Origin of the sequence: Pseudomonas sp. ACN8 (assembly GCF_002303925.1) — a bacterium.
GTDB lineage: Bacteria > Pseudomonadota > Gammaproteobacteria > Pseudomonadales > Pseudomonadaceae > Aquipseudomonas.
Genome location: NZ_MRCS01000017.1, coordinates 54,887 through 111,491 on the forward strand (window position 1 = coordinate 54,887; position 56,605 = coordinate 111,491).

Below are 56,605 nucleotides of genomic sequence, written 5' to 3' on the forward strand. Positions count from 1 at the left end.
CCCGCCAGTGCCAATATCGCGATGACCAAAACCATTTTGCGCACGACGCTTCCCTCCAAATGCATAAAGCGGCGATTTTAACACCCATGAATACTTCACGAGTGCCGTAAAATGGGCTTAAAACAACGAGAATGATGGTTGCGGCCTCTGTATAGTTACGCCTTGGGAATTAATGCCGCATCTGCGCGTCAGAATGAGGCACCCAAACCGCGAGACTTCGCACTAATCTATACATAACACCGACCTCTGCACTGTCCGAATCAGGTGCCCCACAAAGCAATCAAGGAGAAGACCATGCTGATACTCACCCGCAAAGTCGGTGAAAGCATAAACATAGGTGATGACATTACGATCACCATCCTCGGCGTAAGCGGCCAGCAAGTCAGGATCGGCATCAACGCTCCGAAGGACGTTGCAGTGCATCGTGAAGAGATTTACCAGCGCATTCAGGCCGGCCTGACCGCCCCGGAAAAGCCGCAATCCTGAATCCTGTTGCAGTCAGTAGCCAGCCCGTTCAGTCCGGAATCACGGCTGGCTAAAGATTCAGTACCCCATCGCTTTGCACTTTCGCCCCCACCCAAACCCCAGGGGCTGATACTAGCGGCAAGCCTCACTCCATTGCTGTCAGACTTTTCTGGTTTACCCCAGGGAAGGATGCGTTCACTGCGCGATCAACCCAGCATCACGCCTCGCGCCATGCCCGTCGCCGCCACCACCATCAGCAGCACCAGCAGCGCCTCGATATGACTGATCCGTGCAAACAGCTTCGCACGGCCGGTATCGATCGCCATTTTACGGGCAAGCGCTATTCGCCACTTGATCAGCGTCACCATGGGTGCGATTTCCAGCAGCAAGATCAGGACGAACAGCGTCATCTTCAGATGAAACAGCGGCTGATGCAGGTAATAGTCCGTGCCTTTCTCGTACCCGCCAAACGCTCGCACCCCCCCACTGATCAATAAAACGACAGCTGAGATACCCCATATATTGTCCGCCATCAGAACACCGCGCACCTCTGCGGCTCCATCGGCCAAACGCCGAAAAGCCGTGCCTCGAACCAACACGGCCCAAAACCCCAGGGCAAATGCCAGAAGATGAACCGCCGCCAGAAACCAGTGAGTCAGCATCGAGAAACTCCTGCCAGGTCGAAGTTGTTTGAGCCTGTCAGTAGTAGCCCATGAAATGACTGCGTGCACGGCATCCGCGGACAATGCCCGAAACAGAATATGACAGACCAACTAGACTCCACTGCGCTGGTACTGAGCGTCCGCGGCAATACCCGCCCCAACAGCAACTCACTCCCACCGCATTGAACTGAGTAAACAAAATCATGTGTGAATCATGTGATTCAAGCTCTGCTTCAAACACAACAGGCCGTCGTCGTTTTCTTCAATTTGCCGGATTGAGCGCAGGCGCCCTGCTGCTGACCGGCACACTGCCCGGCAAGATCATCCAGGCAGCCGAAAAAGCGTCAGCCCCACCCAAACCTCAAAACGTAATCAATCCCGACATGGCGTTGCAAAGACTGATGGAGGGCAATGCACGATATGTAGGCGGTACTTCCACAACGCACGATTTCAAGGCAGAGCGAGAGGCCCTGGTGTCCGGCCAAAATCCGTTCGTGGCCGTGCTGAGTTGCTCTGACTCGAGGATCGCCCCGGAATATGCGTTCGACACCGCGCGCGGCGATCTTTTCTCCATTCGCGTCGCGGGCAACTTCGTTACCCCGGAAGGCTTGGCCAGTCTTGAATACGGAGTTGCCGTATTGGGCGCCCCGCTGATTCTCGTACTCGGGCATGAGAGCTGCGGCGCCATCGAGGCCGGTATCAAGGCCGTCAAGGATCAGACGATTTTCCCCGGGCATATCCCGAAACTGACTGAGGCACTCAAGTCGGCAGTCGAGGCAGTACTCAAGCAGCCCGGGAACCTGATGGAAAACGCCACCGCGCAAAACGTCAAGAATTCGGTCAACAGCCTGAAGCAGGCCTCACCATTGCTGACCGATGCGCAGAGCAAAGGCGTGCTGAAGATCGTGGGCGGTATCTATCGCCTGGCGAGCGGCAAGGTAGAGCTGATCGCTTGATCCACGAAGCGCACCTCGCCGGCATCGGTGCATGACCCCGCATCGGCAAAGAGCCCAGCGCGACGGCTGGGCTCTGGTTATCTTCGGTTTTGCATCATTTTATCCGCGAGGGTTCTGGCCCTCTCGATCAACAGGTTCTGCCTGTCCTCGTGGGTAGCCCCACCCACAATCGGAGCAGTCAGATTGCTTTCGGCAATCAATGCAGCGCAGAAATATCGATCCCAGACAGCCGTGTCCACAGGTGCCTGCTTGCTCATTTGATCGGCGTTCATAGACGGCTCCTTTTGATGAGGTCGCATCGCTAGTTTACGCCTGAATAACAAAAAATCCGGGCCATCATTCACAGTGGCTCGCCATTCGTCGCCTGCCAGAACACCACGAGGAATTCGCCCCTATCTGTGGCTTGAGGCTTGCTAAGATCGCCCGTAGCAGCGCCGTAACGACAGGATTCTGACGCCGCAGCCCTTCAATCAATGCTTAAGGACGCCAGCGATACGCTTGGTCAGTCACCGGGAGATGTAACGTGTCAACGCTCAACGAAATCGCAATGAACCACGCGAGAATGGCCAGGGAAAAAGCAGAAAAGTCGATCGAACTGAGCGAGCAACACTTCCAGATCGTAGCAAGCTTCGAAGTACCGTCCATTGAAGTACAGCAGAACATCCCAATGCACCTGATCGCGGGAGTACAGGAAGGCCACCACAACTCCCGCCAGTCAACGCCTTCTGGTCGGTGACGATTTACGACGGGTCAACGACAGGATCATCGACGCGGCCGCTTTTTCCAGCTTCCGGATACTCACTCGTCACCGAGTTAGCGGCATCTACATCTACCATTTCTTCATCGACAGGTGCTTCGTCGTCCGCGGGCAGCGGAACTTCAGATTCTTCACGCCCGGAATCATCGCTCTGCCGGGAAGTGTTTATAGGAGCGCTCTCATCAATGTGCATGCTGACTCTCCATACTGATTCGCGGATGTTTAGCCCGAACTAACCGCCCTGGGTATCTATATCAGCATCTTGAACCGGTTTATGTTCAGGCTCGGATTTGAAATCGGGGCTGTAAGAGTTTCCTTTAGCTACGGGATCGTGCTTTGGATTATTAGGCGCAGTGGCTGAACCAAACGGATCAGACACGTATGTCGAATCCTGATCATTCCCCAGCTCATTTTTCCCACTGCCGGGGTTGATCCGGGATTTCTTCAGCGGCACATCAGGCCGCCTTGGATCATGGCCTGTTTCGTTATCCGCACTGCTGCCCGCGCCACCCTGTTGCGATATGTTTCCTGGAGCATTCTCATCAATATCCATGCTGGCTCTCCGTATGGTTACGTGAAATGTCCGTGCTTGAACATGAGAGACGCTGAAGCGCTGGTAAGTGCAAAGCAGTGGACGAATGGCGAGAACGAAAAACCCGGCTCACTGGCCATATTGCTGTTCAGTTGAGGAAATTGTAGGAGCGAGCTTGCTCGCGATGGACCTGAGAACACCGCGGGGTATCAGGTTTGCAGCGTCATCGTTAACGACCATCGCGAGCAGGCTCGCGCCTACAGGGGACCACATTCGCTTAAGTGAACAGCAGAAATTCCCGCAGGAGTACATTCAGGCGCTGATGAGGCATGCAGACGAGAGGCCAGGTTGGCGTTTTGAGTGAGGACTTTGAAAATCTCAGCCAACAAAAAAGGGCCCACCTTTCGGTGAGCCCTTCCAGACCGCCCAGCAGAGCGGATTTTGTTTGGTAGGCGCGATTGGACTCGAACCAACGACCCCCACCATGTCAAGGTGGTGCTCTAACCAACTGAGCTACGTGCCTGCTGTGAGGCGGCATTCTACGGAATTCCCGAGGGGTGTCAACACCTTTTTTCGAGCTAACCCTATGAATATGCAAAATATTTAATTTTGCCGGTTCAAAGAAGATTTTCCGGGTGGCTGGCGGGCGATTTTCAACTCGGGTAGGATCAATGCACTCGTAAAATATATTAAACAGAGGCTGCCGGATGGCTAACACTCCCTACCCCGAGTCCTATTACGCCGCATCGGCCAATGCGGTTCCGCCGCGACCGGCGTTGCAGGATGACGTCGAGACCGATGTCTGTGTGATTGGCGCCGGTTATACGGGGCTGTCCTCTGCCCTGTTTCTGCTGGAGAACGGCTTCAAGGTCACGGTGCTCGAAGCCGCCAGGGTGGGTTTCGGGGCGTCCGGGCGTAATGGCGGCCAGATCGTTAACAGCTATAGCCGCGATATCGATGTCATCGAGCGCACGGTCGGTCCCAAGCAGGCTCAATTGCTGGGGCAGATGGCGTTCGAGGGTGGGCGAATCATTCGTGAGCGGGTCGCCAGGTACAACATTCAGTGCGACTTGAAGGACGGCGGTGTGTTCGCCGCGATGACCGCCAAGCAGATGGGTCATCTCGAATCCCAGAAGCGCCTGTGGGAGCGTTTCGGCCATACCCAACTTGAGTTGATGGATCAACGTCGCATCCGCGAAGTAGTGGCCTGCGATCAGTACGTCGGCGGGATGCTCGACATGAGTGGCGGCCACATCCATCCGCTTAACCTGGCGCTGGGTGAAGCGGCGGCGGTCGAGTCCCTGGGGGGGACGATTTATGAGCAGTCGCCGGCGATGCGCATTGTGCGTGGCGCGAATCCGGTGGTGCACACGCCGCAGGGTAAGGTCCGGGCCAAATTCATCATCGTCGCCGGCAACGCTTATCTGGGCAACCTGGTGCCGGAACTGGCCGCCAAGTCGATGCCTTGCGGCACACAGGTAATTACCACCGAGCCATTGGGCGAAGAACTGGCCAAGACCCTGTTGCCTCAGGATTACTGTGTCGAAGACTGCAATTACTTGCTCGACTACTACCGCCTCAGCGGCGACAAGCGTCTGATTTTCGGCGGTGGCGTGGTGTATGGCGCGCGGGATCCGGCGAACATCGAAGCGATCATCCGGCCGAAGATGCTCAAGGCATTCCCGCAGCTCAAGGACGTGAAGATCGACTACGCGTGGACAGGCAATTTCCTGCTGACCCTGTCGCGCCTGCCCCAGGTCGGACGGCTGGGCGACAACATCTACTATTCCCAGGGCTGCAGCGGCCATGGCGTGACTTACACACATCTGGCGGGCAAGGTGCTGGCCGAGGCATTACGCGGTCAGGCAGAGCGTTTTGATGCGTTTGCCGACCTGCCCCACTACCCGTTCCCCGGCGGGCAAATGCTGCGCACACCGTTTGCGGCATTGGGTGCGTGGTATTACGGATTGCGGGATAAGTTCGGGTACTAAGCGGCACGCAATACATTGTAGGAGCGAGCCTGCTCGCGATATCGGTCTAGCAGCCAACGAATATGTTGGATGCTACGACCTCATCGCGAGCAGGCTCGCTCCCACAGGGGTTTTGGGTTAGAGACGTTCCCGTGGGATACCGCTGCGAATCCGCAGGATGTCCGCCAACACCGCCAAGGCAATCTCTGCAGGCGTCTTGCTGCCCAGGTTCAAACCGATCGGCGCATGAATCCGCCCCAACTCGACATCTCCCAGGCCACCAATGCGTCGCAAGCGCTCGAAGCGCTTTTGCGAAGTTTGCATGGAGCCCATCACACCGATGTAGAACGCCTCGGTGCGAACAGCCTCCATCATCGCCAGGTCATCGATACGTGGATCGTGGGTCAACGCCACCACCGCCGTGTCGCTGTGGCAACCGCCGTCGGCGATGAACACCGACGGCAGTTGGCGACGAATCTCCACATTTTCCAGCACGACGCCTTCCAGCACTTCGTCCCGCGGGTCACACAGAATCACCTCGAACCCCAGGCCCACGGCAAACTCCGCACAGGCCTGGGCGACACTGGAATACCCCGCCAGCAGCAAGCGCTGGGCCGCGCCGACGCGCACGCGCACCCGGTCGATTTCACGCTCGATACGCACACCCCGCTCACGATCATCGAACAGACTGCGCGCACCGCTGAGCAAATCAACCTCGCGGATCAACCGACGTCGGCCCAACAGCGCCGCCTCCAGTTCCCGCAGATGCGCCTGCACCTCGCAATCGGCCTCAAGCTTCTCGACCAGCACATCCAGCACCCCGCCACAGGGCAGGCTGACGCGTGAGCGGGGGTCGTCGCCTTCGCCGTAACGAACAACGCTGACCGGCTCCAGAAACGCGCCCTCGGCGACTCGCTCGAGAAAGTCTTCCTCGACACAGCCACCGGACAGCGAGCCAATCCAGTGCCCCTGCGTGTTCACCGCCAACAGCGAACCCGGTGCCCGCGGTGCCGAGCCGTAAGTGGCCAGCACCGTACACAGCCAGATGCGCTGTCCGGCCGCCGACCACTCCAGCGCCCGGCGTATCACTTGCAGATCCAGATGCTGCATGTCAGTGGGCCTTGTGCTCGAGCGGCGGCGCATCGGCACGCAACTTCTGCACGTCATTCACAGCCAGATCATTCGGCTGACCGCCCCAACCCTGACGCAGGTAGTTCAGTAGATCCGTGAGTTGCGCGTCGCTCAACTTGTCGACAAATCCCGGCATCGGTTGCATGTGTTCGAACCCGGAGAACTTCTGCTCACCGATACCGTCGTCGATCACCCGTACCAGGTTGCGCGGATCTTCCAGGCGCAGCGTGGTGTTGCCGCGCATGGCCACCGCGATGTGCGGCTTGCCCTCGCCGCCAGGTGCATGGCAACCGGCGCAGACATTCAAATATTCCTGACGGCCGCGCTGGGCACTTGGGCTCAGCTTGTCCAACGGCACTTCGGTGAGCACTTTCGCCGCAGGTGGCTGATCGCCGAGCAGGAAAGTCGCCATCGCCGCCAGGTCCGGATCACTCAGGCCCTGGGTGCTGTTGTGGAACACCGGGAACATCTCGTTGAACATCGTGCCCTGGGCGCTCATGCCGTGCTTGAGGAACGAGCTCAGGTCCTGATGATTCCAGCCACGGGCCGCCAGGTCAGTGGCCAGCAGGCTTGGCGCCAGATAACCATTGAGAATGCCGCCGGTCATGCGTTTGTCCTGCTGCATCGCGCCAGGCAAGCCGCGTGGGGTGTGGCACTCGCCACAGTGACCCAACACGTCGACCATGTACTGGCCGCGCTTCCAGGCTTCGCTTTTGCCTTCGGCAGGCTCCAGCTTCACATCCTTGCCGTACACCATGTTCCAGCCCATCAGGCCCAGGCGCACGTTGAACGGGAAGCTCAGGCTGGTAACCGGTGCTGCACGCTCGATCGGCTCGACGGTTTTCAGGTAGGCATGAATCGCGTCGGAATCTACACGCGGGATCAAGTGATACGAGGTGTAGGGCATTGCCGGATACAGGTTCGCGCCGTCGCGGCGCTTGCCTTCGGTCAGCGCGGCGAAGAACTCGTCATCGTTGTACTGGCCGATGCCGTGCTCTTTACTCGGGGTGATGTTGGTGCCGTAGATCGTGCCGAACGGCGACACGATCGGCAGGCCGCCCGCGTATGGGGCGCCACCCGGTGCGGTGTGGCACGCCATGCAGTCGGCGGCGCGGGCGAGGTACTCGCCTTGCTTGACCTGCGCATCATCCGCGTGAGCCGCCACCACAGGCGCAGCCAGACCAACCGCCAACGCCAGGCGGCTAAGTAGAAGTTTCATGCTTAACCCTCCTTGACCAGGCCGAGATCGGTCAGCACGTTGCGGGTGGCGCTGTAGTAGCGCACGTACCCGGTGCAACGGCAGATGTGATGACCGAGGCTGTCCTCGATGACTTTTTCCAGCTGGCTTTTGACGATCGGCTGACGCTGCAGCTTTTCCACCAGCACGGTCGCGGCATTGACGAAGCCTGGCGCGCAATAGCTGCACTGGAAGGCGAACTCGTCGACGAAGCGCTGCTGGATCGGGTTCAGTTCGGTGACCTTGCCCTGCTCGTCGCGGGTCGCATGGCCTTCGATGGTCCGAACCTTCTTGCCTTCGAAATAGTGTGCGCCGGTGATGCAGGTGCGCACTTCTTCGCTGGTGCCGTCCGGGTTGTCGACGATCACCACGCAAGCGTGGCAGATACCCTGGCCGCAACCCAGGCGCGAACCGGTGAGGTTCTTGTACTCGTGCAGGTAGTCGATCATCGGCAGGTCATCAGGGATGTCCACCGGGCCGACGGATTGACCGTTGAGGGTCAGTTGAAGCGGACGGTTAGCCATTGAGGGCCTCCTTGATGCGTGCAGAAGTGATAGGCAGGTCGCGGACACGTTTACCGATGGCATGAGCCACGGCGTTGCCGATGGCACCGACGACCGGGATCATCACCACCTCGGCGATGCCCTTGGACGGGTCGCTCGGCGACAATGGCGGCAGGATGTCCGCCGTCTGTTTCCACACCGCGACGTGACGCGCCATCGGCAAACGGTAACGGTTGAAGTTCCAGTCACCCTCCCCCGGCCCGCCTTCGTACAGCGGCATCTCTTCCATCAGCGCGTGGCCGATGCCCATGGCGATACCGCCTTCGAGCTGGCCCCTGACCAGTTCTTCCACCAGCACCCGACCGCACTCGACCCACGAGTGATGGTTGAGTACCGACACTTCGTTCGAACCCTTGTTGACCTTCACTTCCACCAGCGTCGCAACCGGGCTGTAATAAGTCACCGCCGCGTTGTTCAACTGGGTCGCCGGGTAGGCGATGCCCTGCCGATCCAGCAGATGGAAACCGGCGCTGTTCATCTGCGCCTTCTTCGCCTTCGGTGCGCCGTCGCCGTACTTCACGGCCAGGCCGTCGAGCGGCAAGCGCTCACGCACGCCGTCGATGCTGAACTCGGCCTCGGCCCAGCTCCAGCGGTTGAAACCGTGCACGGTGGCACCGCTCACCAGGCCGCGCTCGTGAACGCGCTTGGCCAGCATGGCGAATGGCAGTGGCTCCATGCCGTTGGCCGTGAGTTTGCCGTCGACCCAGTGGGCGTCTTCGCGGCGCACCACGTAAGGGTTGGCCTGGCCGCCGTAAGGGCCCTGGCGCCAGATCTCCAGCGCCGCCGGCCACAGGCCGTGGTTGAACAACACGCGCGCCGCTTCACGGGTGGCGTGGCTGAAGTAGTACGCCGAGTTGGTGGCCGACGAAGCCGAAGCCACCTTGCCGACCCAGCGTGGATTGCGCAGGAAATTGTCCTGCTCCGCCTGGCTCATGATGTACGGGTTGCCGCCACTGATCAGCTGCAACTCTTTCCATTCGGTTTCGCCGGTCTTCACTTCGTGCGCCGGGATACCGAGGAAATCGGCCACGACCATGGCCTGGGAGGTGGACATGCCGGTGCCGATTTCGATACCGATGTGGCGCAGGCTGATGCGACCTTCGGCAGTGAATTCAATGCTGGCCATCGGCGCTTCGGAACCGGTGCCGAAGTCTTTCTGGCAGATGGCGAAACCCACCCCGTACCAGTTGTCCGGATCGGCTGCTTCGCGTTGTTTCTTGATCGCGTCGCGGTTTTTCCAGGTGTCGTGGGCCGCCGCCTTGTCGAGAATCTCGTGCAGACGCAAGGCACCGGCCGGGATCGCGCCCTGGGTGTTTTTCATGCCCGAGCGCAGTGCGTTCTTGCGGCGCAGTTCGATGGCATCGACACCGAGGCGACCGGCGATTTCGTCAACCATCATCTCGGTCGCCGCCATGCTCTGCAGGGTGCCGTAGCCACGCATCGACCCGGCTTCAACGGCGCGGGAGTGATAGGCCGTGACCTGCAGATCGTTCTGCGGCATGTAGTAGATCGACTGTGCCGCCGTGGCGCCCACCGCCGCCACCGAAGGGCTGTAGTTGATTCGCCCGCCACCGTCGACGCTCATCTCGCAGCGGAAAATCTTGAAGCTGTGGTCGGTCTTGTCCACCGCCAATTGGTAGCGGATGTCGAACGGGTGACGCTTGATCCCGCTCTGGAACTGCTCGTAACGGTCGTTGGCCAGGCGAACCGGCACACCGGCGCCGTACAACGCCGCCAGCGCTGCGTAGTAGACGAAAATGTTGTGGTCTTTCGAGCCATAACCGACGGTGTAACCCGGGTGCATGTTCAGGTTGGCCAGGCCGAAACGCGACGGCGCGATCATCTTCGCGGTTTCGGTCGCCGCTTCCAGCGGACACTGGGTGGCGACGACGAAATGCAGGGTCTTGGTCGCCGGGTCATACCAGCCGTTGCCGTTGTCCGGCTCCAGGGCAGCCGGTTCGATCGACGGGGTCTTGTAGCGCTCGTCGAAAACCAGCCAGTTGTCCGGTGGCGTATCGATCTGCTGCTTCATGCGCTCGGCGTAGAATAACCCGCGCTCGGTCAGGTTGCCGTGCAGGTTCGGCTGGGCGTTCCACACCGGACGACGGTTTTTCAGCATCGGGAACAGGATCGAATCCTTGAGGCTGGCGAACTCGTCTTCGTCGGCCGAGGTCGCACCGCCGACGCGCACGTAGCGGAAGCTGCCGTAGGGATCGCCTTCGTAGAACGGCGCTTTCTCGCCGTAGCGGATTGCCTTGTCATTGAACTTGAGTTGGTTCTTGGCCTGACGGAAGCGCTCGAAATCGTTCCAGATCAGGATCGCCACCGGGTGCCCGATGAACATCGGCACCTTGCCGGCCGGCAGCAACGGATCCGGGGCGTGCTCCTCAGGGAACACGATGCCGTCCTTGACCAGGTCTTCGGCAGTAACGATGCGGTCCGGCTGCAACCCGGCATCGAGCCACGACAGGTCGATGCCTGCAAAGATGTGGTCGGCCTTGATGGTTTTGAGCAGCATGGCGTGGCCTTGCTGCTGCGGCCAGCCCGGCATGTCCTTGGCGCGGATGTCGCGGGCAAAGACCTTGCTGCCGCAGACCTTGGACAAGGCATCGTTACGGGCCCGCGCCTTGCCATTGTTGCCGAGCCACTGCTCGGACGGCACGGTCACGCTGTTTTCCATCAAGGCGGCCAGCGCCTGGCTGCTCAACGGCGTGAGCGTCACGCTCACGCCCGCTACCAGCCCGCCCTGAAGGAACGAGCGCCGGGATATATCACGGTTGGACATGGATCATCCTCTGGGCGGTTATGGGGTCCGCCCTTCTGGTTATGTTCTGGAAAATCTCGAGTCTTGCAGAAGCCCTTTTCGACGATGCAAAGGGCTGTTGTTGACAGTGCAAAGCTGACCGAAAGGTTAAGTTTATAGGCTTATGGCCTTACGGAAAACCAAAAACTGACCAGAAAATCAAAAAAACGCGACTATTCGACGCAGCACAGTAATAGTAGACGTGAATCTCGGTAGCGCGAGGTCAGGGGGGGCGCTGAACGACGGCGTCGTCAGCTCCAATCGGCCATTCATGCAAAGGGGCATGCAGAAAGGTCCGCCTGGAAAAAGGCGAGAGGAGAAAAACCTGAATTTCAGACACAAAAAACCCCGGCCTTTCGACCAGGGTCTTTGCTATCGACTCGAAGTAAACCTGCGGTTTTCTTCGTAGCTCCAAGGCGTTCAGTGGGCCTCGGGGCAGATATGGCGCAGCGGACGGGACTCGAACCCGCGACCCCCGGCGTGACAGGCCGGTATTCTAACCGACTGAACTACCGCTGCGTATCGCTTTGGACTTTCGTCCAAGTAACTCGTCTGATTGAAAACTCAGTAGCTTTTCAATCTCGAGCCAGGCATGCCTAACTCGGAAAATATGGCGCAGCGGACGGGACTCGAACCCGCGACCCCCGGCGTGACAGGCCGGTATTCTAACCGACTGAACTACCGCTGCGCGTCGGTGGAGGCATTTCAGCCTACCTCTTGCTTTCGCAAGTATCTCGGAAGTGGTGGGTGATGACGGGATCGAACCGCCGACATTCTGCTTGTAAGGCAGACGCTCTCCCAGCTGAGCTAATCACCCGTTTGCATCTCCGAGGCCGCGAAATTTACGCAGGTAGCGAACCTAAGTCAATAGCAGGATTGAAGTTTTTCTGAAAAAGACAAAATCATTTCATTCCGGCCAGTGTCGGCAACCATCAGTCCGCCTTCGCGGGCAAGCTCGCTCCCACAGTTAAAAGCATGCTCTCTCCCTCTGTGGAGCTTGCTCGCGATGAGGGCAGCACATTCAACATCAAATGCTGAAGACCGCACCCTGCCCCCATCACTCGCTGTAAATCATCTTTTTGGTCATGCCGCCATCGACCACGAATTCCTGGCCGGTGACAAACCCGGCATTCCTCGACAGCAGCCAGGCTACCATCGCCGCTACGTCCTCGACCGTCCCTACCCTGCCCGCCGGATGCTGGGCATGATCGGCTTCGGTCAAGGGCTCGGCACGCCGCACCGAGGGGTCGCGTGCATCGATCCAGCCCGGGCTGACGGCATTGACCCGGATCTCCGGACCCAGGCTGATGGCCAACGCATGGGTCAGGGCCAACAAACCGCCCTTGCTCGCCGCATAGGCCTCCGTGTCGGGTTCCGACTGCCCGGCGCGGGTCGAGGCCAAATTGACGATGGCACCGCTGTGAGCGCGCAGGTACGGCGCACAGTGTTTGGCCAGCAACATCGGCCCGCTGAGGTTCACCGCCAACACCCGATTCCAGTGGGCCAGATCAAGGCTTTCCAGGGTGATATTGTGCGGATCGGCAACCGCTGCGTTGCATACCAGCGCATCCAGTCGCCCGAACTGGCCGAGCACCTCGGCCACGCCAAGTGCGACTTGCCCTTCATTCGAGACATCCATGGCGATGAACCAGGCGTTGTCGCCCAGCACTTTCGCCACCTTCGAACCGCGCTCCCGGTCCAGGTCCGTCAGCACGACTTGCCAGCCTTCGCTGATCAGCCAGGCCGAGATCCCCAGGCCAATGCCCCGCGCAGCACCGGTCACCAGCGCTACGCGACCATTCGAGCCGGTGGTCGGCGCAGACAACTCGATCACAACGCAGCCAGACCGCGCGCCAGATCGGCTTGCAGGTCCGCCACGTCTTCCAGACCGACCGCAACGCGGATCAGGCTGTCACGAATGCCCGCCGCTTCACGCTCCTGAGGCGCCAGACGACCATGGGAGGTGGTGCTCGGGTGGGTAATGGTGGTCTTGCTGTCGCCCAGGTTGGCAGTGATCGAAATCAGACGCGTGGCATCGATAAAGCGCCAGGCGCCCTCTTTGCCGCCCTTGACCTCAAAACTGACGACCGCACCGAAGCCCTTCTGCTGGCGCAGCGCCAGTTCGTGCTGCGGATGGCTCTTGAGGCCGGCGTAATGGACTTTCTCGATGCCGTCCTGCTGCTCCAGCCACTCGGCCAGTTGCTGGGCGTTGGCGCAATGGGCCTTCATCCGCAGGTTGAGGGTTTCCAGGCCCTTGAGGAAGATCCAGGCGTTGAACGGGCTCAGGGTCGGCCCGGCGGTACGCAGGAAGCCGACCACCTCTTTCATCTGCTCGCTACGACCGGCGACCACGCCACCCATGCAACGGCCCTGGCCGTCGATGAACTTGGTGGCCGAGTGCACGACGATGTCCGCGCCCATTTTCAGCGGCTGCTGCAACGCCGGGGTGCAGAAGCAGTTGTCGACCACCAGCATCGCGCCTTTGGCGTGAGCGATTTTCGACAGCTCAGCGATGTCGACCAACTCGGCCAGCGGGTTGGACGGCGACTCGACAAACAGCAATTTGGTGTTGGCCTTGATTGCCGCATCCCAGCCGGACAAGTCCGCCAGGGCCACGTAATCGACTTCGATGCCGAAACGCTTGAAGTACTTTTCGAACAGGCTGATGGTCGAGCCGAATACGCTGCGCGACACCAGCACATGATCACCGGCGCTGCACAGGCTCATCACCACGGCCATGATCGCGGCCATGCCAGTGGCGGTGGCCACGGCCTGCTCGGCGCTTTCCAGCGCGGCGATGCGTTCTTCGAACGCGCGTACGGTCGGGTTGGTGTAGCGCGAATAAACGTTGCCCGGCACTTCGCCAGCGAAGCGCGCAGCGGCGTCGGCGGCGGTACGGAACACGTAGCTGGAGGTGAAGAACATCGGATCACCATGTTCGCCTTCCGGCGTACGGTGCTGACCGGCGCGTACGGCCAGGGTATCGAACGCTACACCTTCGAGGTCGCTGTCCAGCCGACCGGCATCCCATTCCTGACTCATGCTGTCACTCCTTGCCCTGCTCTTGATAGATGAAGTTCTTTTTGCCAGATACAAAACCGGCCCCTCAGGGCCGGTAGAAACTCAGTTGTTGTACAGATCGATGATCGCACTGACTGCCTGCGTCTTGACCTTGGAGGCATCGTTGCGTGCCTGCTCGATCTTGTTCAGGTAAGCCTCGTCGACGTCGCCGGTGACGTACTGGCCGTCGAACACCGCGCAATCGAACTTGTCGATCTTGATCTTGCCGCCACCGACCGCTTCGATCAAGTCAGGCAGGTCCTGATAGATCAGCCAGTCGGCGCCGATCAGGTCAGCCACGTCCTGGGTCGAACGGTTGTGGGCGATCAGCTCGTGAGCGCTCGGCATGTCGATGCCGTAGACGTTCGGGTAGCGAACCGCTGGCGCCGCGGAGCAGAAGTAGACGTTCTTGGCGCCGGCTTCGCGGGCCATCTGGATGATCTGCTTGCAAGTAGTGCCACGAACGATGGAGTCGTCCACCAGCATCACGTTCTTGCCACGGAATTCCAGTTCGATGGCGTTGAGCTTCTGGCGTACGGATTTTTTCCGCGCGGCCTGGCCTGGCATGATGAAAGTCCGGCCGATGTAGCGGTTCTTCACGAAGCCTTCGCGGAACTTCACGCCCAGATGGTTCGCCAGCTCCAGCGCCGCGGTGCGACTGGTATCCGGAATCGGGATGACCACGTCGATGTCGTGATCCGGACGCTCGCGCTGGATCTTCTCGGCCAGCTTCTCACCCATGCGCAGGCGGGCCTTGTAGACCGATACGCCGTCGATGATCGAGTCCGGACGCGCCAGGTAGACGTGCTCGAAGATGCACGGCGTCAGGGACGGGTTGGTCGCGCACTGACGGGTGTACAGCTTGCCCTCTTCAGTGATGTAGACCGCTTCGCCCGGTGCCAGGTCGCGAATCAGGGTGAAGCCCAGTACGTCCAGGGAAACGCTTTCCGAGGCAATCATGTACTCGACGCCTTCATCGGTGTGACGCTGGCCGAACACGATCGGGCGGATGCCGTGCGGGTCGCGGAAGCCGACGATGCCGTAGCCGGTGATCATCGCCACGACGGCGTAACCACCGACGCAACGGTTGTGCACGTCGGTGACCGCGGCGAAAACGTCTTCTTCGGTCGGCTGCAACTTGCCGCGCTGGGCCAGTTCGTGCGCGAACACGTTGAGCAGCACTTCCGAATCGGAACTGGTGTTGACGTGGCGCAGGTCAGATTCGTAAATCTCCTTGGCCAGTTGTTCAACGTTGGTCAGGTTACCGTTGTGCGCCAGGGTGATGCCGTAAGGCGAGTTGACGTAAAACGGTTGAGCTTCAGCCGACGTCGAGCTGCCCGCGGTTGGATAACGCACATGGCCAATGCCCATGTGACCGACCAGGCGCTGCATGTGACGCTGCTGGAACACGTCACGCACCAGGCCGTTGTCCTTGCGCAGGAATAACCGGCCATCATGGCTGGTCACGATACCGGCAGCGTCCTGGCCGCGGTGCTGGAGGACGGTTAGCGCGTCATACAGCGCCTGATTGACGTTCGACTTACCGACGATACCGACGATGCCACACATGCGACGCAACCCCTACTTAATGGATCTGAACTGAGCACTACTCACTGAGGCGTTTTGGCCGTCGGCAAGAGTTGCTCCTTGAACGGAATATCAGCGGGTACGCTGATTCCGCTGGCAAGCCACTGACTGCTCCACCCGAGGATCAGGTTTTTGGACCAGTCTGCGACCAATAGAAATTTTGGCACGAGCTGTGACTCTTTCCACCACCCGTCCTGCTGTACCGGCCCCAGGCTCAACAGCCCGACGGCGATAACGACCAGCAACCCGCCACGCGCGGCGCCGAAGGCCATGCCGAGGAATCGGTCGGTCCCGGAGAGCCCGGTGACGCGAACCAGTTCGCCGATAAGATAATTGATCATTGCGCCTACGATTAAAGTGGCGACAAACATGATGGCACAGCCCGTGATTATACGTGCCGATGGCGTTTGAATGTACCCGCCGAGGTACTCGGACAGTGAGCCACCGAACATCCAGGCTACGACTCCTGCGATGATCCAGGTCAACAGCGACAGAGCTTCTTTGACGAAGCCGCGGCTCAGACTGATCAATGCGGAGATGGCGACGATTGCTACGATCGCCCAGTCAACCCAGGTAAATGGCACAGTGCAGCCTACAGACGGATAAGGCGGCGCATTTTAGCAGAGCCCATGCTTATCGGTAAGCTGCGATTGTCAGTGCATTTCATATCGGGGCGATAGTTTTAGCCACGTTCCGGCTGAAAGCGCACCACAAACCCCTTGAGGTTCTGCTGGCGGTTCAGCAAGTCACGCAGCCGGTCGGCTTCAGCGCGTTCGATCAGCGGCCCGACAAACACCCGGTTTTTGCCGTCGGCGGTGCGGATGTAGGCGTTGTAGCCCTGGCTGCGCAGGGTTTTCTGAAGCTTTTCCGCGCTTTCACGGCTAGACAGGCTGGCCAGTTGCACCGACCAGCTGACAGACAAGCCATTGGCATCGACACGGCTTGGCGTGGTGTCCGGCTTGCCCGGTGCCGCAGTGATGGGCTGGGCAGGCGCTGTCGCAGGTTTGGCCGCCAAAGCCGGGACCGGCGCAGGTGCAGCCGGCTTGGCTGCCGGCGCTGGAGCCACCGGCGCAGTTGGCACCGCCGATTCCTGCTGGGCGATTTCGTCATCGCTCGGCACGGGTTCCTGAGGCAAGGCTTGCGGCTCAGGCACCACCACGGGCTCGACCTGCACCTGGGGCAACGCCGGCGCCTGTGGAGCCGCAGGCGCTTCGACCGTCACCTGGCGCTGTTCGTCCTGGCGGGAAAACAGCATCGGCAGAAAAATCACCGCCAGCGCGACCAACACCAGGGCGCCAACCATGCGCTGTTTGTATGCCTTATCCAGCAATGCCATTTGCCGCTTCCTCCGTGGAGCGCCGGGCCAGCCACTCAAGGGCCTCGGCGACACAATAAAATGATCCGAACAACAGGATTTCGTCGTCGTTCGTGGCCTGCGCGCACTGCCCTTCCAGGGCGGCCGCTACGCTGCCGTATGACGTGACCGACGCACCAAGACCTTGCAACGCATCGTGCAAATCCGCAACCGGACGCGCCCGAGGCGAGTCCAGCGGTGCGACAGCCCAGTGCTGGACACTAGCATTCAATTCGCCGACAACACCACCCAGGTCTTTGTCCGCCAGCAGCCCGAACACCGCCAGGCGCCTGCCGACCGGCGGGCGACTGGCCAGGCGACGAGCCAGATACTCCGCCGCATGGGGGTTGTGTCCCACATCCAGCAATAGATTCAAGCGCTTGCCTTGCCACTCGATCTCACGGCGATCCAGACGACCGACCACCTTCGTTGCCTGCAGCGCCTCGACAATCTGCGCATCCACCCAAGGCAAACCGAGCAGCTGGTACGCCTGCAACGCCAGCGCAGCGTTTTCCATCGGCAGATCGAGCAGCGGCAAGTCGCGCAGTTCAACCGCGCGCCCTTGCCCATCGACACCGCACCATTGCCAGTTGTGATCGGTCACACCGAGGTCGAAATCGCGTCCACGCAGGAAAAACGGGCAATTGAGCTCGCGCGCCTTATCCAGCAGAGGTTGTGGAGGATTCAGGTCGCCGCAGAGCGCAGGCGCGCCCTGACGGAAAATACCGGCCTTCTCGAAGGCCACGGACTCTCGGGTATCACCCAGGTAATCCGCATGATCGACACCAATACTGGTGACCAGCGCCATGTCGGCGTCCACCACGTTGACCGTGTCCAGCCGACCGCCCAGACCGACTTCCAGCACCACCGCATCGAGCCCGGAGCGCTGGAACAGCCAGAATGCCGCCAGGGTGCCCATTTCGAAGTAAGTCAGGGAAGTGTCGCCGCGCCCGGCCTCTACCGCGGCAAAGGCCTCGCACAACTCGGCATCCGTGGCTTCGACGCCATTGACCGTTACCCGCTCGTTGTAACGCAGCAGGTGCGGGGAGTTGTAGACCCCCACTTTCAAGCCCTGTGCCCGCAGCAGGGACGCCACGAACGCACAGGTGGAACCCTTGCCGTTGGTCCCGGTGACCGTGATCACCCGAGGCGCCGGCTTGCCCAGTCCCATGCGGGACGCTACCTGTTGCGACCGCTCCAGGCCCATGTCGATGACCGAAGGGTGCAACTGCTCAAGGTAGGCGAGCCATTCGCCAAGGGTTCGTTGGGTCATAGGTTGGCAGGTACCGGTGGAACCACGATCGGCTCGATGGGTGCAGCCACGAACTTCGGCGTCGGCAGGCCCATCATTTGCGCCAGCAGGTTGCCCAGGCGCGGACGCAGTTCCTGACGGTCGATGATCATGTCGATGGCACCGTGCTCCAGCAGGAACTCGCTGCGCTGGAAGCCTTCCGGCAGTTTTTCACGCACGGTCTGCTCGATCACACGTGGACCGGCAAAACCGATCAACGCCTTCGGCTCGCCGACAATCACATCGCCCAGCATCGCCAGACTGGCGGAAACGCCGCCGTAGACCGGATCGGTCAACACGGAAATGAACGGGATGCCTTCTTCACGCAGACGAGCCAGCACCGCGGAGGTCTTGGCCATTTGCATCAGGGAAATCAGCGCTTCCTGCATCCGCGCACCACCGGAAGCGGAGAAGCAGATCATCGGGCAACGTTTTTCCAGGGCGTAGTTGGCGGCGCGCACGAAACGCTCACCGACGATGGCGCCCATCGAACCACCCATGAAGGAAAACTCGAACGCCGAAACCACCACCGGCATCCCCAGCAAAGTACCGCTCATGGAAACCAGCGCGTCTTTTTCGCCGGTCTGCTTTTGGGCAGCGGTCAGGCGATCCTTGTACTTCTTGCCGTCGCGAAACTTCAGACGGTCGACCGGCTCCAGGTCCGCACCCAGTTCGGCACGGCCTTCAACATCGAGGAAGATGTCGATACGGGCGCGGGCGCCGATACGCATGTGATGGTTGCACTTGGGGCAAACGTCCAGGGTCTTTTCCAGCTCCGGACGATACAGCACAGCCTCGCAAGACGGGCATTTGTGCCAAAGACCTTCAGGCACCGAGCTCTTCTTGACCTCGGAACGCATGATCGAAGGGATCAGTTTGTCTACTAACCAGTTGCTCATGCTTTCTTTCTCCAGTACCGGCGGCCCGAACGCTCTGGTTCGCGGCCCCGTGTATGCCCTAGCGCTAAATTCATGTGTGCGAAGAGGGTCGAGGACTGCCACGGTCAGCGCGAAACATGACCTGCGTGCAACCAAAAACCCTCGGATCTGCCTGCTGTGTGCAGTGCATCCGCTTTGTACAGTGCAGTGGACGGCGGCAGTCTGCCAGCCGTCACATCAACAGGTGCTACCGCGTACCGCTTTGATAAATGCCCGGATCCTTGCGTGATCCTTGATGCCCTTGCTCGCCTCTACCCCACCGCTGACATCCACGGCATAAGGCCGGACGCGGGCAATCGCTTCGGCGACGTTATCCGGCGTCAGACCACCCGCCAGAATGATCGGCTTGCTCAAGCCTTGCGGTATCAGTGACCAGTCAAATGCCTCGCCGGTTCCTCCGGGAACGCCTTCGACATAGGTATCGAGCAAGATGCCGCTGGCACTGGCATAGGCATCACAGGCCGCGGCGATATCATCCCCCGCCTTGACCCGCAGCGCCTTGATGTACGGGCGGTGCCAACCCTCACAATCTTCTGCGCTTTCATCGCCGTGAAATTGCAGCAGGTCCAGGGGCACAGCGTCGAGGAGCTCACCCAACTCGCAACGGCTCGCATTGACGAACAGGCCCACGGTGGTCACGAACGGCGGCAGCGCCTTGATGATCGAGCGCGCCTGCTGGAACGTCACCGCACGGGGGCTTTTGGCGTAGAACACGAATCCGATGGCATCCGCCCCGGCCTCGACGGCCGCCAACGCATCCTCTATGCGGGTAATCCCACAGATCTTGCTGCGAACGGCTGACATGTCGACACAACTCCAAGACAAATCCGGGAAAGTCCCGGATGGTAACAAAAGCATTCGAGGGCGTCAGCCGCCAAGTTCCGAGAACCCGGTCAGGAAGTGTGGACCGATGTAACGCTCGGGCAATTGGAACTCGTCACGGTACTCGACCTGAACCAGATACAAACCGAATGGATGCGCGGTCACGCCACCGGTCCGTCGAATCCGACTCTCCAGCACCTCTTTCATCCACTCCACCGGACGCTCTCCGGCGCCAATGGTCATCAGCACGCCGGCAATATTGCGCACCATGTGATGCAGGAAGGCGCTGGCGCGGATATCCAGTACGATCATCTTGCCGTGACGGGTGACGCGCAGGTGATGCAGTTCCTTGATCGGCGACTTGGCCTGGCACTGGCCGGCACGAAAAGCGCTGAAATCATGGGTGCCGAGCAGGTATTGAGCGGCCTCGGCCATGCGCTCGACGTCCAGCGGACGGTGGTTCCAGGTCACTTCTTCGTTCAGGTGCGCCGGGCGGATCTGATCGTTGTAGATCACATAGCGATAACGCCGGGCAATGGCCTTGAAGCGCGCATGGAAGTGCGCCGGCATGACCTTGGCCCAACTGACACTGACGTCGTGGGGCAAATTGATGTTGGCACCCATGGTCCAGGCCTTCATCGAACGCTCGACCTGAGTGTCGAAATGCACCACCTGTCCGCAGGCATGCACCCCGGCGTCGGTACGCCCGGCGCACATCAGCGAAACGGGTGAGTCGGCGACTTTGGACAAGGCGTTTTCGAGGGTTTCCTGCACGGTGAGGACGCCGGAGGCCTGGCGCTGCCAGCCGCGGTAGCGCGAGCCTTTGTATTCGACGCCCAGCGCGATCCGGAAAAAGCCGTCGGCAGCCATTTCGGCGGCCGGGTTATCTATATTTGCCAAGGAGGGACAGCCTGATGATGTACCAAAGGCGGGCATTATAAGGCCGACTGGAGGGGATGCCAGTACAACTGAGGGCCTGGAGTGAATGTCAGGGCCTCTTCGCGAGCAGGCTCGCTCCCACAGGGGATGGGTGCAGAGCCCAATAATGCGGAAGACATTGATCCAATGTGGGAGCGAGCCTGCTCGCGAAAATCCCAGGGAACACGGGGACTCACTGCAAAAACGGCAGCCTCTATGGGCTGCCGCTTTTCTTACAACCTACCGATCACTCAAGCCAGGCGCGACAGCATTTCCTCGGCTTCACCCTTCTGCTCGGCATTGCCTTCGCTTACGACCTCTTTGAGGATGTCACGAGCACCGTCGCTGTCGCCCATGTCGATATAGGCCTGAGCCAGATCGAGCTTGGTAGCGGCCTCGTCAGTGCCCGAAAGGAAGTCGAAGTCATCATCGTCGCCCAGTGCGGCATCTGCTTCGGTGAAGGTCGGTTCGCCAATGCTGCTGGACAGGCTCTCCAGTTCAGCATTGACATCATCCAGCTCTGCCGCGAACGCATCCGGTGCGTCCAGCTCATCGGCCAGCGACAGATCGAAATCGGCCGGCAATTCCAGGTCATCCAGCGCGACCTCAGGAACAGACGGTGTTTCGGCAACCGGAAAATCCTTCACGCCCTCATCCAGGTCCAGCAGGAAGTCGTCTTCAGCCAGCATCGCCGGCGACGGTTGCGCACCGAGATCCAGGTCAAGGTCAAGGTCGAAGTCCGACAGATCGTCGAGGTTTTCCTTGATGTCAGTCTGCTGCTGCAACACCGACTCAAAACTCAGGTCGTCGTCCAGCGGGAACTCTTCCAGGTCTGCCAGCCCCGCTACTTCGGGCTCCGGTGCAGGTGCAGGTGCAGGCGCCACAGGTGTAATCGAGTCCAGATCATCCAGGCTCAGGTCGAAGGCGCTGTCGAGGTCATCCTCGAACGGCGCAGGCGCAAGCTCTGGTTCTGGCGCTGGTGCTTGCGGCTCATCGAGCAACAGGTCCTTGACGTATTGCGCGTCCAGCTCGGCGGCAACGGCGGCTGCGGCGATACCACCGGCAGCGACCAGCGCCATGGCCGGGAAGCGGCTTTTGAGCTTTTCAACCTGGGCGAAGTTGTCGCCATTGGCCACCAACTGACGCTCCTGGCCGACGAATGCATCGCGGTCGCCTTGCTGGCCGTAGACTTCCATCAGTTTCAAGCGCAAGTCGCTGCGCTTGGGCTCTTGCTTGACGCCGTCCTCCAGCAATGCGGCAGCCTGGTTCAGGCGACCGGCATCGATGTGCGACTGAGCCTGGCCCAGCACGTCGTCGGAACGCTCGGCAGCGGGTGCCACCAATGGCGCGGCGATCGGCGTGGTCATCACCACCGGAGCAACTACCGGCGCTGGCGCGGGAGCAGGCGTCGGGGCTGTCGCCAGTTTCACGCTCGGCGGCGGAACTTCCAGGCCATCGAAGCTACTTTCCGGCAAGTCGAAATCGGCCGAGAACGGCTGTTCTTCGGCCAGGGCACGGGCCATGCGCAGATGTTTTTCGGCTTCTTGCCGGGCTTTGCGGCGACGCGCCAGCAACAGCAGCAGGAGCAGCAGAATCACCGCACCGCCACCGACCAGGCCCAGCAACACCGGATTGGTCAGCAATTCATTGAATTTCTGATCGTCGGATGCGGCCGGTGTCGCCTCAACAGGTTTTTCGGCGGGTGTCGGAGTTGCCCCGGGCGCTGGCGCAGTGTCAGCCGGAGCAGGCGTTGCCCCCGGGTTGGCAACCAGTTCGGCCGACATTGCCGGCGCTGTCGCGGCCGCAGCGCCCTCGGTTTGCAACTTGGCCAACTGGTTGTTCTTCAACTCGATCAGGCGCTGCAGCTTGTCCACCTGGCTTTGCAGGTCGGCCATGCGGCTTTTCAGTTCGGCGTTATCACGACGGCTGGTGTCGAGGCTTTCCTGAGTCACCGCCAGCTTGTTGCTGAGGGCCTTGGCATCTCCGGCAGCTCCTTTGCCTGGGTTCTTACCGGATTCGGCCGACACCAGGCTCAGCTTGTCGGTGGCCGCTTGCGCCGGCGCGCCATCAGTACGCGCGCGATGGGTAGCGTCGAGCTGTTGCTGCCCTGCCCCGGGTTTGGCCACATAACGGCGACCCTGGCGCCAGGCCTTGTTCTGTGCGGCCACTTCGGCAATCGCCTTGGCTTGCGGCAGGTCCGTGCTCTGCGCCTGGCCCGGCAGGCGCAGCACCTGGCCGGTTTTCAGGCGGTTGATGTTGCCGTCGATAAAGGCATCCGGGTTCAGCGCCTGGATGGCCAGCATGGTTTGCTGGATCGAACCACCATTACGCGCCTTCGCGGCGATTTCCCACAGGGTATCGCGCGCCGTGGTGGTGTATTGGGACGGTTTGGTCGCACCGGTGACGGGCGCGGCAACCGTTGACGCCGGTTGTGCGGCCGCTTCAGCGGTTTGCGGCGAGAATTTGGACGGATCGAGCAGCACACTGTAGTCGCGCAGCAAACGGCCGTTCGGCCACATGACCTGAACCAGGAATTTCACCATGGGTTCGGAAAGCGGCTTGCTGGAGGTCACGCGCAGGATGCTTTTGCCGCCGGCGTTGAGCACAGGGGTGAAGGTCAAGTCATTGAGAAACGCCTGGCGGTCGACACCGGCCTTGGCGAAATCTTCCGGCGAAGCCAGGCTCGGCACTACTTCGGCGGCGGTGAGTTCCTTGACATCGAGCAGCTCGATTTCCGCTACCAGCGGCTGGTTGAGCGTCGATTTCAGGGTCAACTCCCCGAGCCCGAGGGCATGCGCCATACCGGAGGACAGCGCCGAGGCGGCCGCTATTGCTAACACCAGTTTGCGAACTTGAACCATTAGCTCATCCTTAGTTTGAACATTCCTCGGCCAGCGAGAAGGTATTGACAGTCGCTGCCGTAAGGCATTACGCGCAACGGCGAGGGTCGTCGCGCGGAATTATTCGACAAATAGTTGCAAAGTATCTTTTACAGCAGGTCTTTTATCAACAACTCGGCCAGCTGCACAGCGTTGAGCGCCGCGCCTTTGCGTACGTTATCTGACGTCAGCCACAGATTAAGTTCCGACGGGTCGTCGATACCCTGGCGAACCCGACCCACGTAGACCACATCCTGCCCTACCGCATCGCCCACCGGGGTCGGGTAATCGCCGGCTTCCACCAGCTCGATGCCGGGCGCGTCTTCCAGGGCCGCATTGATTTTCCCCAGGTCGATCTCACTCGCGGACTGCAGGGTCACGCTATAGCTATCGCCAAAAAACACCGGGGCTTGAATGCAAGTGACGGAAATCTTCAATGAAGGCCGCGCCATGACCTGGCGCAGCTCACGCACCAGGCGTTTTTCCAGCAGCGTATGACCTTGCTCATCCGGTTTGCCGACCTGGGCCAACAGGTTGAAGGCCATCTGCCGATCAAAGAATTTCGGCTCCAGCGGCCGCACATTCAGCAGCTCGGCGGTCTGCCGGGCGAGCTCGCTCACGGCTTCGCGCCCCTGGGCCGATACCGCGAGGCTGGCGGTCAGGCTGATGCGCTGCAAATCGAGCAAATCCATCAGCGGCGCGAGTACCACCGCCAGCGTGGTGGCTGATGGGCTTGGACTGCTGACCTGAAAGGGTTTTTTCAAGCCGGCCAACACTTGGGCGTTGGCCTCAGGCACGACCTGTGGCGCCTTTTCGGCCGGCAGGGCACCGGAGAGATCGATCACCGAGCAACCGGCGTCTGTCGCCCGGGAAGCAAAACTCAACGAGACCGCCGGGCCTGCGGCAAAGAATGCCAACTGCACCTTGCTGAAGTCGAACTCATCGACCTCTCGCACCCGCACGTTCTTGCCGCGAAACGGCACCGAACTGCCGGCCGATTCGCTGCTGGCCAGCAGGTGAAGGGTGCCGATCGGGAAATCGCGCTCTTCGAGAATCTGCACGAGTGTTTCGCCGACAGTACCGGTGGCGCCGATCACGGCAATATCAATGGACTGGCTCATGGTTTGACCTCTGGCGAAACGGGGGGAGCGGCACTTTACCGGGTGGGTGACATGCAGGCAATTCTGTGGTGCCTGACCTGGCCCCTTCGCGAGCAGGCTCGCTCCCACAGGGGTTGATGGTGTACACAAATTTCCTATTCAACTGCAACTCTCTGTGGGAGCGAGCCTGCTCGCGATGAGGCCAGCACTGACGACGCTACTTCCATAAAAAAACCCGCGCCTCTTGCAAGGCGCGGGTTCTTTCATTTCATCAATCGATCAACGCTCGAGCAGGATCCGCAGCATGCGGCGCAGCGGTTCGGCCGCACCCCACAGCAACTGGTCGCCGACGGTGAACGCGCCGACGAATTGCGAACCCATGTTCAGCTTGCGCAGACGGCCAACCGGTACATTCAGGGTACCGGTGACCTTGTTCGGGCTCAGCTCCTGAATGCTGGTCTCACGGCTGTTCGGCACCAGCTTGACCCAAGGGTTGTGCTGGCTGATCAGCCCTTCGATATCAGCGATCGGTACGTCTTTGTTCAACTTGATGGTCAGCGCCTGGCTGTGGCAGCGCATGGCGCCGATGCGCACGCAGATGCCATCGACCGGGATCGGGCTCTTGAAGCGACCGAGGATCTTGTTGGTCTCGGCCTGGGCCTTCCACTCTTCGCGGCTCTGGCCGTTCGGCAGTTCCTTGTCGATCCACGGGATCAGGCTGCCGGCCAGCGGTACGCCGAAGTTTTCGGTCGGGTACGCGTCGCTGCGCATGGCTTCGGCCACACGGCGGTCGATGTCGAGGATCGCGCTGGCCGGATCGGCCAGTTGATCGGCAACAGCGGCGTGGGTCGCGCCCATTTGCTTGATCAGTTCACGCATGTTCTGCGCGCCGGCACCGGAGGCCGCCTGATAGGTCATGGCGCTCATCCACTCCACCAGGCCAGCTTCGAACAGGCCACCGAGGCCCATCAGCATCAGGCTGACGGTGCAGTTGCCGCCGATGTAGTTCTTGGTGCCTGCATCCAGCTGCTGGTCGATCACCTTGCGGTTGACCGGATCCAGAACGATCACCGCGTCATCCTGCATGCGCAGGCTGGAAGCGGCGTCGATCCAGTAACCCTGCCAGCCGGCTTCACGCAGCTTGGGGAAGACTTCGCTGGTGTAGTCGCCACCCTGGCAGGTCAGAATCACGTCGAGGGTCTTCAGCTCTTCAATGCTGTAAGCGTCCTTGAGCGGAGCAATGTCCTTGCCCACGGACGGGCCTTGGCCACCGACATTGGAAGTGGTGAAAAACACCGGCTCGATAAGATCGAAATCCTGCTCTTCCAGCATCCGCTGCATGAGCACGGAACCGACCATGCCGCGCCAACCGATCAGACCTACACGTTTCATCGCAACTACACCTTCTTGAAATGTGGACCGCTACCTTGTCTTGAATTTGGCAGCGGGCCCGAGAGATTACAGATTCCGCAGCGCGGCGACTACTGCGTCACCCATTTCCTGCGTACCGACTTTAGTACAACCGGCCGACCAGATGTCGCCGGTGCGCAAGCCCTGATCCAGCACCAGGCTGACGGCTTTCTCGATGGCATCGGCCGCGGCTTGCTGGCTGAAGCTGTAGCGCAGCATCATCGACACCGACAAAATGGTCGCCAACGGGTTGGCGATGCCCTTGCCCGCGATGTCCGGCGCCGAACCGTGGCACGGCTCGTACATGCCCTTGTTGTGGGTGTCCAGAGACGCCGACGGCAGCATGCCGATCGAACCGGTAAGCATCGAGGCCTGGTCGGACAGGATGTCGCCGAACATGTTGTCGGTGACGATCACGTCGAACTGCTTCGGTGCGCGCACCAACTGCATCGCGGCGTTGTCGACGTACATGTGGCTCAGTTCGACTTCAGGATAATCCTTGGCCACTTGTTCGACCACTTCACGCCACAGTTGGCTGGAGGCCAGTACGTTGGCCTTGTCCACCGAGCACAGCTTCTTGCCACGGACCATGGCCATGTCGAAACCGACACGGGCGATACGACGGATTTCGCTTTCGCTGTACGGCAGGGTGTCGTAGGACTGACGCTCGCCGTTTTCCAGGGTGCGGGTGCCGCGAGGCGCGCCAAAGTAGATACCGCCGGTCAGCTCACGCACGATCAGGATGTCCAGCCCGGAAACGATTTCCGGCTTCAGGCTGGAAGCCTCGGCCAGTTGCGGGTACAGGATCGCCGGGCGCAGGTTGCCGAACAGGCCCAGTTGCGCACGGATCTTCAACAGGCCGCGCTCAGGGCGGATGTCACGTTCGATGGCATCCCATTTCGGACCGCCAACGGCGCCCAGCAATACGGCGTCGGCCGCGCGGGCACGTTCCAGGGTCTCGTCGGCCAGGGGCACGCCGTGCTTGTCGATGGCAGCACCACCGATCACGTCATGGCTCAGCTCGAAGCCCAGGGCGAACTTGTCGCTGGCCAACTCCAGCACCTTGACCGCTTCGGCCATGATTTCCGGGCCAATACCGTCACCTGGGAGAATCAGAATCTGCTTGCTCATGCTTTCCTCATGTCATCAGTCGGTGCGCCTTTGGCGCACCCGGAAAAATTCTATCGATCGGTGCCTATCTTTCTACAAACAGCACCAATACATCGGTACTGAACGAACCATCGGCCTCAATCTCGAAATATTCGCGTACTTCGTTGCCCATCGACTGCTGCAATTCGCGGATCGCCGCGCGCATCACTTCAGGCGTGCGCATGCGCTCGACCCAGCTGTTGTACTCCAGGCGCAAACGCTGACGCGTGGTACTGCGGGTGTGCAGCCCCGCCTCGCTGACCTGGCGCAACCACTCGCCGGCGGAATAATCGCGCACATGGCTGGTGTCGCGCAGCACTTCGACGCTTTGCAGGTAAGTGTCGAACAGCGGGCTACCCGGTGACAATACGTCGACGAATGCCGCCACACCGCCCGGCTTCAGGACTCGACGCACCTCCCGCAGGGCCACGCCCAGATCGCTCCAATGGTGCGCCGAATAACGGCTGAAGACGAAATCGAATTCGCCATCGGCGAACGGCAGGCGCTCAGCGGCACCGTTGACCGTGGACACGTTGCTCAAGCCACGATCGACAGCGGCAGCGGTCACCACGTCGAGCATCTGTTGGGACAGGTCGTAAGCCACCACTTCTTTGACCAATGAGGCTACGTGAAAACTTACGTGACCGGCGCCGCAGCCAAGATCCAGGACCCGGGCATCGCCCTGCCCCGCCAGCTCGGCCTGTAGCAGCGCAAATTCAGTGCCTTGAGCGTGTACGGCGCTGCTCAGGTAGGCCGAGGCCTGTTCACCGAATTGCTTCTGGACTACCTGGGTGTGCTGGGCGGTGCTGGTCATGGGGACTTCCTTTTGGGGCTTAGTCTTGGGGTGCCTCTACTGCCGCCATCGCTAGCAGGCTAGCTCCCACATTGGATCTATGGCGTACACAACTCCCCTGTGGGAGCTAGCCTGCTAGCGATGAGGCCAGAGTGGCCTACATCAATGTCGGATCAATCAAGCGTCGCGAAACAACCACGGCTGGCTAGCCCGGTGCTTGGCTTCAAACGTCGCAATCGCATCGCCGTCCTGCAAGGTCAGGCCGATATCGTCCAGACCGTTGAGCAGACAATGTTTGCGGAAGGCATCGATTTCGAAGCTCAACACCTTGCCGTCAGGGCGGGTCACGGTCTGGGCTTGCAGATCGACCTGCAACTGGTAGCCCGGATTGGCCTCGACCTGCTGGAACAGCTCATCGACTTCGGCATCGCTCAAAATGATCGGCAGCAAGCCGTTCTTGAAGCTGTTGTTGAAGAAGATGTCGGCATAGCTCGGCGCGATGATGCTGCGGAAACCGTACTCTTCCAGCGCCCACGGCGCGTGTTCACGGCTGGAGCCGCAACCGAAGTTCTCCCGGGCCAGCAACACGCTGGCGCCCTGGTAACGTTCGGCGTTGAGGACGAAGTCCTTGTTCAGCGGACGCTTGGAGTTGTCCTGGTAAGGCTGGCCCACATCCAGGTAGCGCCATTCATCGAACAGGTTCGGGCCAAAACCCGTGCGCTTGATCGACTTCAAGAATTGCTTCGGGATGATCTGGTCGGTGTCGACGTTGGCACGATCCAAAGGCGCGACAAGACCAGTATGTTGGGTAAATGCTCTCATGCTTACTGCGCTCCCTGAATCAATTCACGGACGTCGATGAAACGACCGTTCACAGCGGCGGCCGCGGCCATGGCCGGGCTGACGAGGTGGGTACGACCACCGGCGCCCTGACGGCCTTCGAAGTTACGGTTGGAGGTCGAGGCGCAATGCTCGCCGGACTCCAAACGGTCCGGGTTCATCGCCAGGCACATCGAGCAACCCGGCTCACGCCATTCGAAACCGGCTTCGAGGAAAATCTTGTCCAGGCCTTCCGATTCAGCCTGGGCTTTGACCAGACCCGAGCCCGGCACGACGATGGCCTGCTTGATGGTCGAGGCCACTTTGCGGCCCTTGGCGATCACGGCCGCAGCGCGCAGGTCCTCGATCCGCGAGTTGGTGCACGAACCGATGAACACGCGATCCAACTGAATGTCGGTGATCGCCTGGTTGGCGGTCAAACCCATGTACTTCAAGGCACGGACGATGGAGTCGCGCTTGACCAGGTCCATTTCCTTCGCGGGATCCGGCACGTTCTGATCCACCGCCAACACCATCTCAGGCGAAGTGCCCCAGCTGACTTGCGGCTTGATGTCGGCTGCATCGAGTTCAACAACGGTGTCGAAGACGGCGTCGGCATCGGAAACCAGGTCTTTCCAGGCTTCGACGGCCAGGTCCCATTCGGCGCCTTTCGGAGCAAATGGACGGCCCTTGACGTAGGCCACGGTTTTTTCGTCAGCCGCTACCAGGCCTACGCGAGCGCCGGCCTCGATGGACATGTTGCAAATGGTCATGCGGCCTTCGACGGACAGGTCGCGAATCGCGCTGCCAGCGAATTCGATGGCGTGGCCGTTACCGCCGGCGGTGCCGATCTTGCCGATCACCGCGAGCACGATGTCCTTGGCGGTCACGCCGAACGGCAATTGGCCTTCGACGCGTACCAGCATGTTTTTCATTTTCTTGGCGACCAGGCACTGGGTGGCGAGCACATGCTCGACCTCGGAAGTGCCGATACCGTGAGCCAATGCGCCGAATGCGCCATGGGTCGAGGTGTGGGAGTCGCCGCAGACCACGGTCATGCCCGGCAAGGTCGCGCCCTGCTCCGGGCCGATGACGTGGACGATGCCCTGGCGAACGTCGTTCATCTTGAACTCGACGATGCCGTATTCATCGCAGTTGTCATCGAGGGTCTGGACTTGCAGGCGCGAGACCTGGTCGACGATGGCGTCGATGCCGCCCTTGCGCTCCGGCGTGGTCGGTACGTTGTGGTCCGGGGTCGCGATGTTGGCATCGATGCGCCATGGCTTGCGCCCGGCCAGACGCAGGCCTTCGAAGGCTTGCGGCGAGGTCACTTCGTGGATGATGTGACGATCGATGTAGATCAGCGCAGAGCCATCGTCGCGCTGCTTGACCAAATGCGAATCCCAGAGCTTGTCGTAGAGCGTTTTGCCGGCCATCAGACGGTTCCTCATCAGCTTTTTCTATGCCAGAGAGGTCTGTATAGCGAGTTTCGTTAGTCAACTTCGGCGCCAGAAGCCCATATCCTGCGTTGCTGCTCCTCGCCATAGCGCGCTATGACTCGTCGCAGCGCCTTGGCTATGGACTTCTGGCATCCGAATTTGAACTAACAAACTCGCTACACAGACCTCTGGGTCTTGAAAGACTCAATAACCCTTTGGCTTGTGAGGCTGATCCTATGGGGTTACATTAAATAACTCAAATTCATATTTTTTATGCTTTGGATAACCAATTGGAATGCGACTATGGATCTGGCCAACCTCAATGCTTTTATTGCCATCGCCGAGACCGGAAGCTTCTCCGGCGCCGGCGAACGGCTGCACCTGACCCAGCCTGCCATCAGCAAACGCATCGCCGGGCTGGAGCAGCAATTGAAGGTACGGCTGTTCGATCGCCTGGGGCGTGAAGTGGGCCTGACCGAAGCCGGGCGCGCCCTGCTGCCGCGGGCCTACCAGATTCTCAATGTCCTCGATGATACGCGCCGCGCCCTGACCAACCTCACCGGCGAAGTGACCGGCCGTCTGACCCTGGCCACCAGTCACCACATCGGCCTGCACCGTTTGCCGCCCTTATTAAGGGAGTTCACCCGGCGCTACCCACAGGTGGCACTGGATATTCAGTTCCTCGATTCGGAAGTGGCCTACGAGGAAATTCTCCACGGCCGCGCCGAACTGGCGGTCATTACCCTGGCACCGGAACCCCACGCGCTGGTCAAGGCCACCCCGGTGTGGGACGACCCGCTGGATTTCGTGGTTGCCCCGGAGCATTCGCTGCTCAATAACGGCCAGGTCAGCCTGGCGGACATCGCCCGTCACCCGGCGGTCTTCCCCGGCGGCAACACCTTTACCCACCACATCGTGCAGCGGCTGTTTGAAGCCCAGGGCCTGACGCCAAACATTGCGATGAGCACCAACTACCTGGAAACCATCAAGATGATGGTCTCGATCGGCCTGGCCTGGAGCGTTTTGCCGCGCACCATGCTCGATGACCAGGTGGCGCGCATACCTTTGCCGGGCATACAGCTCACTCGCCAGCTAGGCTATATCCTGCACACGGAAAGGACACTGTCGAACGCCGCGCGGGCCTTCATGGCCCTGCTGGATGCTCAACTCGATCCGCCAGGGACTCAAGGCTAAGTTGTGCTACTCCTATAGAGCCGCGAATTCCCGTGCCAAACGCCCATTCAGCCTAAGGCTTGCCAATGCCCAAATCTGTTGACCGTATTCCGCCAATGCCGCGCATACAGGCACTTGACCCGAAAAACTCCGAACAGAGCTGGGAAAGTGCCTCGCAACTGTTGGCCGCGCTCAACGGCGCACGCCTGGGTGCCTGGTATTGGGACATCGAGCGCGGGCAGATCAGTTGGTCTCGGGGTACGCAGGCGCTGTTCGGCTTCGATCCCCGGCAACCGCTGCCACGGGATCTGGAATACCTTGACCTGCTGCCCCCGGAAGATCGCGCGAAAACCCTTCGCGCATTCCACGCGGTCATCGCTGGCGCACCACTGGAGCAAGCGATGCATCACCGCATCCGCTGGCCCGATGGCAGCCTGCACTGGCTGGAGATCAACGGCAGCCTGTTGCCGGACAAACACGGCCGGCCACGGATGATCGGTGTGATCCGCGAGATTACCCACCAGCGTCAGCGCGAACAGGCGTTGAGCAGCTCGGAAAAGCGCTTCGCCACCCTGTTCCACCTGTGCCCGAACATGGTCCTGCTGACCCGCCAGGAAGACGGCCTGATCTCCGAAGCCAACCAGTATTTCGAAAGCCTGTTCGGCTGGCCGGTGCAAAACGCGATCGGCCGCACCACCCTGGAGCTGGGCCTGTGGGTACACCCCGAGCAACGGGACGAACTGGTCAAGGCCACCAAAGCCAAAGGCGACCTGGTCAGCATGGAAGTGCAGTTTCGCGCCAGCAATGGGCAAATCCATGATGGCATCCTCAGTGCGCAAAAGGTCGAGCTCGAAGGCCAGCCCTATCTACTGAGCACCTTCCTTGACACCACCGAACGCAAAGTCGCCGAACAGGCCCTCAAGGACAGCCAGGAACGTCTCGATCTGGCCCTGGACTCGGCGCAACTCGGCACCTGGGACTGGCACATTCCCAGCGGCATGCTCTACGGATCGGCACGGGCCGCCCAACTGCACGGCCTGGACGCCAAACCCTTTCACGAGTCCTTCGACGAGTTCTTCGAAGGCGTGCCCGGCGAAGAACGCGACACCATGCGCGACGCTTACCGCAGCCTGCGTGAAGGCCCGGCCGGCAACTACCAATTGACCTACCGCGTGCAATTGCCCGACGGCAGCTCGCGCTACCTGGAAAGCCGCGCCCGCCTCTACCGTGATGACAGCGGCGTGCCGGTGCGCATGGCCGGTACATTGCTCGACATCACCGACCAGGTGGAGCGCGAACAACGGCTGGTGGCCTCCGAAGAAAAATTCGCCACGCTGTTCCAGGTCAGCCCCGATCCGATCTGCGTCACCCACCAGGACACCGGCCAGTTCATTGAAATCAACTCCAGCTTCACCCAGACCTTCGGCTGGAGCACTGCCGATGTGATCGGCCGCAGCGCCGACGAAATCGGCCTGTGGGACGCTTCGGCGAAAAGCCTGCGACGGATCGAACAAGTGATCCGCGAACAAGGCCTGAACAACGTGGCCATTCTCGTCCAGCACAAGGACGGACAGGTCCTGACCTGCGTGATTTCCAGCCGCCAGATCAGCGTCGGCGACCAGGCCTGCATCGTCACCACGCTGCGCGATATCACCCAGCAACAGCGCTCGGAAGCGGCGCTCAAGGCCAGTGAAGAGAAATTCGCCAAGGCCTTCCACTCCAGCCCCGACGCCATCACCATCACCGAGCGCGACACCGGACGCTATCTGGAGGTCAACGACGGTTTCTGCCGCCTGACCGGTTACCGCGCCGAGGAAGTGGTGGGCCGCACGGTGTATCAGGTCGGGATCTGGGCTGAAGAAAAACAACGCTCGGCGCTGCTGGCCGAATTGCAGATCAAGGGTCGGGTTCATCACCAGGAAATGCTCGGGCGCAACAAGCGCGGCGAACTGCTCACCGTCGAAGTCTCGGTGGAACCGATCACCCTCAACGAAACCGCCTGCCTGTTATTGACCGCACGCGACGTCAGCCTGCTGAAAAACGCCGAAGCGCAGATCCGCCACCTGGCCTACCACGACCCACTGACCAACCTGCCCAATCGTGCCTTGCTGATGGACCGCCTGAGCCAGCAGATCGCCCTGCTCAAACGCCACAACCTGCGCGGCGCGCTGATGTTCCTCGACCTCGACCACTTCAAGCACATCAACGACTCCCTCGGGCACCCGGTGGGCGACACGGTGCTGAAAATCATCACCGCGCGCCTGGAAGCCAGCGTGCGCATGGAGGACACCGTTGCGCGCCTGGGCGGTGACGAGTTCGTGATACTGCTCAGTGGCCTCGAAGGCTCGCGCAGCGAGGTCAGCGATCAGGTTCGCGAAGTGGCCGACACCATTCGCGAGCTGCTATCCGAACCAATGTTCCTCGACGGCCAGCGCCTGCAGGTAACCCCAAGCATCGGCATCGCCCTGATCCCCGATCACGGCTCGACCCCGACCGACCTGCTCAAGCGCGCGGACATCGCGCTTTATCGCGCCAAGGACTCGGGGCGCAATACCGCGCAGATGTACCACAACACCATGCAGAAGGCCGCGAGTGAACGCCTGCGCATGGAAACCGACCTGCGCCTGGCGCTTTCCCGGGGCGAATTTCGCGTACATTACCAACCTCAGGTCGACGCCCGGGGCGACCGCATCGTCGGCGCCGAGGCCCTGGTACGCTGGAATCATCCGGAGCTCGGCCCGCAGTCACCCAACGAGTTCATCAAGGTACTGGAAGACAGCGGACTGATTCTGGAGGTCGGCACCTGGATCCTCGACGAAGCCTGCCAGGCCTTCAAGCAATTGATCGAAAACGGCCTGATAGACCCGCTAAGATTCAGCCTGTGCGTGAACATCAGCCCGCGCCAGTTCCGCCAGAACGACTTCGTCGAACGCGTCGAAAACAGCCTGTCCAGCCATGGCCTGCCCTGCTCCCTGTTGAAGCTGGAAATCACCGAAGGCATCGTCATCCAGAACCTGGAAGACACCATCAGCAAAATGCGCCGCCTGAAAAAACTCGGCGTGAGCTTCGCCATGGACGACTTCGGCACCGGCTATTCCTCGCTGACCTACCTCAAGCGCCTGCCAGTCGATACCCTGAAAATCGACAAGTCGTTCATCCGCGACGCCACCAGCGACCCGAACGACGCCGAGATCATCCGCGCCATCGTCGCCATGGCCCACAGCCTGGATTTGAAGGTGATTGCCGAGGGAGTGGAAACAGCGGAGCAGCTGGAGTTCTTGCAGGGATTGGACTGTCACTTCTACCAAGGGTATTTGCACAGTCAGCCATTGCCGGTAGAAGAGTTTCAAAAACTGCTGAAGTGACGAGCACAAAAAAGGGCGCCAATGGCGCCCTTCTTCTTGCTCTGACTCAGTGTTGCAGAGCCTTCTTCTGCGTGCCGTTGATCGGGATGCGCTTGGCTTTCGCCTCTTCCGGTACCACCCGCAGCAGGTCGATGCTCAACAGACCATTACTCAGGCCGGCAGCCTTGATCTCGATGTGATCAGCCAGACGGAAGGACAGCTTGAAGGCACGTTGCGCAATGCCCTGATACAGATAAGTGACGTCTTCGTCCGCGTCGCGTTTACCGCCACTGATGGTCAGCACACCTTTCTCGACTTCGAGCTCCAAGTCTTCTTCCTGGAAACCGGCCGCGGCAATTACGATGCGGTATTGATCGTCGCCGTGTTTCTCCACGTTATAGGGTGGATAGCTGCTGCCTGGCTCGTTGCGCAGGGCGGTCTCGAACAGGTCGTTGAAACGGTCGAAACCTACCGAGGAACGGAACAGTGGGGCCATGGAAAATGTAGTAGCCATGATGCAAATCTCCTGAAAACAATCAGCAAGGTTTTTTGTCTCCGCGACCCGAATTCGGCATCGCGTAATCCTTAGATAGGGACCGCTGATTGCATTTCAAGAGATTGTTTTCTGCTTTTTTCATAAAAAGTTTCAGGCCGCTGCCGCCACCGGCAGCCCCAGCAAACGCGAGACGTTATCCAGCTCGGTCTCACGACGCAGCACGGTGAACAGCTCTACCGCCTCGGGATAATTGCGGGTCAGCATCGCCAGCCATTGCTTCAGGCGGCCCGGCGACTGGCGTGGCGTCATCTGTGCCTTGGCTTGCAGCCAGAAGTCCTGGATCAGCGGCAGCAACTCGGCCCACGTCATCTCGACCACTTCTTCACCGGCCCGCGCTGCGGCGATCTGCCGGGCAAGGTCCGGACGCGAAACCAGGCCGCGACCAAGCATGATGTCTTCAACGCCGCTGATCTCGCGGCAGCGACGCCAGTCTTCGACGCTCCAGATGTCGCCGTTGGCGAACACCGGAACCTTGACCACGTCCTGCACCCGCGGAATCCACTCCCAGTGCGCCGGCGGCTTGTAGCCGTCGACCTTGGTCCGCGCGTGCACCACGATGTGTTCGGCGCCGCCTTCGGCCAGGGCCGTGGCACATACCAGCGAACCGTCCGGGCTGTCGAAGCCCAGGCGCATCTTGGCGGTGACCGGAATGTGCGCGGGGACGGCACGACGGACATGCTCGACGATCTGGTTGAGCAGCTCGGGTTCCTTGAGCAATACCGCGCCACCACGGGATTTGTTGACGGTCTTGGCTGGACAGCCGAAATTCAGGTCAATCACTTCGGAACCCAGCTCGCAGGCCAGCGCGGCATTTTCCGCCAGGCACACGGGATCGGAACCGAGCAATTGCACACGCAGCGGCACGCCGGAGGCCGTCCGGGCGCCGTTGAGCAACTCCGGGCCGAACTTGTGGAAATAGGCAGGTGTCAGCAACTGGTCGTTGACCCGAATGAACTCGGTCACGCACCAGTCAATACCACCCACGCGGGTCAACACATCGCGCAGGATGTCGTCGACCAACCCCTCCATGGGCGCCAAAGCAATTTGCATGAAAAACACACTCGAGGAAAAACGTGCGGCAGTTTACTGGATTGCGCGAGAAACCGCAGATGCCTTGTGGGAGCGAGCCTGCTCGCGAAAGCGCTCTGTCAGATACATTGATGCTGGATTTGCCGCCGCCTTCGCGAGCAGGCTCGCTCCCACATTAGGTTTTCGCTGATTCCAACGCCTGAATCGCCGGGCCATAGCCCTCGATAAACTCCCCCGGCATGCGCTTGGGCTTGCCGGTGGACAGCTCGATGCAGACGAACGTGGTCTGCGCGCGCAATAGCGTGGTGTTGTCACTGGGGCGGATCAACTGGAAGTGCCGGGTCATTTTCAGGCGTTGGTCCCAATCCACGATCCAGGTCGCCAATTGCAACTCATCGTCCTCATAGGCAGCCGCCAGGTAATCGATCTCGTGCCGCACCACCGCCATCGCCCGGTCCAGCCGACGATATTCGACCAGGTCCAGGCCCAGGCGCTGGGAGTGGCGCCAGGCACAGCGTTCGAGCCAGGTCACGTAAACCGCATTGTTCGCGTGCCCCAACCCGTCAATGTCCTCGGCGCTCACTTGCAGATCAATGATGAACGGCGTTTCCCGATCCCAGCCCATGCCCGACTCCCTGGTCAGATAATTTCGACCGGGGCAGTGTAACGGAAGCTCAGGCGGATTGGCGTGATTGCAGGCTGCGCCCGGCCAGCAGTGATAACACGCCATCAATCACCCGAGGGTCGGCCAGGACTCGCTGATGACCACCTTCCTTCAAACGCAACAAGCGGCTATCGAACCAGGCTTCGTGAATCAGCTGGGATTCCTTCACCAAGACGAAGTTGTCGTCTTCGGCGTGGACAATCAGGCCCGGCATGTCGAGTTGATAGTGCGCGACATCCAGTGTCGCGGCTCGCATGCCGACGTCTTGCTCGACCTGGCGAATGAACGCCGAGCGGGCCTTCGGTGGCAGCCCGACATAGCGGGCAAAGCCACGCAGCACACCGAGAATCCGCGCCGGAGCGGCAATGGTGACCAGGGTTTCGGTGCGCAAGCCCAACTGGACCGCGAGCATGGCGCTGGCGCCCCCCATGGAGTGGCCGATGACCGCTTGCAGGGGCGGCAGTTCGGAAGCCGCTTCAAGCATGGCGCGGGCGAACAGCACCACATTCGCTTCGCTGCCCGGCGAGCGACCGTGGGCCGGACCATCCAGGGCCACGACCGAGTAACCGGCATCGACCAGCGCAGTGATGAGGCTGGCGAACTGCGTCGGCCGCCCTTCCCAACCATGCATCAGCAAGACTGCCGGGCCTTGGCCCCAGCGCAAGGCCGAGAGGCCAAAACGCAGGGTGATCCGCTCGGACTTGGCCAGCAGTGGCAGCTCCCAGTCACGCAGCGGCAGATCCCTTGGCGTCATGAACGCCTGTCGCATTTTGCTTGCGACCAGTTTCGGGGCAAACCAGCCCAAGGTGCCATTAACGCCACGAACCCACTTTAACGCGCTCATCGCATTCTCCTCAGGCCGCAGCCTTCAGGTCAACGCACTGCCGATTTGGCGGCACGCAGTAATCGATCGGACAACTCTCCAGGCCCCAACGCCCGCGCCAGAGCCAACCCACCCACCATCAAGGCCATGTCGGCCAGGGCTTTTTCGGTTTCTTCAGGGCTGGCCGCCAACTGCGCGACCATCAATTCCACATGCTCATTGAGCGCAACACGAAACGCTTCCGGCAGCCGCCCCAGTTCGCCGACCGATGCCGGGATCGGACAGGCCGATTCGGAGGAATCACGGTGCTTGCGCGACAGATAGAACGCTGCCACCAGCGCGCGGCGCTCTTCGCCGGTCAACTGCGCGTCCATGTCAGCAATCAGGTCGCGGCGGTGACCGAGCAATTGCCTGAACGCCTCGAGCATCATCGCGTCCTTGCTTTCGAAGTGTGCGTAGAAGCCGCCGACCGTCAGGCCCGCCGCACCCATCACTTCGCCCACACTTGGCTCGGCCGGGCCGCGCTGAATCAGCGCTGCGCTGGCGGCCTTGAGGATGCGTTCGCGGGTTTGAGCTTTTTTATCGTTCATCGTCGCCTCCGAATATTACGATTGAAATATTATTCTCATAATAAATTTTAGCAAGTCATGGACATGACCGCTGGTCTGAAGAACAGTTTTTTTGGAAATGGGAGGGTTTTTGTCAAACGCCAGACAAACAAAAGGGCCATTCAATAATTGAATGACCCTTATAAAATCCCGCAGAGCGGGTAATCGTGGCGTCCCCTAGGGGACTCGAACCCCTGTTACCGCCGTGAAAGGGCGGTGTCCTAGGCCACTAGACGAAGGGGACACAAACCCTTCTATACAACTGATCAGTGCTGAGTGCTGATCGATTCAAGGCCGGTGTGGCCAGACCTTGAACTGTAAAATTGGTGGAGCTAAGCGGGATCGAACCGCTGACCTCCTGCATGCCATGCAGGCGCTCTCCCAGCTGAGCTATAGCCCCGGATTTTTCGCCTCGCGGCGGAGCGACATCTTGCAACATCGCTTCTGTAAAACTGGCGTCCCCTAGGGGACTCGAACCCCTGTTACCGCCGTGAAAGGGCGGTGTCCTAGGCCACTAGACGAAGGGGACGCAAACCCTTCTATACAACTGATCAGTGCTGAGTGCTGATCGCTTCAAGACCGGTGTGGCCAAGTCTTGAAGTGTAAATTGGTGGAGCTAGACGGGATCGAACCGTCGACCTCTTGCATGCCATGCAAGCGCTCTCCCAGCTGAGCTATAGCCCCTCATCGTTGATGTCATCGCTGAGGACGGGGCGAATCTTAAGGGCGTATCGAAAGTCTGTCAAACTTATTTTTGAAAAATTTCAAAATTTTTTGCCGACATAACAACCACTTACCGCCCTCCCCCTCGTAAATTCAGGGGGAGCGCCGAAGAACGGGAGCAAAAGATCCCGGCCTTCGGCCATTACCGCAGAGGCAAACGCAATCAGGCGATAGCGCCCAACAGCTTTTCCCACTCTTTGTTTTCTTTCTTCGACACGCCGCCCAGCAGGTCAATGGCCTGGCGCAGACGGAAACGGGTCAGGTCCGGCCCGAGGATTTCCATCGCATCGAGCACCGACACCGAGCTGGCCTGGCCGGTGATCGCAGCGAACATCAGCGGCATGGCATCACGCAGCTTCAGCTCCAGGGACTCGACCACAGCCTGAATGGTTGCGGTGATGCAGTCCTTCTCCCACTGACGCAGGCTTTCGAGCTTCCACAGGATCAACTGCATCAACTGGCGGACCTGATCGCCCGACAGCTTCTTGGATTCGAACAGCTTGGCATCGGGGTTCACGCCACCGGCAAAGAAGAACCCGGCCAGTGGTGCCACCTGGCTGAAGGTTTCGACCCGGCCCTGCACGTGCGGCGCGATCTTCATCATGTATTCGGAGTTGAACGCCCACTTCTGCACGCGCGCGGCGAACTCTTCCACCGGCAGGTCGCGCAGCCACTGGCCGTTGAGCCACGACAGCTTCTCGATGTCGAAGATCGGCCCGCCGAGGGACACGCGCTTGAGGTCGAAGTTGTCGACCATTTCCTGCAGCGAGAACTTCTCGCGCTCGTCCGGCATCGACCAGCCCATGCGCCCCAGGTAGTTGAGCATCGCTTCGGGCATGAAGCCCATGCGCTCGTAGAAGGTCACCGAGGTCGGGTTTTTGCGCTTGGAAAGCTTGCTCTTGTCCGGGTTACGCAGCAGCGGCATGTAGCACAGCTCCGGTTGTTCCCAGCCGAAGTACTCGTAAAGCAGGATCAGCTTCGGTGCCGATGGCAGCCACTCTTCGCCGCGCAATACGTGGGTGATGCCCATCAGGTGATCGTCGACCACGTTGGCCAGGAAGTACGTCGGCAGGCCGTCGGTCTTCATCAGGACTTGCATGTCCATGCGGTCCCACGGGATCTCGACGTCGCCACGCAGCATGTCCGGCACCACGCAGACGCCTTCGCTTGGTACTTTCATCCGGATAACGTGGGGCTCGCCAGCCGCCAGGCGACGGGCGACTTCTTCCTTCGACAGCAGCAGCGCGCGGCCGTCGTAGCGCGGGGTTTCACCACGGGCCATCTGCTCGGCGCGCATCTGATCCAGCTCTTCGGCAGTGCAGAAGCACGGGAAAGCATGACCGAGCTCTACAAGCTGCTGGCAATACTTCTGATAAATATCGCCGCGCTCGCTTTGACGGTACGGACCGTGCGGGCCGCCGACGTCCGGGCCTTCGCTCCAGTCGATCCCGAGCCAGCGCAAGGCGTCGAAAATCTGCTGTTCGGACTCACGAGTCGAACGCAGTTGGTCGGTGTCTTCGATCCGCAGGATGAACTCACCGCCGTGCTGCTTGGCAAAGCAGTAGTTGAACAAGGCGATGTAAGCGGTACCTACGTGGGGATCCCCGGTAGGCGATGGCGCGATGCGAGTGCGGACGGTGGTCATGGCATGTCTCGAAAAGAAAAAAAGCAAAGTTCAAACAAGGCGCGAATGGTAACAGGCGATACCCGCCCGGCTCCAGCGAACAGGGCATTTAAGCCAAGGTTGCGGCTGTAACGCCCGTATGTCGCGGATATCGGCCGACGGCATTTACCGCTTATCGGCTGTATGCCAGATTTGCCTGCTGATAACTTCCCTTACAATTTCTCGACTACAGTTTGCCTCATGCCTGCCCAACTCAAGCGTCGCCTCTTCACGTTCCTGCTGATTGTCCTGCTGATTGCCGGGGGCCTGTTTGCCCATTGGTTCTTCAAGGGGCGCTTTTATGAAAGCACCGACAACGCTTATGTCCAGGGCGAGATCACCCGCGTGTCGAGCCAATTGGGCGCGCGCATCGATCAGGTGCTGGTGCAGGACAACCAGCATGTCGAGAAAGGCCAATTGCTGGTCAAACTCGAAGGCGACGACTTCCACCTCGCTGTCGACCGCGCCAATGCCGTCCTGGCCACCCGCCAGGCCGAGCGCCTGCAAGCCACGAGCAAACTGACCCAGCAGGCCAGCCTGATTGCCGCCAGCGAAGCGCAAGTCGCCTCCAGCCAGGCCAGCCTGGGCCGCTCGCAGATTGACCTGACCCGCGCCGAGACCTTGCGCAAACCCGGTTATGTCTCGGAAGAACGGGTGACCACCCTCTCCGCCGAATCCCACATTGCCCGCTCCCAACTGGCCAAGGCCCAGGCCGACGCACAAAGTCAGCGCCAGCAAGTCAACGCACTCACCGCCGAGATCAAACGCCTCGACGCGCAGATCGCCAACGCTAAAACCGATTTGGCCCAGGCTGAACTGAACCTGACCCGCAGCGAAATCCACGCCCCCATCAGCGGCCTGATCGGCCAGCGTGCGGCCCGCGAAGGCCAATACGTGCAGGCCGGCGCTTACCTGTTGTCGATCGTGCCGGACGAAGACATCTGGATTCAGGCCAATTTCAAGGAAACCCAGATTGGCCACATGCAGCCCGGCCAGGAAGCCGAACTGACCTTCGATGCCTACAGCGATACCCCGATCAAAGCCCGGGTCGACAGCCTGTTCGCCGCCTCGGGTGCGCAGTTCAGCCTGTTGCCGCCGGACAATGCCACGGGCAACTTCACCAAAGTCGTACAACGGATTCCGGTAAAACTGACGTTCGCCGCGGACAATCCACTACGCGGCAAGATCCGCCCGGGCATGTCGGTCACCGCCAAAGTGAACATCAAGGACGCGCCTGAAGAAATCACCCCCAAAGTGAGCCACAAAGACGCCCCTGACGATGGCCGGTGATCAACTGATCCGCCCGGTCGGCGAACCGACCCGGCGGGACTGGATTGCGGTGATGAGCGTGATGCTCGGTGCGTTCATGGCGGTGCTGGACATTCAGATCACCAACTCCTCGCTCAAGGACATCCAGGGCGCGCTGTCGGCGACCCTGGAAGAAGGTTCATGGATCTCCACCTCGTACCTGGTGGCGGAAATCATCATGATCCCCCTCACCGCCTGGCTCGTGCAGTTGCTGTCGGCGCGGCGCCTGGCGGTGTGGGTATCCCTCGGGTTCCTGGCCGCATCCCTGCTCTGCTCCATGGCGTGGAGCCTGGAAAGCATGATCGTGTTCCGCGCCCTGCAAGGCTTTACCGGTGGCGCGCTGATTCCGCTGGCGTTCACCCTGACCCTGATCAAGCTGCCGGAACACCACCGCGCCAAGGGCATGGCCATGTTCGCCATGACCGCCACCTTCGCCCCTTCCATCGGCCCTACCCTCGGCGGCTGGCTGACGGAGAACTGGGGCTGGGAATACATTTTCTATATCAACATCCCGCCTGGCCTGATCATGATCGCCGGCCTGATGTACGGCCTGGAGAAGAAAGAAGCCCACTGGGAATTGCTGAAAAGCACCGACTACGCCGGCATTCTCACCCTCGGCGTCGGGCTCGGTTGCTTGCAGGTGTTCCTGGAGGAAGGCCACCGCAAGGACTGGCTGGAATCGAGCCTGATCGTGACTCTGGGCAGCATCGCGCTGGTCAGCCTGATCAGCTTTGTGATCGTGCAGTTCTCCAAACCCAATCCGCTGATCAATCTCAGTATCCTCGGCAACCGCAACTTCGGGTTATCCAGTATTTCCAGCGTCGGGATGGGGGTCGGTTTGTACGGCTCGATCTACCTGTTGCCGCTGTACCTGGCGCAGATCCAGAACTACAACGCCCTGCAGATCGGTGAAGTGATCATGTGGATGGGCGTGCCGCAGCTGTTTCTGATCCCGCTGGTGCCGAAGTTGATGAAGTATGTCTCGCCCAAATGGCTGTGCACCCTGGGGTTCGGGCTGTTCGGGCTGGCGAGTTTTTCCTCGGGCGTGCTGAACCCGGACTTTGCCGGGCCGCAGTTCAATCAGATCCAGATCATCCGCGCCCTGGGCCAACCGCTGATCATGGTCACCATCTCGCTGATCGCCACCGCCTACATCCTGCCCCAGGATGCGGGATCGGCCTCGAGCCTGTTCAACATCCTGCGCAACCTCGGCGGCGCCATCGGCATCGCCCTGCTCGCCACGCTGCTGGATGCGCGGACCAAGGTTTACTTTGACTACTTGCGTGAATCCATCGTGCCGAGCAATCCGCAGGTGGCAGAACGGATCGCCTCGCTGGCTGACCGGCTGGGCAATGAAACGGCAGCACTGGGCAAACTCAGCGAGATCGCCCACCAACAGGCGTCGATCATGGCCTACAACGATGCGTTTCATTTTGTCGGGATTGCGCTGGGGATCAGCATGCTGGCGGTGTTGCTGACCAGGAAATTGCCGGAGGGGTTGAAGGCTGGGGAAGCGCACTGAGACCGAGTTGCCCCAATCGCGAGCAGGCTCGCTCCTACAGGGATCACATTGAACCCTGTAGGAGCGAGCCTGCTCGCGATGAGGCCAGTTCAGACACTACAAATCAAACAGTGATCAACCGCTCGCGCAACTTGGCAATCTCGTCGCGCATCTGCGCCGCCGCTTCGAACTCCAGATCACGAGCAAGCTGATACATCTTCTCTTCCAGGGCCTTGATGCGCTTGGCGATCTCGCCCGGCGAGCGCAACTCGGCTTCGTATCGGGCGTTTTCCTCGGCGGCCTTGGCCATGCCCTTGCGCTTCTTGCTGCGCGAACCGGGCACGGTGGCGCCTTCCATGATGTCGGCGACGTCCTTGAACACGCCTTTGGGGGTAATGCCATTGGCCAGGTTGAAGGCGATCTGCTTGTCGCGACGGCGCTCGGTTTCGCCGATGGCCCGCTCCATGGAACCGGTGATCCGGTCGGCATACAGAATCGCCCGACCGTTGAGGTTACGCGCCGCGCGGCCGATGGTCTGGATCAGCGAGCGCTCGGAACGCAGGAAGCCCTCCTTGTCGGCGTCGAGAATCGCCACCAGCGACACTTCCGGCATGTCCAGGCCTTCACGCAACAGGTTGATCCCCACCAGCACATCGAAGGTGCCCAGACGCAGGTCGCGGATGATCTCGACCCGCTCCACGGTGTCGATGTCCGAGTGCAGATAACGCACACGCACACCGTGGTCGGCCAGGTAATCGGTCAAATCCTCGGCCATGCGCTTGGTCAGCGTGGTGACGAGCACCCGCTCTTCCAGAGCGACACGCTTGGTGATTTCCGACAGCAAGTCGTCGACCTGGGTCAGTGCCGGGCGGATCTCGATTTGTGGGTCCACCAGCCCGGTCGGACGCACCACCATGTCAATGACGCGCCCGGCGTGCTCGGCTTCATAGTTGCCCGGGGTCGCCGAGACGAAAATCGTCTGCGGGCTGATGCTTTCCCACTCATCGAAACGCATCGGCCGATTGTCCAGCGCCGACGGCAGACGGAATCCATATTCCACCAGCGTCTCTTTACGCGAACGGTCGCCTTTGTACATCGCACCGACCTGCGGAACGCTGACGTGGGACTCGTCGATCACCAACAAGGCATCGGCCGGCAGGTAATCGTAAAGCGTCGGTGGCGCCGCGCCGGCTTCGCGGCCGGACAGATAACGCGAGTAGTTTTCGATGCCGTTGCAATAACCCAGCTCGAGGATCATCTCCAGATCGAAACGGGTGCGCTGCTCCAGGCGCTGGGCTTCCACCAGTTTGTTGTTGGAGCGCAGGTATTCCAGGCGCTCCTGCAACTCGACCTTGATGCCTTCGACCGCGCCCATCAGGGTTTCCCGTGGCGTCACGTAGTGGCTCTTCGGATAGAAGGTGAAGCGCGGCAGTTTGCGAATGACTTCGCCGGTCAGCGGATCGAATGCCGACAGGCTTTCCACCTCATCGTCGAACAGCTCGATGCGAATCGCCTCGAAATCGGATTCCGCCGGGTGAATATCGATCACATCGCCACGCACGCGAAAGGTCGCACGGGCAAAATCCATGTCGTTGCGGGTGTACTGCAGGTCGGCCAGGCGTCGCAGCAGTTCACGCTGATCGAGCCGGTCGCCGCGATCCACGTGCAACACCATTTTCAGATAGGTTTCCGGGCTGCCCAGACCGTAGATGCAGGACACCGTGGTGACGATGATCGCGTCTTTGCGTTCCAGCAATGCCTTGGTCGCCGACAGACGCATCTGCTCGATGTGGTCGTTGATCGACGCATCCTTCTCAATGAAGGTGTCCGAGGACGGCACGTAGGCTTCCGGCTGGTAGTAGTCGTAGTAGGAAACGAAATATTCCACCGCGTTGTTCGGGAAGAACGCCTTGAACTCACCGTACAACTGCGCCGCCAGGGTCTTGTTCGGCGCCAGCACCAGCGTCGGGCGCTGCACCTGGGCGATCACGTTGGCGATGCTGAAGGTCTTGCCCGAGCCGGTCACACCGAGCAGCGTCTGGTGCGCCAGCCCGGCTTCGATGCCTTCGACCATCAGGCGGATGGCTTCCGGCTGATCGCCGGCGGGCTCGAAACGGGTGACTAGCTGGAATTCAGACATGAAATACCTCTGGATCACTCTTGCCGGTATAACCGACACGAACGAGAAAGACCGTAAACGACCGACTGTCGCCCGAAGAAAAAACTGGATTGTGCTCAATGTGGAGCCGATTGCCAGCGCTTTCAAGGCAAACGTCCTACATCGCGCAAAACCTTTGCCGACGCCATTCGACTAACGGTCGAAAAATAATCGGAAAAACTTAACCGAAAAGCCGAATCGCCTGTCGCCATTGATCGCGGATGGCCTCTATACTAGCTCCCCGTTTGTGCACCGCTCTAGTGCATTCGGCTGGAGCGCGACACGTCCCTCCACTCTCCATTCAGAGCCGCCGCAATAATGAGCCTGTTCTCCGCTGTCGAAATGGCACCACGCGATCCAATCCTGGGCCTCAACGAAGCATTCAACGCCGATACCCGGACCAACAAAGTCAACCTGGGGGTCGGTGTTTACTGCAACGAGGAGGGGCGAATTCCACTCCTGCGCGCCGTTGTCGAAGCCGAAACGATTCGCGCCGCTCAACACCTTTCCCGTGGCTACCTGCCAATCGACGGCATCGCCGCCTACGACCAGGCTGTGCAGAAATTGCTGTTCGGCAACGACTCGCCGCTGATCGCCGCTGGCCGCGTGATCACCACCCAGGCCGTTGGCGGTACGGGTGCTCTGAAAATCGGTGCCGACTTCCTCAAGCAACTGCTGCCGAACGCCGTTGTGGCGATCAGCGACCCGAGCTGGGAAAACCACCGCGCCCTGTTCGAAACCGCCGGTTTCCCGGTGCAGAACTACCGTTACTACGACGCCGCGACCCACGACGTGAACCGTACCGGCATGCTGGAAGACTTGAACGCGCTGCCAAACGGCTCGATCATTGTGCTGCACGCTTGCTGCCACAACCCGACTGGCGTGGACCTGAGCCCGGCGGACTGGAAAAACGTCCTGGACGTCGTTAAAGCCAAAGGCCACGTGCCGTTCCTCGACATGGCGTATCAGGGCTTTGGCGATGGCATCGACGAAGATGCCGCTGCCGTACGCCTGTTCGCTGAATCGGGCCTGACTTTCTTCGCCTCCAGCTCGTTCTCCAAGTCGTTCTCGCTGTACGGCGAGCGCGTGGGCGCCCTGTCGATCGTCAGCGAATCGAAAGAAGAAAGCGCGCGCGTGTTGTCGCAAGTCAAACGCGTGATCCGCACCAACTACTCCAACCCGCCGACCCACGGTGCCAGCGTTGTCGCTGCTGTGCTGAACAGCCCGGAACTGCGTGCCCATTGGGAAGCCGAACTGGCCGAAATGCGCTTGCGCATTCGTGGCATGCGCACCCAGATGGTCGACCTGCTGGCCAAAAAAGCGCCTCAGCGCGATTTCAGCTTCGTCGGTCGTCAGAGCGGCATGTTCTCGTACTCCGGTTTGACCGTTGAGCAGGTTCACCGCCTGCGCAACGAGTTCGGCATCTACGCCCTGGACACCGGCCGCATCTGCGTGGCCGCGTTGAACCAGAGCAACATCGAGGTGGTGACGGACGCTATCGTCCAGGTCATCTGATTACGCCTTGAAATGAAAAACGGGAAGCCATGTGGCTTCCCGTTTTTTTATTTGTCGCCTCTAAACTCCACACAATCCAAAATGTGGGAGCGAGCCTGCTCGCGATAGCGATGTACCACCACTAATGGTGAATGTGCTGTTGCCATCGCGAGCAGGCTCGCTCCTACAGGTTTTGTGTACACCCTGGAATTCCTGCGAGAACCCACATGAAAAACGATGACCTGCGCGCCGACCGCGATGACCTGGATGACCTGGATCACTTCACCCCCCGCGCCCCGACAAAACGCGGCAACAACCTGGTGATGCAAGTGGCCACCGGTGTGTTTCTCGGCGGCCTGGCCCTGTGGCTGGTGCAATTGGGTGCCACGGCGCTCTACGCCAAACTGATGCTTGCCACGATCACCTTCGGCGGTTAAGCCAGTTCGGTCGCACGTTGGCTGGCAGCATCGTCGTAGGCGACATACAGCGATTCCGCGACCTGGCTCTTGATCGCTTTAGCGCTTTCCAGGCCGAGGACAAACCCTTCGGCCTTGCCACCGGCGCGGTTCAATGCTTCAGCGGTGCCAGCCTGGGTGATGGCGTCGAACAACTTTTCGGCATGGGGGCCGACACCCTTGGGCAGGCTGATCTGAGAGATGCTCATGGGTGCACCCCGTGGTGTCGAGGTGCGAGGGTCAAATGATTCATGGCGCGTACCTTTTCGGCGAATGGCCGGCAGCGCGTGTCACCACTTCCGGGTGGCCATGGTAGACCTCTGGTGCGATTCTGGTAACCGCCAATGTCCGCGAAACCACCGTCCGCCACCACGAATCCGTCCAATTGCCATTCGGTGCTTGACTTCTCTTTTTGAATCAGTAACATAGGCGCCATTCCGCGATAGCTCAGTTGGTAGAGCAAGTGACTGTTAATCACTGGGTCCCTGGTTCGAGTCCAGGTCGTGGAGCCAGACAGAAGCATCGAAAAGCCCCTGAATCGAAAGATCCAGGGGCTTTTTTGTGGCCGATGACTCGCCGGGTTATTCACGCATTCCGACCATCCGGTTCGGCAATCGCTACGGCGCCTCTTAGGTTCGCCAGACCGAGGCAATTGGCTCAAGGGTTTTGGACAGGCTGACAGCCGCGTCGGTAATCGCCTTCAAATCGTCGATCGTGGTCTGTGGAGCAAGATCAAAGAGTCTTGCATAGTGGTTGATGTTACGAAGCAGCGTATTGGCTTCATGCAAATAATCGACCTTCAAGCCTTCTACCGATTTTACCTGCCTCAAGATATCAACTCTGGTTTCTTGATCTGCCTGCAGTTTCTGGTACTCATTTTTTTGTTCAAAATAATGTGCACGCTTAATCCGCAAACCGTCTCGGGCCCTTACCATCTCAGTGTATTTTATATACTCAGAAGCCTGTTCAAGAATCTTGCGCAGCAGTTCCAATCCTTTTTTCACTAGCTCAGCCTGCGGAGTAGATATCTCAAAACTCTTGAAAAAATTGGCATCCGGAATCCATGGCAACAGGTGATCGATCAGGTTTTTATCATCTATCACACGGATCAAATCATCTAGAATCCTGCATTGCACCTCAACCTCTTCAATCCGCCTGTCCAGATCACTGAGCGCCTTCACAATATCCTCATCGAACCCAGGCAAAATACTTGAATCACCTTGCCCCTCCCCCAGCACATCGATATCGCCCAGACTATTGAGATGAGCATTCAGTGCAAGCATGCCCCCTCGAATCTTCCCCGCATCGGCATTAATACTTTTTATATAATCAGCCTTAAGACCTTCCAGGGTCTTCATTCGCACATCACCCGACAAATCCGGCTCATGGCTCAACCGCTGAAATTCGGTCATGAAACTCTTGAAATTAGCCTCCCTCAACATAGGCATTACAGCCACTGCCACCCCAACGATACTCGCATGCGCATCATTGAGCGCTCCATCAAGCCGCCCCAACTTTGCTTTCAAATAATCGGAAAAATCCAGATTCAATTGAGCAACAATTTTATTGATAGCCTTTTTATTAAATTTCATCAACGAATAATTTGGCATACGCTGCTCATGAACCATTACTGCACCGTCCGTATTCATACCACCCCCTCTTCCTGAAGAGCACTCTGTTCATTAAAATCCTTGATCGCCTTCCTCAGGGAACTCAGCAGCGTATCAGCCACATTCTGAACTTCACTCCAAGGGGAAATACCGCGATTAAAACTCTGCTTAAATCGGATCAGGCTTACGCCATCCTCTATCAGTGAAAACTCAGTGGCAGACCTGTCGATCTCGGCCACGACGGAGTTCCAAACTAACACCAATGCGTTCGACGCCCTTGCGGCAGCCGCCATGTGAGCGGATAGATTGTCCAGCGACTTGCTGTGAGAAAGAATCAACCCAGGCAACTTCTCCTGCCCGTCAATCAGGCTCAACAGCCTCCGCTTTTCCATGATGAAGCTGTAGAGCTTTTCCTGGGCCTCAAGGAACGCCTTACCCAGGAGTGCCTCTTCAGGACTGGAGAAAAGCGCATTCAAAAGCACCCCAAGACCATCGATACCCCTCACAATCTGCATCGCACTATGCTTAACTAACTCCTTGTTTGTCTGATCGATATTTTTTTCAATCCACTCAAGTTCCGCACGAAATTTGTCAAGATCAATCGCAAAATCAACGGTATCGAGCTTGGCTACCTTCTCACTTATCAATGGAATGAGCTTATCATTCAATATCCTGTTGAAGTTTTCTATTTCAACTTTCAATCCCAATGCTGGCTTACTGGCAGCAACTACACTTTTTTTAAGGTCTTCGAACACCAACCCAAGCTGGGTGTGAATAGCCACATCGCTCTGGTCAAGCTCCATGAATGGCGCGTTCTCGACCTCCAGATCATTATATGGCTTGAGGCGCTCGACTATGGGCATTTGATCAATATCGCTGACCAGATTCTGACTGAACTCAACCAGATCCTTTGCCAACCCGCTCAATCCACTACCGACCTGAACCAATCCACTTTCTATGGAAGGCCACCCAGCAGCGTGATCTTTTACTTTTATATTCAAATCCTGAATTTCCAACCACCCAAAATTCGGATGATCAATGACCCCTCCCAGGTTTTTTTCTATCTCTCCACGCTCAGTCGGCAGCGTTCGACCAAATCGTACATACTGCTTTATTTCCAGCAACTGCTCTGGTGTGACCACCAGCCTTGGTTGATAAACCGATTCATCACGCCTCCCTGAACTCACGTCAATCGAAGGTTGAGCCCCCTCATGACTGGCCGGACTATAAATCTCGATATCTTCCATGATTACTCCACGCCCAAGTTATTACATTCAATTTCTAGAGGAGCTATCAATTTGTGAGAGCAGACCTTGAAAACTACCAGACAATGGTAGCCATTTAAAAAAAACAGCGAAATGTAATTCTTCACTTCCGCGCGTAGGAAATCAGACTTTACAACAGAAACCTTTTACACAATTCGAAGCAACACATTAATACAAAGAGCATTAAACCAAGTCAGCCTGCGAAACACTTGGCATACCCAGGCGTTATCCTTATTCTCGCTAACAACAAGCCATACCGCTGCATTTCCCGGATACAAAAAAAAGGCCGATCTACCTGTTGGTAAATCGGCCTCGTTCATCAAGCCTTGTTGTCAGACATGCTCACTGCTTTTCGCATGCACTGCATGTGGCTCGCCATGTCCGTGGTCCACCTCAACCACCGGAATTTCCTTGCCATCGCAGTCGTGAAGCTTTCCGTCGCTGAAGTAGTCCCCCTCACGCAGCGCCGCCAGATCCTGATAACGCAGCACTCGCTCGGTACCGGCCGCAAACACCGATTGCTGGTCGGAGTTACCGGCGGTGAGGTGGTTGAAGGTCAGGTTCAGCACGATGGCCATGATCGCCGAGGAACTGATGCCCGAATGGAAAATGGTCGCGAACCAGCTTGGGAAGTGATCGTAGAAGCTTGGTGCCGCGATCGGGATCATGCCGAAGCCAATCGAGGTGGCAACGATGATCAGGTTGACGTTGTTGCGGTAGTCGACCTTGGACAAGGTGCGAATACCGCTGGCGGCGACGGTACCGAACAGCACGATGCCGGCGCCACCCAGTACCGAGGTCGGCACGGCGGCGATGACCCGGCCCATGAAGGGCAGCAGACCGAGGATCACCAGGAACAGGCCGCCAGTGGCCACTACATAGCGGCTCTTGATGCCGGTGACCGCCACCAGCCCGACGTTCTGGGCAAAGGCGCTCTGGGTGAAGGAACCGAAGATCGGCGCGAACATGCTCGACAGCATGTCGGCGCGCAGGCCGTTGCCCAGGCGTTTGGAGTCAACCTTGGTACCGATGATTTCACCGACAGCCAGAATGTCCGCCGAGGTCTCCACCAGCGTCACCATCACCACGATGCACATCGACAGGATCGCCGCGAAGTGGAAGGTCGGCATGCCGAAGTGGAACGGCGTCGGGAAGCCGAACATCGGGCCCTGGGTTACGGACGAGAAGTCCGCCATGCCGAGGAACACCGCGATGATCGTCCCGATGACCATGGCCAGCAGAATCGACAGGCGGGAGATGGTCGCACTGCCGATTTTGCTCAGCAGCAGCACCAGCACCAGCGTTACCGCCGCCAGACCGATGTTCGCCATGCTGCCGAAGTCCGGCGCATGGCTGTTGCCGCCCATTGCCCAGCGCGCGGCGACCGGCATCAGCGTCAGGCCGATGGTGGTAATCACGATGCCGGTCACCAGCGGCGGGAAGAACCTGGTGATGCGTGAAAACACCGGGGTTATCAGCAAACCGATCAGGGATGCCGCTATGACCGCGCCCAATACCGATTGAAACCCGCCCTCCCCGCCACTACTGACAATCGCCACCATGGTCGCGACGCCGGAGAAGGACACGCCCTGCACCAGCGGCAACTGACAACCAAAAAACGGTAAGCCCAGGGTTTGCAGCAACGTTGCCAGCCCCCCTGCAAACAATGAAGCAGCAATCAACAAACCGATGTCCGCCGGCGAGAGCCCGGCCGCTTGGCCGATGATCAGTGGCACAGCGACGATACCGCCATACATGGTCAGAACATGTTGCAGGCCATAAGCCATATTCGCGCCGATCCCAAGATTTTCGTCCTCGGGCCGTTGGTGTGAAACATGGGGCGTTTTCATGGTAGGGGGTTCCCTGGTTTTTGTTATTCGCACACTGTATTCAATAGTCAGGACAAATGTCTATAGAGTTGTATACAACTTATCGGTCACAAAATGGATACATGTCCATTTCACCCTGCTACCCATCCTCCTGGCCCTGCCAAAAAACCTTGAAATACACCCCTCCCTGTCCAACCCCTGGTGCTGACCAGTCTTTCGAATTCCTGGCGACCATCGGTAAGGGTTGCCTTTTTTATACATATAAAATATGCATAATTAAGTCATTCGAAATGCAGTTCCGCATCGCCACCAAAAGCGAGCGCCGTCAGTACCTGGAGGCATGACCGATGAAAGACGAATACGATTTCAGCAACGCCAGGCGCGGGGCCGTGGTGCCCGCCAAAGGCAAGACCCGCATTACCATCATGCTCGATGACGCGGTCATCGAAGCGGCCCGCGCACTGGCAGAACACGAGGGGTACGGCTACCAGACGGCGATCAACAATACGTTGCGCCGAGCCCTGCTCAACGAAGGCAGAACCGCGCACTTGAAACACCCCCTCACCCCTGCCGAACTCAAGGGCCTGGAGCAGAAGCTGACAGAGGCCTTGCGCGAAATCCAGCGGGTGATGGAGCCGGGAGTCCGGCCCTGAAACACAAAAGGCCAATCAATCGGATCAGCCCATAGTGATGCCTGTGATCAGCCGGCTATTGCGGCGCTGCGATCAATCGCTCCAGCGTCCGCGCCAATTGCGCCTGTTCCGGCACGCGAATGCCGAACTCGCTGCCCAGCAGGCCAATCAGTTCCAGCACATCCGTCACCTCCCGCCGTTCGCTGTCATGGCCAATCCGGTGAATCGCGAAACTGCCGTTGTTGAGCGTGCGCCGCCACCCCTCTCCGGTACGCGCCACCATCAACTGCTTGACGAAAGACGACTCGGGGTGGGTCGAGACGTACCAGTTGCCCACAGCAAAATCGATATCTTCCTGGCGTTGCAGGTCGAAGATGTACATCGCTCGCCACTCGCCCGCAACGTTGGCGCGCAGGGTAAAGCCGTCGACGTGCAGGTCGATGCGATACGGCTCGTGCGGGGTGAGTTGTTCGGCGCGAGTATCGAGTAACAGGGGCGCGGTCGGCACCATGCCGCCGAAGCCGACGTCGGTGATGTAGCGCACGTCATCGATGATGACCAGGCTCAGGCGGTGGGTTCGGGCAGTCCAGGCACCCTCCGGCTGGCCCATCACCACCCGGCCGCTGATGGCACGGGCGTCGAAACCCAAATCCTGAAGCAAGGCCAGGAACAGGTTGTTGAGTTCGTAGCAGTAACCGCCACGCCCCTCGTGCAAGACCTTCTGCTCGATGGACGGCAGGTCGATCAGCACCGGCTCGCCGGATAAAGTGGTGAGGTTCTCAAACGGGAAAACGCCGGTATGGCGCAGTTGCAGTTGGCGCAAGGTTTCCAGGGTCGGTGCCGCAGGTGCATCGAAGCCCAGGCGTCGCAGATACAAAGCAAGGTCGGTCAGGCGTGGCTCGCTCATCGTTCAATCCTTTTGCACGCAAGCGGCGGATTGCTCCGCCAGTGGCCGTTATGTATACGGGATCAAGCACTGTCGCCGACAATTGATTTAGCCAATCAACCGGCATGAAAAACTCAACGCCGCTTGTGCGGGCCCAATTGAATCCAGGTCGGCGCGTGGTCGCTGGCATGAGGCTCGTTACGCACCCAGGCATCCACCCCGGCGTCTTGCAGATACGGACTCAGGGCCGGGTTGAGCAACAGATGATCAATGCGCAGCCCGGAGTTTTTCTGCCAGTGCTGACGGAAATAATCCCAAAACGTGTAGAGCCGATCCTGCGGATGCAAGTGCCGCAATGAATCGGTCCAGCCCTGATCCAGCAATCGCTGGTAACACTCGCGACTTTCCGGTTGCAGCAAGGCGTCCTTGAGCCAGGAACGCGGGTTGTAGATGTCCAGGTCGGTGGGCACCACGTTGTAGTCTCCCGCCAGCACCACCGGATGTTCGCTGCCTTGAAGTGTCTGCGCATGACGGATAAGCCGTTCGAACCACGCCAGCTTGTAATCGAATTTCGGCCCCGGTTGCGGATTGCCGTTGGGCAGATACAAGCAACCCACCAGAACCCCGTGGACAGCGGCTTCCAGATAACGACTGTGGTTATCGCTGTCATCGCCGGGCAACCCGCGTCGGCTTTCCAGTGGCTGCGCATCCCGCGCCAGGATCGCCACGCCGTTCCAGGACGCCTGCCCCTGCCAGATGGCGCCGTAGCCGGCCGCTTCAAGCTCGGCAGCCGGGAATGCGCTGTCCACCGCCTTCAATTCCTGCAGGCAGGCGATATCCGGTTTTTCCCGCTCAAGCCAGGCCAGCAGATTCGGCAGCCGTGCGCGCAGGCCATTGACGTTGAACGTGGCGATCCGCAGTTTCTTCATGAATGGACACTCCTGAGGACGAGGTGCCTGACTTGTGACACCAGCACGTTTCGCAGGTTGCGTCAGCAATCTCGGGTGCGGTAGTACCTTGAGCGTAAACTGGACGATGATGGCCGGCGTTGAGACAGCCACTCGTCAACCGAATGGCACCCACCGCGTGCCCCTTCACACCAACATCAGGTAACGGCTCATCCCGGGAGACGACCATGATGAACATCAAAATGACTTCTCTGCTCATGGCCGGATGGTTGTCGGCAGCGTCCCTGGCCACCTTTGCGGCGTCCGGCGATGGCCCTGGCGCGCCCGGTACGGCACCCGGCGCAACCCGCAACTCAACCCTGCTGCCAGACAACAACCGCCCCAGCGATCCCTCGGGCAACAACAGCCGCGGTCAGCGCCCCAGCTCGTCAAGCGGCAGCACCGGCGTCAATGGTCCGGGCAGTGGCGCGGGCGGCGGCACCGGTGCGCCCGGTGGCGGAACCGGCGGTGCTGGCGGCGGGACGGGTAGCTGGACAGGCCAAGGCCGCCAATGACCTGCCGTCGTTGGCGGCTTCAGATCACCTGAGACTTACATCGGCTTGACCGCCGGCGGGACCGGCAGCGCTAACGGAACTCTAGATGATCAATGCCACCAGGCCCGGGAGACGGACCACCGGCGGAAAAAACTTCAACGGTCAGAGCGCATCAATGCCTCGACGCCACCGGCCATCGACAACGTTGCCACGCGGTTTCGCCCCGAATGCTTGGCCTGATACAACGCCGCATCCGCCCGCTCGACGAACACGTCCATGCTGTCACGCCCCGACGGCACAAACGCATAGCAACCCAGACTGACCGTCACGTAACCGTTGGGCGAGCCGGTGTGACTGATGTGCCTGTCGATGACGCTGCGGCGGATCTGCTCGGCAATCGTCATGGCGCCGTGGATGTCGGTGTCCGGCAGCAACACCGCAAACTCTTCGCCGCCGTAACGCACCGCCAGATCGGCTTTGCGTTGGCAGCAACCCTTCAGCGCCCGTGCCACCTCGGCCAGGCAGTGATCGCCCACCACGTGCCCGTAGGTGTCGTTGTAGCGCTTGAAGTAATCGATATCGAGCATGATCAGGCTCAAGGGGTTCGCCTGCCTGGCGCCGCGCCCGAACTCGATGTCCAGCGCCCGCTCGAATAATCGTCGGTTGGCCAGCCCGGTCAGACTGTCGTGGGTGGCGATCAGCTCCAGCGCTTGCTGGGCCCTGCGCAAATCCGACTCGACTCGCTCGCCGACACGCACCTGATGCAGGAACACCCACCCGAACAGCCCCACGCCCACCAGCACCAGGG

The 56,605-nt window shown here is 59.8% G+C and carries 52 protein-coding genes and 9 tRNA genes (2 of these 61 cut by a window edge); 14 read left to right on the top strand and 47 right to left on the bottom strand.

Annotation, left to right across the window (positions count from 1 at the left end; genetic code table 11):
* Positions 1-44 carry the 5' portion of a penicillin-binding protein activator LpoB gene (locus BSF44_RS11795; protein WP_095943658.1) on the bottom strand. The gene continues 322 nt to the left of window position 1, outside the view, so the window shows 44 of its 366 coding nt (coding positions 1-44); it begins with the start codon at positions 42-44; its stop codon lies off the left edge, out of view.
* 250 nt (positions 45-294) lie between these two features.
* On the opposite strand from BSF44_RS11795, the gene csrA reads away from it, so the two are divergent.
* Complete coding sequence (csrA, locus tag BSF44_RS11800; RefSeq protein WP_007975691.1) at positions 295-486, top strand: carbon storage regulator CsrA; 192 nt, start codon at positions 295-297, stop codon at positions 484-486.
* Between the two features lie 185 nt (positions 487-671).
* Here csrA and BSF44_RS11805 read toward each other — a convergent pair whose 3' ends face one another.
* A complete protein-coding gene (locus tag BSF44_RS11805; RefSeq protein ID WP_095943659.1) occupies positions 672-1,127 on the bottom strand; it encodes a DUF2214 family protein in 456 nt (151 codons plus the stop codon).
* A 203-nt stretch (positions 1,128-1,330) separates the two neighbouring features.
* Between BSF44_RS11805 and BSF44_RS11810 the strand changes: the two genes are divergently transcribed.
* The gene (locus BSF44_RS11810; protein WP_095943660.1) at positions 1,331-2,083 is read left to right on the top strand and encodes a carbonic anhydrase; all 753 of its coding nucleotides are present in this window, start codon (positions 1,331-1,333) and stop codon (positions 2,081-2,083) included.
* A 77-nt stretch (positions 2,084-2,160) separates the two neighbouring features.
* Here the strand turns inward: BSF44_RS11810 and BSF44_RS11815 are convergent, their stop codons facing one another.
* Positions 2,161-2,355, bottom strand: coding sequence for a hypothetical protein (locus BSF44_RS11815; RefSeq protein WP_095943661.1), 195 nt, complete (start codon positions 2,353-2,355; stop codon positions 2,161-2,163).
* Positions 2,356-2,606: 251 nt separating this feature from the next.
* Here BSF44_RS11815 and BSF44_RS11820 point away from each other — a divergent pair, with 251 nt between their 5' ends.
* Positions 2,607-2,819 carry a hypothetical protein gene (locus BSF44_RS11820; RefSeq protein WP_095943662.1) on the top strand — a complete coding sequence of 71 codons (213 nt, stop codon included), beginning with the start codon at positions 2,607-2,609 and terminating at the stop codon, positions 2,817-2,819.
* Between the two features lie 4 nt (positions 2,820-2,823).
* On the opposite strand, the gene BSF44_RS11825 is transcribed toward BSF44_RS11820, so the two are convergent.
* The 3 genes from BSF44_RS11825 to BSF44_RS11835 all read right to left on the bottom strand — a co-directional run bounded on the left by BSF44_RS11825 (position 2,824) and on the right by BSF44_RS11835 (position 3,895).
* The gene (locus BSF44_RS11825; RefSeq protein WP_095943663.1) at positions 2,824-3,033 is read right to left on the bottom strand and encodes a hypothetical protein; all 210 of its coding nucleotides are present in this window, start codon (positions 3,031-3,033) and stop codon (positions 2,824-2,826) included.
* Between the two features lie 39 nt (positions 3,034-3,072).
* Positions 3,073-3,393: a hypothetical protein gene (locus BSF44_RS11830; protein WP_095943664.1), complete on the bottom strand. Its 321-nt coding sequence runs from the start codon at positions 3,391-3,393 to the stop codon at positions 3,073-3,075.
* Positions 3,394-3,818: 425 nt separating this feature from the next.
* Positions 3,819-3,895 (bottom strand) — tRNA-Val (locus BSF44_RS11835).
* A gap of 184 nt (positions 3,896-4,079) precedes the next feature.
* On the opposite strand from BSF44_RS11835, the gene BSF44_RS11840 reads away from it, so the two are divergent.
* Positions 4,080-5,363 (top strand): FAD-binding oxidoreductase, encoded by a 1,284-nt coding sequence (locus BSF44_RS11840; protein ID WP_095943665.1) that lies wholly within the window; start codon positions 4,080-4,082, stop codon positions 5,361-5,363.
* Between the two features lie 117 nt (positions 5,364-5,480).
* On the opposite strand, the gene BSF44_RS11845 is transcribed toward BSF44_RS11840, so the two are convergent.
* The 23 genes from BSF44_RS11845 to leuC all read right to left on the bottom strand — a co-directional run bounded on the left by BSF44_RS11845 (position 5,481) and on the right by leuC (position 30,632).
* Positions 5,481-6,452, bottom strand: a complete 972-nt coding sequence (locus tag BSF44_RS11845; RefSeq protein ID WP_095943666.1) for an XdhC family protein — start codon at positions 6,450-6,452, stop codon at positions 5,481-5,483.
* A gap of 1 nt (position 6,453) precedes the next feature.
* Complete coding sequence (locus BSF44_RS11850) at positions 6,454-7,692, bottom strand: cytochrome c (RefSeq protein WP_095943667.1); 1,239 nt, start codon at positions 7,690-7,692, stop codon at positions 6,454-6,456.
* A gap of 2 nt (positions 7,693-7,694) precedes the next feature.
* Positions 7,695-8,234: a (2Fe-2S)-binding protein gene (locus tag BSF44_RS11855; protein WP_007982256.1), complete on the bottom strand. Its 540-nt coding sequence runs from the start codon at positions 8,232-8,234 to the stop codon at positions 7,695-7,697.
* Positions 8,227-11,058, bottom strand: coding sequence for a xanthine dehydrogenase family protein molybdopterin-binding subunit (locus tag BSF44_RS11860; protein ID WP_095943668.1), 2,832 nt, complete (start codon positions 11,056-11,058; stop codon positions 8,227-8,229). The genes BSF44_RS11855 and BSF44_RS11860 overlap by 8 nt, the downstream gene beginning before the upstream one ends.
* A gap of 460 nt (positions 11,059-11,518) precedes the next feature.
* Positions 11,519-11,595, bottom strand: a tRNA-Asp gene (locus BSF44_RS11865).
* 92 nt (positions 11,596-11,687) lie between these two features.
* Positions 11,688-11,764, bottom strand: a tRNA-Asp gene (locus BSF44_RS11870).
* A 53-nt stretch (positions 11,765-11,817) separates the two neighbouring features.
* Positions 11,818-11,893: transfer RNA gene (locus BSF44_RS11875), tRNA-Val, on the bottom strand.
* A gap of 240 nt (positions 11,894-12,133) precedes the next feature.
* A complete protein-coding gene (locus tag BSF44_RS11880; RefSeq protein WP_095943669.1) occupies positions 12,134-12,910 on the bottom strand; it encodes an SDR family oxidoreductase in 777 nt (258 codons plus the stop codon).
* A complete protein-coding gene (locus BSF44_RS11885; protein WP_095943670.1) occupies positions 12,907-14,118 on the bottom strand; it encodes an O-succinylhomoserine sulfhydrylase in 1,212 nt (403 codons plus the stop codon). Before BSF44_RS11885 ends, BSF44_RS11880 begins: the two co-directional genes overlap by 4 nt.
* An 81-nt stretch (positions 14,119-14,199) precedes the next feature.
* Positions 14,200-15,705 carry an amidophosphoribosyltransferase gene (purF, locus tag BSF44_RS11890; protein WP_095943671.1) on the bottom strand — a complete coding sequence of 502 codons (1,506 nt, stop codon included), beginning with the start codon at positions 15,703-15,705 and terminating at the stop codon, positions 14,200-14,202.
* A 41-nt stretch (positions 15,706-15,746) separates the two neighbouring features.
* Positions 15,747-16,307 carry a CvpA family protein gene (locus BSF44_RS11895; protein ID WP_056722189.1) on the bottom strand — a complete coding sequence of 187 codons (561 nt, stop codon included), beginning with the start codon at positions 16,305-16,307 and terminating at the stop codon, positions 15,747-15,749.
* Positions 16,308-16,405: 98 nt separating this feature from the next.
* Positions 16,406-17,059: an SPOR domain-containing protein gene (locus BSF44_RS11900; protein WP_095943672.1), complete on the bottom strand. Its 654-nt coding sequence runs from the start codon at positions 17,057-17,059 to the stop codon at positions 16,406-16,408.
* Positions 17,043-18,350 carry a bifunctional tetrahydrofolate synthase/dihydrofolate synthase gene (gene folC / locus BSF44_RS11905; RefSeq protein WP_095943673.1) on the bottom strand — a complete coding sequence of 436 codons (1,308 nt, stop codon included), beginning with the start codon at positions 18,348-18,350 and terminating at the stop codon, positions 17,043-17,045. Before folC ends, BSF44_RS11900 begins: the two co-directional genes overlap by 17 nt.
* Entirely contained in the window at positions 18,347-19,267 is a 921-nt protein-coding gene (gene accD / locus BSF44_RS11910; RefSeq protein ID WP_095943674.1) for an acetyl-CoA carboxylase, carboxyltransferase subunit beta, read from the bottom strand. The genes folC and accD overlap by 4 nt, the downstream gene beginning before the upstream one ends.
* A gap of 216 nt (positions 19,268-19,483) precedes the next feature.
* A complete protein-coding gene (locus tag BSF44_RS11915) occupies positions 19,484-20,110 on the bottom strand; it encodes a phosphoribosylanthranilate isomerase (protein ID WP_095943675.1) in 627 nt (208 codons plus the stop codon).
* Positions 20,111-20,173: 63 nt separating this feature from the next.
* Positions 20,174-20,998 (bottom strand): tRNA pseudouridine(38-40) synthase TruA, encoded by an 825-nt coding sequence (gene truA, locus BSF44_RS11920; RefSeq protein ID WP_095943676.1) that lies wholly within the window; start codon positions 20,996-20,998, stop codon positions 20,174-20,176.
* A gap of 299 nt (positions 20,999-21,297) precedes the next feature.
* Complete coding sequence (locus BSF44_RS11925; RefSeq protein WP_095943677.1) at positions 21,298-23,907, bottom strand: FimV/HubP family polar landmark protein; 2,610 nt, start codon at positions 23,905-23,907, stop codon at positions 21,298-21,300.
* 128 nt (positions 23,908-24,035) lie between these two features.
* Positions 24,036-25,046, bottom strand: a complete 1,011-nt coding sequence (locus BSF44_RS11930) for an aspartate-semialdehyde dehydrogenase (protein WP_095943678.1) — start codon at positions 25,044-25,046, stop codon at positions 24,036-24,038.
* A gap of 258 nt (positions 25,047-25,304) precedes the next feature.
* Positions 25,305-26,417 carry an aspartate-semialdehyde dehydrogenase gene (asd, locus tag BSF44_RS11935; RefSeq protein ID WP_095943679.1) on the bottom strand — a complete coding sequence of 371 codons (1,113 nt, stop codon included), beginning with the start codon at positions 26,415-26,417 and terminating at the stop codon, positions 25,305-25,307.
* A 66-nt stretch (positions 26,418-26,483) separates the two neighbouring features.
* Positions 26,484-27,566 (bottom strand): 3-isopropylmalate dehydrogenase, encoded by a 1,083-nt coding sequence (leuB, locus tag BSF44_RS11940; RefSeq protein WP_095943680.1) that lies wholly within the window; start codon positions 27,564-27,566, stop codon positions 26,484-26,486.
* A 64-nt stretch (positions 27,567-27,630) separates the two neighbouring features.
* Positions 27,631-28,398: a class I SAM-dependent methyltransferase gene (locus BSF44_RS11945; RefSeq protein WP_095943681.1), complete on the bottom strand. Its 768-nt coding sequence runs from the start codon at positions 28,396-28,398 to the stop codon at positions 27,631-27,633.
* Between the two features lie 156 nt (positions 28,399-28,554).
* Entirely contained in the window at positions 28,555-29,199 is a 645-nt protein-coding gene (leuD, locus tag BSF44_RS11950) for a 3-isopropylmalate dehydratase small subunit (RefSeq protein ID WP_095943682.1), read from the bottom strand.
* Positions 29,200-29,201: 2 nt separating this feature from the next.
* Positions 29,202-30,632, bottom strand: coding sequence for a 3-isopropylmalate dehydratase large subunit (gene leuC / locus BSF44_RS11955; protein ID WP_095943683.1), 1,431 nt, complete (start codon positions 30,630-30,632; stop codon positions 29,202-29,204).
* Between the two features lie 306 nt (positions 30,633-30,938).
* Between leuC and BSF44_RS11960 the strand changes: the two genes are divergently transcribed.
* Positions 30,939-31,829: a LysR family transcriptional regulator gene (locus tag BSF44_RS11960; protein ID WP_095943684.1), complete on the top strand. Its 891-nt coding sequence runs from the start codon at positions 30,939-30,941 to the stop codon at positions 31,827-31,829.
* A 65-nt stretch (positions 31,830-31,894) separates the two neighbouring features.
* Positions 31,895-35,173: a PAS domain S-box protein gene (locus BSF44_RS11965; protein WP_095943685.1), complete on the top strand. Its 3,279-nt coding sequence runs from the start codon at positions 31,895-31,897 to the stop codon at positions 35,171-35,173.
* Between the two features lie 46 nt (positions 35,174-35,219).
* Here the strand turns inward: BSF44_RS11965 and BSF44_RS11970 are convergent, their stop codons facing one another.
* The 10 genes from BSF44_RS11970 to gltX all read right to left on the bottom strand — a co-directional run bounded on the left by BSF44_RS11970 (position 35,220) and on the right by gltX (position 41,200).
* Positions 35,220-35,666: an Hsp20 family protein gene (locus BSF44_RS11970; RefSeq protein WP_095943686.1), complete on the bottom strand. Its 447-nt coding sequence runs from the start codon at positions 35,664-35,666 to the stop codon at positions 35,220-35,222.
* A 132-nt stretch (positions 35,667-35,798) separates the two neighbouring features.
* Positions 35,799-36,758, bottom strand: coding sequence for a tRNA-dihydrouridine synthase (locus BSF44_RS11975; protein WP_095943687.1), 960 nt, complete (start codon positions 36,756-36,758; stop codon positions 35,799-35,801).
* A gap of 154 nt (positions 36,759-36,912) precedes the next feature.
* On the bottom strand, positions 36,913-37,362 hold the full coding sequence (locus tag BSF44_RS11980; protein ID WP_095943688.1) for a thioesterase family protein: 450 nt from the start codon (positions 37,360-37,362) through the stop codon (positions 36,913-36,915).
* A gap of 49 nt (positions 37,363-37,411) precedes the next feature.
* Positions 37,412-38,245, bottom strand: coding sequence for an alpha/beta fold hydrolase (locus BSF44_RS11985; protein WP_095943689.1), 834 nt, complete (start codon positions 38,243-38,245; stop codon positions 37,412-37,414).
* Positions 38,246-38,274: 29 nt separating this feature from the next.
* The gene (locus BSF44_RS11990; RefSeq protein WP_008050839.1) at positions 38,275-38,814 is read right to left on the bottom strand and encodes a TetR/AcrR family transcriptional regulator; all 540 of its coding nucleotides are present in this window, start codon (positions 38,812-38,814) and stop codon (positions 38,275-38,277) included.
* Positions 38,815-39,000: 186 nt separating this feature from the next.
* Positions 39,001-39,076: transfer RNA gene (locus tag BSF44_RS11995), tRNA-Glu, on the bottom strand.
* An 80-nt stretch (positions 39,077-39,156) separates the two neighbouring features.
* Positions 39,157-39,232: transfer RNA gene (locus BSF44_RS12000), tRNA-Ala, on the bottom strand.
* 53 nt (positions 39,233-39,285) lie between these two features.
* A tRNA-Glu gene (locus BSF44_RS12005) sits at positions 39,286-39,361 on the bottom strand.
* A 79-nt stretch (positions 39,362-39,440) separates the two neighbouring features.
* Positions 39,441-39,516 (bottom strand) — tRNA-Ala (locus BSF44_RS12010).
* Between the two features lie 202 nt (positions 39,517-39,718).
* Positions 39,719-41,200, bottom strand: coding sequence for a glutamate--tRNA ligase (gene gltX, locus BSF44_RS12015; protein WP_095943690.1), 1,482 nt, complete (start codon positions 41,198-41,200; stop codon positions 39,719-39,721).
* Between the two features lie 219 nt (positions 41,201-41,419).
* Here gltX and BSF44_RS12020 point away from each other — a divergent pair, with 219 nt between their 5' ends.
* Positions 41,420-42,508 carry an HlyD family secretion protein gene (locus tag BSF44_RS12020; RefSeq protein ID WP_095943691.1) on the top strand — a complete coding sequence of 363 codons (1,089 nt, stop codon included), beginning with the start codon at positions 41,420-41,422 and terminating at the stop codon, positions 42,506-42,508.
* Between the two features lie 49 nt (positions 42,509-42,557).
* The gene (locus tag BSF44_RS12025; RefSeq protein ID WP_172435342.1) at positions 42,558-44,048 is read left to right on the top strand and encodes an MDR family MFS transporter; all 1,491 of its coding nucleotides are present in this window, start codon (positions 42,558-42,560) and stop codon (positions 44,046-44,048) included.
* A gap of 103 nt (positions 44,049-44,151) precedes the next feature.
* On the opposite strand, the gene uvrB is transcribed toward BSF44_RS12025, so the two are convergent.
* Entirely contained in the window at positions 44,152-46,167 is a 2,016-nt protein-coding gene (uvrB, locus tag BSF44_RS12030; RefSeq protein WP_095943693.1) for an excinuclease ABC subunit UvrB, read from the bottom strand.
* Between uvrB and BSF44_RS30320 the strand changes: the two genes are divergently transcribed.
* The 3 genes from BSF44_RS30320 to BSF44_RS12040 all read left to right on the top strand — a co-directional run bounded on the left by BSF44_RS30320 (position 46,166) and on the right by BSF44_RS12040 (position 48,116).
* Positions 46,166-46,342, top strand: a complete 177-nt coding sequence (locus BSF44_RS30320) for a hypothetical protein (RefSeq protein ID WP_172435339.1) — start codon at positions 46,166-46,168, stop codon at positions 46,340-46,342. The two genes, uvrB and BSF44_RS30320, sit on opposite strands and share 2 nt — an antisense overlap.
* Before the next feature lie 161 nt (positions 46,343-46,503).
* The gene (locus BSF44_RS12035; protein WP_095943694.1) at positions 46,504-47,700 is read left to right on the top strand and encodes an amino acid aminotransferase; all 1,197 of its coding nucleotides are present in this window, start codon (positions 46,504-46,506) and stop codon (positions 47,698-47,700) included.
* Between the two features lie 206 nt (positions 47,701-47,906).
* Entirely contained in the window at positions 47,907-48,116 is a 210-nt protein-coding gene (locus tag BSF44_RS12040) for a hypothetical protein (RefSeq protein WP_095943695.1), read from the top strand.
* Here the strand turns inward: BSF44_RS12040 and BSF44_RS12045 are convergent.
* Complete coding sequence (locus BSF44_RS12045) at positions 48,113-48,343, bottom strand: hypothetical protein (RefSeq protein ID WP_095943696.1); 231 nt, start codon at positions 48,341-48,343, stop codon at positions 48,113-48,115. The two genes, BSF44_RS12040 and BSF44_RS12045, sit on opposite strands and share 4 nt — an antisense overlap.
* A 227-nt stretch (positions 48,344-48,570) precedes the next feature.
* On the opposite strand from BSF44_RS12045, the gene BSF44_RS12050 reads away from it, so the two are divergent.
* Positions 48,571-48,646, top strand: a tRNA-Asn gene (locus tag BSF44_RS12050).
* 117 nt (positions 48,647-48,763) lie between these two features.
* On the opposite strand, the gene BSF44_RS12055 is transcribed toward BSF44_RS12050, so the two are convergent.
* The 3 genes from BSF44_RS12055 to BSF44_RS12065 all read right to left on the bottom strand — a co-directional run bounded on the left by BSF44_RS12055 (position 48,764) and on the right by BSF44_RS12065 (position 52,859).
* Complete coding sequence (locus BSF44_RS12055) at positions 48,764-49,783, bottom strand: alpha-xenorhabdolysin family binary toxin subunit B (protein WP_095943697.1); 1,020 nt, start codon at positions 49,781-49,783, stop codon at positions 48,764-48,766.
* On the bottom strand, positions 49,780-50,991 hold the full coding sequence (locus tag BSF44_RS12060) for an alpha-xenorhabdolysin family binary toxin subunit A (protein ID WP_095943698.1): 1,212 nt from the start codon (positions 50,989-50,991) through the stop codon (positions 49,780-49,782). The genes BSF44_RS12055 and BSF44_RS12060 overlap by 4 nt, the downstream gene beginning before the upstream one ends.
* A gap of 350 nt (positions 50,992-51,341) precedes the next feature.
* Entirely contained in the window at positions 51,342-52,859 is a 1,518-nt protein-coding gene (locus BSF44_RS12065; protein ID WP_095943699.1) for a nucleobase:cation symporter-2 family protein, read from the bottom strand.
* Positions 52,860-53,185: 326 nt separating this feature from the next.
* On the opposite strand from BSF44_RS12065, the gene BSF44_RS12070 reads away from it, so the two are divergent.
* Complete coding sequence (locus BSF44_RS12070; RefSeq protein ID WP_095943700.1) at positions 53,186-53,491, top strand: BrnA antitoxin family protein; 306 nt, start codon at positions 53,186-53,188, stop codon at positions 53,489-53,491.
* A gap of 55 nt (positions 53,492-53,546) precedes the next feature.
* Here BSF44_RS12070 and BSF44_RS12075 read toward each other — a convergent pair whose 3' ends face one another.
* Together BSF44_RS12075 and BSF44_RS12080 are read right to left on the bottom strand one after the other, a co-directional pair.
* On the bottom strand, positions 53,547-54,377 hold the full coding sequence (locus tag BSF44_RS12075; RefSeq protein WP_095943701.1) for an arylamine N-acetyltransferase: 831 nt from the start codon (positions 54,375-54,377) through the stop codon (positions 53,547-53,549).
* A 113-nt stretch (positions 54,378-54,490) separates the two neighbouring features.
* A complete protein-coding gene (locus BSF44_RS12080) occupies positions 54,491-55,285 on the bottom strand; it encodes an exodeoxyribonuclease III (RefSeq protein ID WP_095943702.1) in 795 nt (264 codons plus the stop codon).
* Positions 55,286-55,491: 206 nt separating this feature from the next.
* Between BSF44_RS12080 and BSF44_RS12085 the strand changes: the two genes are divergently transcribed.
* Positions 55,492-55,818, top strand: coding sequence for a hypothetical protein (locus BSF44_RS12085; protein ID WP_095943703.1), 327 nt, complete (start codon positions 55,492-55,494; stop codon positions 55,816-55,818).
* 134 nt (positions 55,819-55,952) lie between these two features.
* Here the strand turns inward: BSF44_RS12085 and BSF44_RS12090 are convergent, their stop codons facing one another.
* Positions 55,953-56,605: the 3' portion of a GGDEF domain-containing protein gene (locus BSF44_RS12090; protein WP_095943704.1), read on the bottom strand. 919 nt of this gene lie beyond the right edge of the window; only the last 653 of its 1,572 coding nucleotides appear in the window; its start codon lies off the right edge, out of view; its stop codon occupies positions 55,953-55,955.

What these genes read in the sequence shown, in the direction of transcription:
- csrA (WP_007975691.1), top strand. Translation starts at nt 295, where the DNA reads ATGCTGATACTCACCCGCAAAGTCGGTGAAAGCATAAACATAGGTGAT.
- BSF44_RS11805 (WP_095943659.1), bottom strand. Translation starts at nt 1,127, where the DNA reads ATGCTGACTCACTGGTTTCTGGCGGCGGTTCATCTTCTGGCATTTGCC.
- BSF44_RS11810 (WP_095943660.1), top strand. Translation starts at nt 1,331, where the DNA reads ATGTGTGAATCATGTGATTCAAGCTCTGCTTCAAACACAACAGGCCGT.
- BSF44_RS11815 (WP_095943661.1), bottom strand. Translation starts at nt 2,355, where the DNA reads ATGAACGCCGATCAAATGAGCAAGCAGGCACCTGTGGACACGGCTGTC.
- BSF44_RS11825 (WP_095943663.1), bottom strand. Translation starts at nt 3,033, where the DNA reads ATGCACATTGATGAGAGCGCTCCTATAAACACTTCCCGGCAGAGCGAT.
- BSF44_RS11830 (WP_095943664.1), bottom strand. Translation starts at nt 3,393, where the DNA reads ATGGATATTGATGAGAATGCTCCAGGAAACATATCGCAACAGGGTGGC.
- BSF44_RS11840 (WP_095943665.1), top strand. Translation starts at nt 4,080, where the DNA reads ATGGCTAACACTCCCTACCCCGAGTCCTATTACGCCGCATCGGCCAAT.
- BSF44_RS11845 (WP_095943666.1), bottom strand. Translation starts at nt 6,452, where the DNA reads ATGCAGCATCTGGATCTGCAAGTGATACGCCGGGCGCTGGAGTGGTCG.
- BSF44_RS11850 (WP_095943667.1), bottom strand. Translation starts at nt 7,692, where the DNA reads ATGAAACTTCTACTTAGCCGCCTGGCGTTGGCGGTTGGTCTGGCTGCG.
- BSF44_RS11855 (WP_007982256.1), bottom strand. Translation starts at nt 8,234, where the DNA reads ATGGCTAACCGTCCGCTTCAACTGACCCTCAACGGTCAATCCGTCGGC.
- BSF44_RS11860 (WP_095943668.1), bottom strand. Translation starts at nt 11,058, where the DNA reads ATGTCCAACCGTGATATATCCCGGCGCTCGTTCCTTCAGGGCGGGCTG.
- BSF44_RS11885 (WP_095943670.1), bottom strand. Translation starts at nt 14,118, where the DNA reads ATGAGTCAGGAATGGGATGCCGGTCGGCTGGACAGCGACCTCGAAGGT.
- purF (WP_095943671.1), bottom strand. Translation starts at nt 15,705, where the DNA reads ATGTGTGGCATCGTCGGTATCGTCGGTAAGTCGAACGTCAATCAGGCG.
- BSF44_RS11900 (WP_095943672.1), bottom strand. Translation starts at nt 17,059, where the DNA reads ATGGCATTGCTGGATAAGGCATACAAACAGCGCATGGTTGGCGCCCTG.
- folC (WP_095943673.1), bottom strand. Translation starts at nt 18,350, where the DNA reads ATGACCCAACGAACCCTTGGCGAATGGCTCGCCTACCTTGAGCAGTTG.
- accD (WP_095943674.1), bottom strand. Translation starts at nt 19,267, where the DNA reads ATGAGCAACTGGTTAGTAGACAAACTGATCCCTTCGATCATGCGTTCC.
- BSF44_RS11915 (WP_095943675.1), bottom strand. Translation starts at nt 20,110, where the DNA reads ATGTCAGCCGTTCGCAGCAAGATCTGTGGGATTACCCGCATAGAGGAT.
- truA (WP_095943676.1), bottom strand. Translation starts at nt 20,998, where the DNA reads ATGGCTGCCGACGGCTTTTTCCGGATCGCGCTGGGCGTCGAATACAAA.
- BSF44_RS11925 (WP_095943677.1), bottom strand. Translation starts at nt 23,907, where the DNA reads ATGGTTCAAGTTCGCAAACTGGTGTTAGCAATAGCGGCCGCCTCGGCG.
- BSF44_RS11930 (WP_095943678.1), bottom strand. Translation starts at nt 25,046, where the DNA reads ATGAGCCAGTCCATTGATATTGCCGTGATCGGCGCCACCGGTACTGTC.
- asd (WP_095943679.1), bottom strand. Translation starts at nt 26,417, where the DNA reads ATGAAACGTGTAGGTCTGATCGGTTGGCGCGGCATGGTCGGTTCCGTG.
- leuB (WP_095943680.1), bottom strand. Translation starts at nt 27,566, where the DNA reads ATGAGCAAGCAGATTCTGATTCTCCCAGGTGACGGTATTGGCCCGGAA.
- BSF44_RS11945 (WP_095943681.1), bottom strand. Translation starts at nt 28,398, where the DNA reads ATGACCAGCACCGCCCAGCACACCCAGGTAGTCCAGAAGCAATTCGGT.
- leuD (WP_095943682.1), bottom strand. Translation starts at nt 29,199, where the DNA reads ATGAGAGCATTTACCCAACATACTGGTCTTGTCGCGCCTTTGGATCGT.
- leuC (WP_095943683.1), bottom strand. Translation starts at nt 30,632, where the DNA reads ATGGCCGGCAAAACGCTCTACGACAAGCTCTGGGATTCGCATTTGGTC.
- BSF44_RS11960 (WP_095943684.1), top strand. Translation starts at nt 30,939, where the DNA reads ATGGATCTGGCCAACCTCAATGCTTTTATTGCCATCGCCGAGACCGGA.
- BSF44_RS11965 (WP_095943685.1), top strand. Translation starts at nt 31,895, where the DNA reads ATGCCCAAATCTGTTGACCGTATTCCGCCAATGCCGCGCATACAGGCA.
- BSF44_RS11970 (WP_095943686.1), bottom strand. Translation starts at nt 35,666, where the DNA reads ATGGCTACTACATTTTCCATGGCCCCACTGTTCCGTTCCTCGGTAGGT.
- BSF44_RS11975 (WP_095943687.1), bottom strand. Translation starts at nt 36,758, where the DNA reads ATGCAAATTGCTTTGGCGCCCATGGAGGGGTTGGTCGACGACATCCTG.
- BSF44_RS11980 (WP_095943688.1), bottom strand. Translation starts at nt 37,362, where the DNA reads ATGGGCTGGGATCGGGAAACGCCGTTCATCATTGATCTGCAAGTGAGC.
- BSF44_RS11985 (WP_095943689.1), bottom strand. Translation starts at nt 38,245, where the DNA reads ATGAGCGCGTTAAAGTGGGTTCGTGGCGTTAATGGCACCTTGGGCTGG.
- BSF44_RS11990 (WP_008050839.1), bottom strand. Translation starts at nt 38,814, where the DNA reads ATGAACGATAAAAAAGCTCAAACCCGCGAACGCATCCTCAAGGCCGCC.
- gltX (WP_095943690.1), bottom strand. Translation starts at nt 41,200, where the DNA reads ATGACCACCGTCCGCACTCGCATCGCGCCATCGCCTACCGGGGATCCC.
- BSF44_RS12020 (WP_095943691.1), top strand. Translation starts at nt 41,420, where the DNA reads ATGCCTGCCCAACTCAAGCGTCGCCTCTTCACGTTCCTGCTGATTGTC.
- BSF44_RS30320 (WP_172435339.1), top strand. Translation starts at nt 46,166, where the DNA reads ATGAAATACCTCTGGATCACTCTTGCCGGTATAACCGACACGAACGAG.
- uvrB (WP_095943693.1), bottom strand. Translation starts at nt 46,167, where the DNA reads ATGTCTGAATTCCAGCTAGTCACCCGTTTCGAGCCCGCCGGCGATCAG.
- BSF44_RS12035 (WP_095943694.1), top strand. Translation starts at nt 46,504, where the DNA reads ATGAGCCTGTTCTCCGCTGTCGAAATGGCACCACGCGATCCAATCCTG.
- BSF44_RS12040 (WP_095943695.1), top strand. Translation starts at nt 47,907, where the DNA reads ATGAAAAACGATGACCTGCGCGCCGACCGCGATGACCTGGATGACCTG.
- BSF44_RS12045 (WP_095943696.1), bottom strand. Translation starts at nt 48,343, where the DNA reads ATGAGCATCTCTCAGATCAGCCTGCCCAAGGGTGTCGGCCCCCATGCC.
- BSF44_RS12055 (WP_095943697.1), bottom strand. Translation starts at nt 49,783, where the DNA reads ATGAATACGGACGGTGCAGTAATGGTTCATGAGCAGCGTATGCCAAAT.
- BSF44_RS12060 (WP_095943698.1), bottom strand. Translation starts at nt 50,991, where the DNA reads ATGGAAGATATCGAGATTTATAGTCCGGCCAGTCATGAGGGGGCTCAA.
- BSF44_RS12065 (WP_095943699.1), bottom strand. Translation starts at nt 52,859, where the DNA reads ATGAAAACGCCCCATGTTTCACACCAACGGCCCGAGGACGAAAATCTT.
- BSF44_RS12070 (WP_095943700.1), top strand. Translation starts at nt 53,186, where the DNA reads ATGAAAGACGAATACGATTTCAGCAACGCCAGGCGCGGGGCCGTGGTG.
- BSF44_RS12075 (WP_095943701.1), bottom strand. Translation starts at nt 54,377, where the DNA reads ATGAGCGAGCCACGCCTGACCGACCTTGCTTTGTATCTGCGACGCCTG.
- BSF44_RS12080 (WP_095943702.1), bottom strand. Translation starts at nt 55,285, where the DNA reads ATGAAGAAACTGCGGATCGCCACGTTCAACGTCAATGGCCTGCGCGCA.
- BSF44_RS12085 (WP_095943703.1), top strand. Translation starts at nt 55,492, where the DNA reads ATGATGAACATCAAAATGACTTCTCTGCTCATGGCCGGATGGTTGTCG.